The sequence below is a fragment of the Proteus faecis genome (assembly GCF_030286765.1).
Lineage (GTDB): Bacteria > Pseudomonadota > Gammaproteobacteria > Enterobacterales > Enterobacteriaceae > Proteus > Proteus faecis.
On the sequence record NZ_JASVWV010000010.1, the window covers coordinates 115,343 to 173,013 of the forward strand.

The following is a 57,671-nucleotide window of genomic DNA, read 5'->3' on the forward strand; positions in this document are numbered from 1 at the left end:
AGCGCGGATTGCACAAAAAACAATTAAAGCCCCCTTTGAAGGCATTGTTGGGATAAAACTTGTTCATGAAGGCCAGTATCTAAATGCAGGTGAACATGTCGCGTCACTTGTTGATGCAAACCATTTAAAACTCAATTTTTCACTTGATGAACAAGCCACACCAAAAATTTCAACAAAACAGCCAATCAATATTGAAGTCGATGCTTACCCAAATATCATTTTTACGGGTTCAATAAATGCAATTGATCCTCTTATTGGTTCTTCTCGTACAGTACAAATACAGGCTGTTTTACCAAATACTGACCATAAATTAAAAGCAGGCATGTTTGCTCGTGTTCAAGTTACTTCTCCTGATAGTCCTATGGTATTAACCGTACCAGAAACGGCGGTCACTTATACGGCCTATGGAGATACCGTGTTTGTAGCGCAATCTGACAATCAAAAAAACCTTATCGCTAAGCGTGTCTCTGTGAAAGTTGGATTGCGCTACAACGGCATGATTGAGATAAAAGAAGGCTTAACTATCGGTGATCAAGTTGTCTCTTCAGGCCAAATTAAATTAAGTGATGGGATCTCAATTGAACCCATTGAATTAGATACTTTAACGTTGGCTCAGTCTGCGACTGCAAAGCCATAACAGGAGCATAGTATGAAGTTTACCGATATTTTTGTTCGACGCCCTGTTTTGGCATTAGTTGTTAGCACACTCATTTTTTTACTGGGTGCATTTGCATTCAGTAAACTGCCAATTCGCCAATACCCTATGTTGCAAAATTCAACCATAACGATTGCAACAGTCTACCCAGGAGCATCATCTGAACTGATGCAAGGATTTGTGACACAGCCGATCACACAAGCCGTTTCCTCTGTAGAAGGTATCGATTATATTTCTTCCTCTTCAATACAAGGAAAAAGCTTAGTCACCGTCAGAATGGAGTTAAACCGCGATCCCACCCAAGCATTAACGCAAGTAATGGCAAAGGTAAATCAAGTACGTTATAAGTTGCCAAACCAAGCTTATGATCCGGTCATTGAGCTTTCATCTGGGGAATCTACAGCTGTGGCTTATGTGGGTTTCTCAAGTGAACAGCTTTCTATTCCTGAACTCACAGACTACCTTTCCCGTGTTGTTGAGCCAATGTTCTCATCTATTAACGGTGTGGCTAAAGTACAGGTTTTTGGTGGACAACAATTAGCCATGCGCCTGTGGTTAGATGCAGATAAACTGGCTGGTCGCAACTTAACAGCAAGCGATGTAGCAGAAGCAGTTCGCCGTAATAACTATCAAGCGGCACCAGGTAAAGTCGAAGGTGAGTTTGTGATTGCCAACGTTTATGTCAATACCGATCTCACTAATGTCGAAGAATTTAAAGACATGGTTATCATGAATGATGGTAATAATCTTGTTCGCTTACGTGATATAGGTACTGTCGAGCTAGGTGCTGCTGCCACTGAAACTAGCGGTATTATGAATGGTAAAAAAGCGGTATTTTTGGGTTTATTCCCGACACCAACAGGTAATCCACTTGTGATTGTTGATGGCATTCGCGAACAGCTTGCTGATATTCAAAAAACCTTACCACCAAGCGTTGATGTAGAACTGGCATTTGAAACTTCACGCTTTATCAAAGCTTCTATTGAACAAGTAGTACAAACATTAATCGAAGCTATTTTAATTGTTATCGCGGTTATTTATCTCTGCTTGGGATCGTTCCGCTCTGTTCTTATTCCTGTACTAGCCATTCCATTATCGATGCTAGGTGCTGCCGGATTAATGCTTGCCTTTGGTTTTAGTATTAATTTGCTCACTTTATTGGCAATGGTTTTAGCTATTGGATTAGTTGTGGATGATGCAATAGTGGTTGTTGAAAACGTACATCGCCATATCGAAGAGGGATTATCACCTGTTCAAGCCGCTTTAGTGGGGGCAAGAGAAGTGGCTGGCCCTGTTATTGCAATGACCATAACGCTAGCGGCTGTTTATGCTCCCATTGGTTTAATGGCAGGATTAACAGGCGCATTATTTAAAGAATTTGCCATAACACTGGCAGGTAGTGTGATTGTATCCGGTATTGTGGCATTAACTTTATCCCCCGTGATGAGCTCATTAATGCTAAAACCAAAAGAAAATGAAGGCAAAATGGCCAAAATGGCAGAGTTTGTCTTCGATAAACTGGCTCATTATTATGGTTACATGCTTAATTTTTCTTTAGCTAATCGCTGGTTAACCATTTTTTTTGCCTTAGCTGTTTTCGTCAGCTTACCGTTTTTATACAGTCAGACAAAACAAGAGTTAGCACCTTCTGAAGATCAGGCTAGCGTTTTAACTGCTATAAAAGCGCCACAACATGCAAATCTTGCCTATGCAGAACGTTTTAATCAGAAATTAGATGAAATTTATATGAGTCTACCTGAAACAGATAGCACATGGATAATTAATGGAACTGATGGTCCATCAGCGAGTTTTGGTGGTATTAACTTTGATGGCTGGGCTCTACGTGATCGCAATGCAGATCAAATCCAAGTTGATTTGCAAAACCGCGTCAATAATGTGGAAGGTACTCGTATTTTTGCTTTCCAATTAGCTTCTCTACCCGGCTCAGTAGGTGGATTGCCAATACAAATGGTATTACGTAGCCCATTAGGTTACCCAATATTGTTTGAAACCATGGAAAACATTAAACAGCAAGCAAGAGAGAGTGGCCTGTTTGTCGTGGTGGATAGTGATTTAGATTACAACAATCCTGTCGTTCAAATCACCATAGACAGAGCGAAGGCCAATACTCTAGGTATTCGTATGCAAGATATTGGTGAATCACTGTCTCTGTTAGTGGGCGAACATTATATCAACCGTTTTGGGATGGATGGTCGCTCTTATGACATTATTCCACAAAGTGTAAAACACCAACGTTTAACGCCAGCAGCACTTGCAAGGCACTATGTTCGTACTCAAGATAACGTATTAATTCCATTATCAACGGTTGTTAATATCACGACTCAAGTAGAACCTAACAAACTGACACAGTTTAATCAGCAAAATGCAGCCATTTTCCAAGCTATTCCCGCACCGGGTATCACGATGGGGCAAGCTGTCGAATTTCTTGAAAATGTGGCAGATTCATTACCAGCCGGCTTTAGTCATGATTGGCAATCGGATTCTCGCCAATTTAAACAAGAAGGAAATACGTTAATATTTGCGTTTATTGCTGCACTTATCATTATTTATTTAGTGTTAGCTGCGCAATATGAAAGCTTGGTTGATCCTTTGATTATCTTAATTACCGTACCATTATCTATTTGTGGCGCATTAATCCCTCTCGCTTTAGGTATGGTAACACTCAATATTTACACTCAAATTGGTTTAGTCACACTAATAGGGCTTATCAGCAAGCACGGGATTTTAATGGTGGAATTCGCTAATGAATTACAAGTTCATAAAAACCTAAACCGTCGTGACGCCATTATTGAAGCAGCAAAAATCCGATTACGCCCTGTATTAATGACCACGGCGGCAATGGTGATTGGGCTTATTCCACTTTTATTTGCCAGCGGTGCAGGCGCGAATAGTCGCTATGGATTAGGACTGATTATTGTGTCGGGCATGTTAGTCGGCACCCTGTTTACGCTATTTATATTACCAACGATGTATAGTTTCTTAGCGCGAAACCATCAAATCAGCGCTCAAACTGAGCGACAAAAACAGTTACAGCAAGTCCGAGAGTTGTAGACCTACAAAATAAAAGGCCATTACAAGCAATAATATCGTAAAAATATCCCCATTGTGAATGCAATGGGGATTTTATTTATTAATGGGAATTATTTTTTAATAATGGAATACGTTTTGCTAAAGCAAATACTGTTAATTCTGCAAGTTGTCTAATTTCATACAATGCAAATGGTGTTCTTTTTTCTCTCACCTCATGCACCATTTCTTCTAAACTTGTTTTGTGTTTTTCATCAGGTGACATATTCATCATTCTTTCAACGAGAAGCATTTCCATCGTTCTTCCAATACCACCAAGACAGTGAACTAAACTATTTGAATTAGCAGATAAATCTATTGTTTTTTGTATAGTACAAAGTGTCATTTCTAATTTATTTGCATCTACTTCGGTATGATCTTTCCAATTAGGAATATGAACAAAATTTATTTCTTGAGTTCCCTGCGGGGAGGTTACTACCTTGGGATAAATATTATAGTTCAATATATCGTCTTTATCTTTAACAAATTTATTCTCCTTAGAGGAGTGCTCTTTTACATTTACATCATTATAACTTCTGTTATTTTCGAAATATTTTATTACATTATATTTAATATCATCATCTGATGCGAGAATATAAACAGTGTCAATTTTATTTTGTATCAGAGAGTTTAAATAATTCTCCATATTTTTTTCATCACTTTTAGGATATTGCGAGGCAACCCTTAAAGCGTTATCTTGAGTACCGCTAATTATATTAGCCGGTAGTTTTTCATTATTATATTTTAATAGGTTTTCATTACATAACATCATTCCAAAATTAGAATTATCTATTATTTCATATCGAGAAGATAAATACTTATTTGAAATTAAATTATTAAATAATGTCTTACTCGTATTTAAAATATCCACTATATCTGAGGTGTTACTTTTTAGTTTACTGTTTACAGCCGTTAAAAAATCCGAAGAATTAGCTACACTCTTATTACCTTTCTCATTAAAAAGATAAGCTGTAGGTTTTAAAATGCTGTATGATTTTGTCTGAATAGGTACTTGTGTATCCAAATTTAGTGAAGTATTTTTTAATTTTCTAGGTGGTAATTCTGGCGGACTATTCACTTTAACGTTCTTAGGCGGTAAGGCTGGCGGACTATTCACTTTAACGTTCTTAGGCGGTAAGGCTGGCGGACTATCAACACGACTTAATTGATTATATATTTGTTGAGTTTTAGTAGTATTATGTACTTGAGAAACTCCCTCGGTCATCGTTCTTTTTTCTGGATCAGGTGTATGCAATTTTTGACTGGTATTCTTAATATGACTAATACTATTATGAGAAGTATTCTCTTTTTTAACATATTTCGTTTCTAAACCTCTATTTATTTTATCAATATTTGGACGGCTAAAAAAATTTAATTTTGAAAACATATTTGACCTTTTTATAAATTACATTTAAATAAAAAACCGCCAAATGTTATACTTATTATAAATTTTAAATATAGAAAAAACATCTTTTCTAACTAATGTTCATTTTAAGAAAGAAAAAACATTCAATGATAAAATGCCGATACTGTTGAAAAACATATCGGCATTTCAATTTAAAAGGGAAAATAAATATCTAACTCATATGATTATCTTACATAGTAGAGAATGTATTCATAATTATCCCGCCAGAGATAATCAATGCCATAGAGAATATGGCTGGTAAATCTGGTTTTTGCTTATATAAAATCATCGCCACTAAGGTCACACCGACAATACCAAATCCACACCATAGTGAATAAGCAACACCTACAGGGATATATCCCATTGCACGCGTCAAGGCAAAATAACAAATACAGTAAGCTGCAATAACTAAAACAGAAGGCGCTAATTTACTAAAGCCATTTGTTTTTTTGATCATAGACGTGCCTGTGATTTCAGAACCGATAGACAGCGCCAGCCATAAGAATCCGGTAAACATAATTGTTATCCTTATTTATTTTAATAAATGCTTATTTATCAAAAAATAGTTTTATTAAAAAATAGATTTATTAAGAAATAGATTTATTTATTAACTGGCGATGCTGCCTGTTTAATAGTAGGAGTTTCTGTTGCCTCTTCTTCCTCTTCTGAGCCCATTTTAGAGAAGAGATTCATAATCACAATACCACTAGCAATAACAGCCATACCGATTATGGCCGCAGTATCAGGATGTTGACCATAAAACGCCATACCTAATGTTGATACAACTAATATACCTGTACCAGACCATGTTGCGTAAGCTAAACCAACCGGAATATTTTTTACTGCACGCGATAATGAGTAATAACAAATAACATAAAGAACAACAATTAAGCCTAATAATAATGTTTTAGTGGTACCCTCACTATTATCAAACATTTTTAAGGTAGAGGTTGCTGAGGTTTCTGAAATAATAACCGCCAACATCCAAAGCCATGATTTCGCTTTTGGGGACATAATAAGACTCCTAAAGTATCAGATGTAATTTAATATTAATTTTTCAAACTTTTTAAATATTCAATAGCAGAATCCGTCAATTTATCTTGCGATAAATGATATTCTCCAGGCTTATTCATTACTTCATTTAAAGTAATATAGCGATTATTATTCCCTTGTTTAATTTTAGGCTTATATTCAGATTTAGCTTGATGATGAATATCATGGTTTATTAAATTAGCTTCAACATTATTTATAGAGTGAAACATAATCCCCATTGATTTTAATCGGCTAATATTTTCCTGAATAAGCAGGTTGTACTCTTTATTTTTATTTAAACCTAAAATCTCATTTAATTCACTTTCTGGTTGGCAAAAATAAGGTAATGCAATAATAGGAATATTTTGAGCAAGCGCAGAATGAATTAACTTCCCTTCTTCACTGATAAATAATCCATTAATAATTTCACCCACCAGCTTCTTATCAAAATAAGGTACAAACAGTGCGTGGTAAGTTGATAACTGTTGGCAATCGAACTCACTCGCATTATGTATTTCTCCTAGATGACGCCATTTTGACAAATCATGACTGGCTCGTGCCTGTGTTGTGACAAAAAGAGAAAATCGAATATGAGAAAATGTGTTGATACGTTGACAGATTTCATCTTGATATCCCGGTGCAGGTGTAAGTGCTAACAACACCGACTTTTTCATTCTTTTTTCTATTTCAACCACTATCCTTTCAATTAACTGATCGTCCATTACGCCACCTCATTGTCTTAGCTGACAATAAATACGCTGTCGTTATTGCGAAGTCCTGCTGCATTGGCTTCATCAGTATCAATATGAAATTCCAAAGCAAATTTATCACTAACACGAACAACAACCTCATCAAAAATCAGGCTACGCTCACCTTCTGTTTTTACATGTACCTTTTGCCCATTGATGACGTTTAACATTCTGGCATCAATTTCACTCATATGAATATGGCGTTGTGCGCAAATCACTTGCTCTTTTAATTCAACATGACCCGCAGGCCCCATTAAAACAGCATTGCCAGAACCAACTAAATCACCCGATTCACGTACAGGTGCTTTTATACCTAATGCAAAACAGTCAGCTTTTGAAATTTCTAATTGGCTTTGTGAACGAACTGGCCCTAAAACACGCACTTTACTGATCGAACCTTTAGATCCCACAACAATCACACACTCTTTTGCAGCAAACTGCCCCGGTTGTTTAAGATCTTTAAATGGGGTGAGTTGATAACCTTTGCCAAATAATGCTTCAACATCTTGTTGTGATAGATGCACATGACGATTAGAAATACCAACAGGGATTGCCATTCCTTGCGTCTCTCCCGACATCACGCCATGTACAGGTAAACGAGAGAGAATTTTTCCCATGAGCTGTTGATTAATCATTATTTTTTACCTTTACGACTTTCTGGTTTACTCTCTTTTTTACTGCTTTGTGCTTTATCTGTAGTTGTCTTAGTTTCAGGAGTAACATTTTGAGCCTGTAAATCTGCAACTGCTTTTATCGAATCAAGATCCTCAATTTCATTTTTAATAGGGGTCTCAACGACTGCTTCAACAACTTTTTCAAAAGCAGCCTCTTGCATTTTTTCAACAGCCACAGGCGCTTTTTTCTTACTTTTTATTGTCAATAATTTAGTAATAACGCTTGGCTCTGGTCTTGCGATCACTAATGATCCGATAACCAACTCTTTTTGGCTCACGACATCAACACCATGATCAACCGCTGTTCTTACTGCACTGATCTCTCCCTGAAAACAGATTGATACCAAACCAGATCCGACTTTCCGGTATCCGATAATTTCTACATTTGCGGCTTTACAAGCTGCATCTGCCGCTTGAATGGCTGCAGTTAACCCTCGTGTTTCAATCACACCTAAACTGTTCATCTTTCTCTCCTACTTAGTGACGGACAAGACGGATATCGAAATCAAATTTCTTAAAAAAGGCTTCTAAGCTGTCCAACTCTTCTGGCGTATAACTTGGATCGACTTTTATCGGATAGATCATGTCCAATTTGTCGTATTTATTACGTCCAAATTGGTGATAAGGAAGAATATCGATGCGCTGAAGATTACCGCGTTTTGAGAGTTCCATTGCGTAGTTAATTGCGCCAGTGATCGCATCATAAGAGTCGTTATAACCCCGCACTAAAGGCATACGGACAACCACATTTGCACCGAGATCCATTAGGCGCTCTAAATTACGGCGGACATTCTCATTACCAATGCCAAACAACGCTTTATGCTGAGTGGTATCAATGTGTTTAATATCAATCAGAAATTGATCAACAACTTCCGCTAATTTTTCATAATTCGCCACATTAGTGGTTGCTTGTGTTTCCACGGCGGTATTGATCATCATCTTTTTACATTCTCGTAAAAGCGCTACTGCAAAATCAGTTTGTAAACTCATTTCACCGCCACCGATTGTGACACCACCGCCTGAAGAGATGTAAAAGTCATAATCTTGCATAATGATTTTCATCAACTCAGAAACAGAAACATCTTTTCCTATAATATCAAGCGCATCAGAGATACAGGCTTCTTCACATTTGCGACAACCGATACAATCAACAGCGCGATCAACACGATGAACTTGTTTACCACTTTCATTGGTTGTCATGTAATGCACACCTGCCGGACAAACATCAACGCATTTACCGCAATCGACACATTTGTCGTGAGAGTACATCACCTGAAATTCACTGCTAAGACCTTCTGGATTTGAACACCAAGGGCAGCGGATATTACAGCCTTTTAAAAAAACGAGAGTACGAATACCATCACCATCATAAATAGAGTATTTCTGGATATTAAATATCCGACCTCTTGTTTCTGCTGCCGTCTCCATCTTTACGCCTCCAAATCTGCATCAAACATCCCTGTTCGATAAATTTAAATCTTGTCTTGTCGATTAAAAGGGATAGCCTTTGCCATCCCTATGGCTATGATTAGAATTTCTCAATCACAGTACGACTGATAATTTCATCCTGAACTTCTTTACATAATTCAACGAAGTAAGCACTGTAACCTGCAACGCGAACAATCAAATCACGATACTTTTCAGGCTCAAGTTGTGCTTTTTTCAGTACTTCATTATCAACATAGCTAAATTGCATTTGGCCATTACCCAGAATTGAAGCCGTTCTTAATAAGGTAATTAAACCTTGGCGCCCTTCATTGGTATCTAATAAGCCTTTCAGGAATTTGAAGTTATGAACCATACCAATATTCATGGTTTCAACATTCATCTTACTGATTGATTTGATAATCGCCGTTGGACCATGCTTATCAGCGCCTTGTGTTGGGCTGATCCCATCTGATAATGGTTTCCATGCGAAGCGACCATTTGGCGTCGCTGCAGTTAATTCACCAATTGGTGTGTTGTTAGAGATAGACAGCGTTCCGTGGCTCAATGTGGAGTAGAGCATTTTATATTTACGACATTCACGCTCAGTCCATTCCGTAATATCTAACGCATATTGGTCAACTACATCGTCATCGTTACCAAATTTCGGTGCATTTAAGCAGTCACGTAAAAGCTCGTCATGGCCTTCAAAGTTAGCTAATAACGCATCACGGATTTGCTCTAAGGTGTATTTTTTATCTTCATAAACAAGTTTGCGAATAGCCGCCATTGAATCAACGTAAGTTGCTAAGCCAGAGAAGATAAGACCTGGGCCATGATTAACCATCGCCCCACCCGCCGTGACGTCTTTACCTTGTTCCATACAACCTTCAACCAGCAGAGACATTAATGGTTTCGGTGCAACATCACGGTGAACACGTTGACTGATCACCGTACCAATAGCAGATAAACGAACGATATGTGCCACTTGCTCTTTTACAGCGCGATCAAAATCTTCATAAGTACGCAAGTCGCGTAAATCGCCTGTATCTAAACCTTGATAGCTATCAAACAGCACCATACGACCACGATTTAATACAAACTCAATGGCGATAGGCCATTGGGTATAACCTGTTGATGTCCACTGATAAATACGACCTGATTTTTGTGGCTCAACACATCCCATCAAGCAGTAGTCACGCGCATCTTCAAAATCAAAGCCTTTACGTAACATCATTTTGATATGTGAATCATCGAAATGACACGCAGGGAACCCCATACCGGCTTTCACCACATCAACAATTTTTTCCATATATTGTTGTGGTGATTGGTTATGAATACGACATGCGAGTGATGGTTGATACACTTTCACAAAGCGCACAGCATCCATAATTAAGTAAGTTAAATCGTTACATGCATCGCCACCAGAACGTTTTTGTCCGCCAATGGTTAAGTTGATAAATGGTTGATAACCTGCGAAATATTTCGCACCTAGCTCACTCGACATCCACATTAACTCAGCACATTTGATGATAAAGGCTTGCATCATTTCTAGTGCTTGTTCACGCGTTAAACGACCGGATTTGATATCGTTTTCATACATTGGGAAGCAGTATTGGTCTAAACGACCTAAAGAAAGACCCGTTTGGTTCTCTTCAACTTCAAACAGTGACTCTACTGTCCAAATGCTTTGCAGTGCTTCTTGCAGTGTTTTTGGTGGATTAGCAGGTACATTTTCGTTGACTTGAGCAATCGTCAGTAACTCTTCACGACGCTGTGGATCACTCTCTTTTGATGCTAATTCACGCGCATGTTCTGCAATGCGATGTGCATAGGCAATCACCCCTTCACAGCTTTCAATAGATGCTTTGTAGAAGTAAATACGATCGATATCAGCAGGATTGTCCATGCTTAATTCAGCGAGTTTTGCTTGTGCATCTGCTTTAATACCGTTCATGCCTTTAGTGAAAAGCAGTACGTCATAACCTGGGCAAGTATCGCCACCACCATTGATTTGGTGATAAGAAAGGTCACTGACAAAAGTTTCACCACTAAATTCCCATACACCCGCTTCGCGATATTGCGCTTCACAGATCTCATCTAAAGAACGACCTTCCCAGAATGGAACAATCTCTTCACGAATGACTTTTTTATCTTCTTCTGAAATTTGGAATGGATCTTGTGGACGCGTGCTCATAGTATCGAGTTCATCACGAACCCAGCGCCATGCAATATCAGGAGAGAAAGCACCAGCACGCGGTTTTCCACAAGGATGTCCAACAATCAGTTCTTCATCTTGAATTAAGATAGGTGCGGTTTCACATGCGCGACGGAATGCTTTAGCGCGCAGTAAAATAGGGGGTAACCCTGGGTTATTACGGACAATTTCAGTAAATGCTAATGCTCTATAAATAGAGACGCTTGGACGCGCTTCTAAATAGCGATTACGTAAACGTTGTAAGCGAGGTGTTAAACCTTCCATTACTTTGAATTCACCTGCATTCGCGCTTGGTGCAACAAAGTTTGCAGAAGGTGCAGCGTATTGAGGCTGTGAATTCGCACGACCATTATATAAACGTACTTGTAGTGAACTGTGTAAGCTTGACAAATTGGCGCGCGCTGATAATAACATTTCTGATAATTCGTTAATGCTGATACGAGGATCGTTGATATCAACACCCTGCGTCATTGCATCAAACATTGGATAACCATCAACTTCTTTGGTTGCACGCACTTCTGAAAGCTCAGCTAATTTCAGCCATACACTTTCAACAATTTCATACGCTTGTGCTTGCGTTAAACGCCCCTGGTCGATATCACGTTGATAGAAAGGATAAAGTGCTTTATCAAATCCCATTGGATTAACGGCATAACTACCATTTTCCAGATGTAAGACTAATTGCAATAAATAGAATACTTGAACCGCTTCTTTAAAGGTTTCTGCGGGTTTTGCCGGTACTTTACGTAATATTGCTGCGCTATCTAATAATTCGGCTTTACGGTATGGATTACCTTCCATTGCAGCCAAATTCTCTGCTTTTGCAGACAGAAGTTGCGCAAAATACAGTGCTGCATCACATGCATAAATCGCTGATTTACAATAATTAGCTTCATCCATACTGCTACGATTTACCGCACTACCAATGCTTCTAATTCTCTCTTCAAGCTGTGCTTTGATAGCTAAGAAACCTTGGTTTACCACCAGCATATAATCAGGTGATGCAACGCTATTGTTAATACTTAAGAAACGGTAGATAGAGTCACTACGCACTTCTTCTTCAGTGTGAAAAATCGCACCGCGTGGTGTTGATGACTGACTGCCGATAATCAGTTCATCTTGTGCTATATAGCTTGGAAAATGACGGATAAAATCATAAAAACGTTGCGCAGGTTTAATTGCTTGTGGAACACCCGCAATGCTGTTGTCTAATGAATCAAAAATTGTCGCGCGCTCTGTACTGATTGAGCTATTGCGTGAAACTAAACGTTCTGCCAGCATTTTTACGCGTGGCGTCAAAGAATATTTGGCCATGTGAGGCTCTCCTGATGTTCTTTACTTGACCTAATCGGTATTAATTTGGTTGAGTACTAACTGTGTGATACACCGGCAAATGCCTGACGATACAATGTTTCTAATTGGTGTGTGTTCACGTCACGCGGATTTGTCGGCGTACAGCTATCTCGTAAAGCCTGTCCAACCATTTCCGTTAAACGGGCATAAAAGTCCGCTTCACTGACACCGGTATCGCGAATACTCTTCGGCATACCCATTTCATCTTTCAATACATTAATGGCGACGATTAAACTGGTTACCCCTTCCTTTACGGTGTTAGCCGGAAGTCCTAAGCTTTGAGCAAGGTAGGCGTAACGTTTTGCAGCTTCACTATTACAATCACCATGAAGATTGGCGTTAAAGGCAACGACATGTGTCATCAATAACGCATTTGCACGACCGTGAGGAACGTGAAATACACCACCTAATGCGTGAGCAAGACTGTGAGTAATACCCAGCGAAGCGTTAGTAAATGCCATCCCCGCAATACAAGATGCGTTATGCATTTTTTCGCGAGCCATCAAGTTGTCACCTTGATGATGGCAATCAATAAGATGACCAAAGACTAACTTGACGGCTTTCTCTGCCATCGCATCAGAAAAATCAGATGCTGCTTTAGAAACATACGCTTCTAGTGCATGACAAAGAACATCCATACCTGTATCAGCGGTAATAGCTGGTGGCACAGATTTCACCAACTCAGGATCGAGAATGGCGACATCAGGCAACATAAACTCATCAACCAAGACCAGCTTTTCACTGCGTGATTTGATCACAGAAAAAGAAGTCACTTCAGAGCCCGTACCACTCGTGGTTGGGATAGCAATAAATTGTGGTTTTGTTCTGTTGCTCTCTTTACGGGTATGCCAGAGGGAGTACATAACGGCTTTTGCGGCATCAATCACTGATCCACCACCGAGTGCGATAACCAAGTCTGGATAATGAGCATCCATGATCTTCATACCACTCACGATGGCTGAAATATCCGGATCTGAAGCAACATCATCGTAAATTTGGAACTCGATACCTCGTTGCATTAACTTATCAGTGACTTTATTTGCAAAGCCAAACTTCACCATTGCTTTATCTGTCACCACAAATGCGCGGCGGGCAGTTAACCCAGAGAGAAAATCCAGTGCATTGGCGCCAAACTGAATTTTGGGTTTTATCAGAAACTCACTCATGTCGTTATTACTCCTTACTGTCCCGATAAACCTTCTCAACAATGGCAACCACTGACATCGCCTTGTAACGATCTTTGTTCAGTGCAAAGTATTCTTCAGCCAACACAACATCGTTGATACCTGCACCGACACTGTCCACAGCAACATAGGTTTTGTTTTTCAGTGGGTTAAGCTCATCATCTAAGGTGGCTATCATTAATAAATTGCTACCTTTCAATTCTGGGCTTTTTTGTGTCGCTACTACGTGTCCGATTACCTTTGCGAGGATCATGGTTTATATCGCCTTATATCAATGAGTTATTTACTCAGACGTCCGAGAACTTCCTTGATAATGCGTTCCACGTTTTCTTCGGTAATATCACCTTGTTCAATCACTTGTTGCGCACACGCACTGACCGTCGTTGCATAAGGAGATGTACCAAAGCGATCATCACCTTGAGTTTGGCGTTGTGCCGTAGCACATTCAGCATGAACAGGGGTTAAAGAAGGTGAACGAAAACGGTCATCATCAAGAATGCTGGTCTGGTGATTTGCGCTAGAAACAGCACAAGCAGAAACAGCAGGTTGAGTAGCTTCTTGTGCTAAGGGACAAGGTTGTTTCAACTCTTCAACAGTACGCACGCCATAACCTACTTTACGAATATTCAGTAGATTCATTGGGCCAACGTTGTCAGAGCTAGAACCACCTCCAACAGCACCGCAACCTAAAGTCAATGCAGGAGTAATATTCGTCGTTGCACCGATACCGCCTAATGCTGCAGGGGTATTAATCAAAATACGGTTAACGGGTTTTTCTAAAGAGAACTGACGAATAACATCTTCATTTTTGGTATGAATAACTAAGGTATGACCTAAACCTTCGTTAGTCAGTAACTGCACCACGCGATCACATGCTGATTTCCAATCTTCTTCGATATACATCCCTAAGATTGGGCATAATTTTTCGCGTGAATACGGATTTTTTGGTGAAACAGTATCTTGTAATGCGATTAATACTCGCGTATTTGCCGGTACGCTAAAACCTGCGCGCTGACTTAAATAAATCGCATCTTTGCCCACAACGGCTGGATTAATCGTACCGTTAGCACGCAATAACATTGAAGCCACTTTTGTTGCTTCTTCGTCATTCATAAAGTAAGCACCTTGCGCTAATAGCTCGCGGTGAACTTCGTTATAAATGCAGCGCTCAACGATAATGGATTGCTCTGATGCACAGATAACTCCGTTATCGAATGTTTTACTGGTGATGATATCGCTCACTGCTTTTTTGATATCAGCACTACGTTCGATAAAAGCAGGACCATTACCTGGGCCACCACTGATGGTTGGTGTACCTGATGCATAAGCTGCACGCACCATCCCTTCACCACCAGTTGCTAAAATCAATGACACATCTTTGCTGTGCATTAATTCTTTTGTCGCTTCCAGCGTCAGTAATGTCACGCCATCAACAATACCTGCTGGTGCACCGGCTTCTAACGCCGCTTTTTTAACAATTTCTAACGCACGGAAACTACACTGTTTTGCATTTGGATGCGGAGAGAAAATAATCGCATTACCTGCTTTCAGTGCAATTAGGGTTTTATAGATAATGGTTGATGTTGGGTTAGTTGAAGGGACTAACGCCGTGATAACACCTAAAGGCACGCCAACATCCATGACTTTTTTCACTTTATCGTCATTAATAATGCCAACGGTCTTCATGTCTTTCATATGTTCATACACACGCAATGACGCGAAGGTATTCTTCAGAACTTTGTCTTCCCACTTACCAAAGCCTGTTTCTTCATTCGCCATTTTCGCCAGCTCTTCTGCATGACGAGCGGCTTCAAATGCAATGTGTTTTACAATACTGTCGATTTTTTCCTGCGAAAATTTAGCATAAACAAGTTGTGCATTTTTCGCGTTACGAACTAGCTCACGAGCCAGTTGTCTGGATTGCAAATCTTTATCTAATGCAACCATGTCTTCCCCCATACAGGAGTTAAAAAATTTAGCTGAATAACTTATTTCTTTGCTTTACAGCACGCCTGAATAATCAGGCTTTGTGCTGTTGTGCGATTTTCTCGATATCGTTATGCGGTCTTGCGATAACACGAGAAGTCACTACTGTGCCGATACGTTTTGCCGCTTCAACACCTGACTCAACCGCTGCATTGACTGCACCGACATCGCCTTTCACCATTGCTGTCACTAAACCTGAACCGACGTTTTCATAACCAATCAGTTCAACATTGGCTGCTTTGCACATTGCATCTGCAGCTTCAATGCAAGCGACAAGACCTTTGGTTTCAACTAGACCTAGTGCTTCTTTCATATTTATTTCCTTCGTTATTCAGTCACTTTGTACTGGGCAACGATTTTTTGAATATCGTTATGTGGACGAGCGATGACTAATGAAGTCACAACAGTACCAACACGTTGAGCAGCTTCTAAGCCAGATTCCACAGCGGCTTTAACGGCACCTACATCACCTTTCACCATTGCAGTTACTAAACCTGAACCCACATTTTCGTAGCCGATTAACTCAACATTTGCCGCCTTACACATCGCATCAGCGGCTTCAATACAAGCCACCAGCCCTTGAGTTTCAATAAGTCCTAATGCATCACCCATACGTTCTCCTAAGGCAGAAACTATGCCTTGTGTTTGATAACAATCTTGTTGATGTCATTGTGAGGACGAGCAATCACGAGCGATGTAACAACTTCACCCACGCGTTGTGCTGACTCCACACCTGAATCTACTGCAGCTTTCACTGCGCCTACGTCGCCTTTCACCATCGCAGTCACGAGACCTGAACCCACATTTTCATAGCCAATAAGTTCAACGTTCGCGGCTTTACACATAGCGTCAGCGGCTTCAATACATGCCACCAGACCTTTGGTTTCGATCAGACCTAATGCATCACCCATTTTCATTTCCTCCGAGAAGCCGTTTAACGGTTTACGTTTGCCCATTGTGTCTGCGTGGTGATTTTTTAAAACGCAGACGTTGGTTTCAAAATCACTATAACGTGTAAAAACGAAAACAAAATATAAATCCATAATATTGATGCATATAGAATTTAACTCTGTAATTTAGTGTTTTTTATCTCTATATTTATGCTTTCATGCTGTTAGTTTATTTTTTTCATCGTTATAAATTTATTTGTTTTCACAAAAAATAGATAAAAAAATAGGCAAATTAACTTTGTTAGAAGGATGTTGAAAAGGTGAAAAAAGGCAGTACATATCGACGAAAAAGATGTGCGGAATATCACTGATATTTCAAGGTGAGATCAATAATTGAAAAAGGCTAAATCAAGTCTATATACAAATCGTGCTCTTTTTTGTCATGACTTCTTTATCAAAGCAAATATTGATGCGCTTTGTATCAGTGGCAAGACATAGGATCACTATTACTACGCTCCATTCAAATAATCAGCAGACAACCTGCAAAGAATAAGCGGATTAAACCGTTACTTGTTGATGAGCAAAGTGAGTGAACCTCACTGTTATCAATTTTAATTACTGTCATTCAACTAAGCCGATAAGCACGAATAAAAACAGAAAGAGGAGAGTTATAACCGAAGGGAATTGAATCAAAAGGTGACTATCATGCACCACCTTTTGATAAAAAAACATGAGGTAATACATCAAAATTAATCGAATTTACTACCCGGTTTTAAGGTACAAATATAGAGTGGTGAATTGAGCGAACTTAATAGTAATGTTTTCTCGTTTAGCTTCTGTGCATTAATAAATAACCCATCATGGCTGTCTGACATTTCACGCATAAAATAGTCAAAAATCACATCAGGTGACTCATCAATTGAGGATGCGCTCGACTCCCATTGGCTAACAAAATAGTGACGCTCTGTAGGGGAAACACGTTTGGTTGTATAATCAAATTTCACATAACGCTGTAAATACAACCATCCTGCTTTTGACGTGGTATAACCTTCAACAACAATTGACCCTTTACCATTGGCACCAAATGAAAAATGAATATTACCATTCACATTTTCATCTTCCATATTTTCAAAACGCATAATGCCTTTGGTTGAACAAACCATGACACCTTCATTTTTAATGGTTAATAATCTTGTTGCTGCGTAAGTAGCGACCAAGATAAAAATCAGGGCCGATAAAAAACATAAAAGTTTCCCTGAGATTTTCATTAGTATTTCCAAGAATAGTAAAAGTAGTTGTCACAATAACTAAATGGATTATCTTCGTTCTTAGCACAGTGCGCTAAAAATACGCGCCCCAATCCATTTGTTTGTAATTTATCACCATAAAAGAAAACAAATCGCTCCCCCTTCACACACTGTAAATTAAGCTTCTTTCTTACCGCATCAAAATTACGAACATAATTATCACTTACCGAGGAATTAATCATGGCTTCATTAGAAAGTAACTCACAATCATTATGCGTTAATGGTGTCAGTGAAATGGGTTTTGATTGATGTTGATTAAAAAAGACGATCACCGCAATAAATATCGCACCTAACAGAAAACCGATGCTGGCTAAATACCAACAAATTTCTGGTTTCTTTGTTTTTTGTGACACATCTTCTTGCGTGGACTCTAAAGGTATTTCAGTTTGCGTTAAAGGTGTCACTGTCTCAACCGCTATTTGGTTTTCATCTTTAACTAAAATAGGCGCTTCTTCATTTGTTTTAGTTGAAGGTAATAGCGTTGAATCATCAATTAACTCAACTGAAATATCCGGATTAAACTCTAATCGTCCTTTCGCAATGGTAACAATGATATTTTCAATACCATAATGGCGAAATGTTTTTCGTAATAAACTCAAATATTGGTTTAAATTACTGTTTGATGATACTAATCCATTATCATCCCAAACACGTTTTAATACTTCATCACGATTAACAACTCCAGGATGCTGAATAAAATAAAAGAGTAACGCATTTGCTGTAATAGAAAGATGTGTATCAACACTCTCTTTTTCTAAAGATATCGCGCCATCCGTTGCGTCGTAATAAATTAAGGCATTTATTTTGTATTTCATTGTGCCCTCATTCATCCTGATTAAAATTACTGATTTTCTGTGTTTGCTATATAGTCAAATGTCATCTCAGATAATCTTTCTACTAATGCGCTACGCTCGTCTTGTGAAATCGTAGGGCCTTCTGTTAATTCAGATAACCAAAGACCATCTGCGGCATAACGAATTAATGTACCTAAATAACTATTATCTAATTTATCGCCTTTAGCTAAATGACCTAACATCCAATCTCGCCAGCACTTACGCATAATAGGTTCGTTTGGCATGGCTAAAGACAGTATGGCTAATTGGCGACTCTCGTCGGACTGTTTTAAATCAGAAATATAAGTTAAATACGCGCGAGAAAAACGCCCTACTTCAATAGGATCATTTTCCATAATAACTGCAATACGACTATCCATAATACCTAATAGCCGTTTAAATACTGCCTGCACTAATTCTAATTTTCCGGGGAAGTGATGAAGTAGACCACCTTTACTTACCCCAGCTTCTTTTGCTACTGCATTTAAAGAAAGAGAGGCTATTCCTTCATTAGCCACAATAATGCTTGCCGCTTCCAATAATTGCTCTTGAACTCGGATGGGGTCTTTTTTTCGGTGATGCGCAGTCGTATTCATGCATAGGATAATACCGACCAGTCGGTATGTTCCTTATTGATCAAAATCAATCCCTTTTAGACTCGTACTTATTATATGCAAATAATGCAGTTGACTTCACATTCCTTTATTTTTAATCAAATTTAATTTAAAAATTTAAATTAATTTACAGTTTTGACCTAGATAGATAAATTAATAAATTGAAGATAAGTTAAATTTGACTTTTATCAAAAATAAAGAATTAATTTATTATTTTATTTAAAGTAAAAAACCAGAAAAATAAAGAAAGCAAACCTCCAAGATTTCTTTATTTGGAATTAAAGTTAATATTATTTTCTACTTTAAATTTATATTAAATAGATTTAATAACATCATCAACACATTATAAAGGATCCTAGCATCAAACAATTTCAGCGTGTTAAATATAAAAAACCTCCTTTAAATAAAGAAGGTTTTTAATTAGTAAGGTTATATAATTAAATACTGGCGTTTAATGCCTGCTCTAAATCGGCAAGAATATCGTCAATATGCTCAATACCAATCGATAAACGAATTAAATCTCGTGAAACGCCTGCGCATTCTAATTCTTCATCATTTAATTGGCGATGAGTGGTCGATGCTGGATGACATGCTAATGATTTGGCATCTCCAATATTCACAAGGCGAACAATGAGTTGTAATGCATCGATAAATTTTGCACCCGCTTCAGCGCCCCCTTTAATACCGAAAGAGAGAATGCCCGCTGGCTTACCTGACATATAACGTACCGCTAAATCATGCTCTGGGTGATGACTTAAACCCGCATATTTAACCCATGCCACTTGAGGATGATTTTGCAAATACTCTGCCACTTTCTGTGCATTTTCAGTGTGGCGATCCATACGTAATGCTAGCGTTTCTAATCCTTGTAGAATTAAAAAAGCATTAAATGGCGACAGTGCTGCGCCAGTTCCACGCAAAGGTGCAACACGACATCTTGCTATATAAGCAGCAGCACCAAAGTGCTCAACATAATTTACTCCATGATAAGAAACATCAGGTGTATTTAATATTTCAAAACGATCTTTATGTGCAGCCCAAGGGAACTTACCAGAATCAACAACAATGCCACCAATCGAATTGCCGTGGCCACCAATATATTTGGTTAAAGAATGAATAATAATATCCGCACCATGTTCAAAAGGGCGGCATAAATAAGGTGTAGCAACGGTATTATCGACAATCAAAGGCACACCATGGCGATGAGCGACATCTGCCAATGCTTGAATATCGACAATATTTCCACTTGGATTTGTGATGGTTTCACAAAATACCGCTTTTGTTTTGTGGTTAATTAATGCTTCAAGGGCAGCAATATCATCATGAGGAGCAAAGCGTGCTTCAATACCAATACGAGGAAAAGTGTGCGCCATTAAGTTATAAGTACCACCATAAAGCTTAGCGACAGAAACTATATTGTCACCCACTTGTGCAATTGTTTGGATTGCATAAGTAATAGCGGCCATACCCGATGCTACGGCAACTGCCGCAATACCACCTTCTAATGCTGCAACACGTTTTTCTAATACGTCATTGGTTGGATTCATTATACGGGTATAAATATTACCGGGCACTTTTAAGTCAAAAAGATCCGCACCATGTTGCGTATCATCAAATGCATAAGATGTTGTTTGGTAAATAGGCACAGCAACTGCTTTTGTGGTTGGATCAGGTGAATAACCGGCGTGAACAGAGAGTGTCTCAAGTTTCATAGCAATTCCTTTTTTGTTGCATTTGTTCTTATCGTATTACTTAACATATCTTCTTTATTGGAGATGTTCCAAGTGTAACTATTCAGTTTATAAGTAATATAGATAAGCTGATATTTTCTTCATCGCATAGTGAAAAAATTTCAACTTACACAAATGTTATTTTTAAAATAGAATTTCTTGATCCAATAACCTCTATTGACGTCAATATTTAACTTAAAACTCCTCTATTTTATGTCATTTAGCCATTTTAAATCGTTTTATCGTTTTTTGGCGAGTTGCTAACCAACAAATTAAAGATCCCCCTGTCACCATCATTACACCTTGCCAAAATGAGAAAGAGAGTGCGGTAGACAAGAGTATTGATGAAAATGCAGTAGAAATAACAGGAGTAAAATAAGAAAGTGTCGCTAATAAGGTCACATTGCCTCTGATCATGCCAATTGTCCAAGCCGCATTTGCTAGCCCAATAGCAGCACCCGTTATTAATAATAGTGTGATACTTTTTGTAGTCACGATCCATTCTACTGGTGCTGAAAATAGATATTGCCCCCACAATGCAAGTGACGTTAATAAAAAGAAAGGTACAATGCCATTATTCCCGCCAGACATAAGACGAGTTAAATTACTATAAAACGCCCATAAAATAGCCCCTGAAAACGCTAATATGTAGCTTAATGGATTACTTTGAATATTTTCCCATAAACCATCAACTGTCAGCGGATTATCGCCACTAACAACCCAGACTAATCCACTAAATGCACATAATAATCCGATAATCAGTAAAATAGAGAATCGCTGCTTATTAAGTATGACTGCAAGGGCTAACGTAAAACTAGGCCATAAATAGTTAACCATTCCTAACTCTATGGCTTGTATTCTGTCTGTTGCAAATCCTAAAGCCAGAGATAAACACACTTCATAAGTGACAAATAATAGCCCACCCCAGAAAAGATAGCGTTTAGGAAAGTGTGATAACTTAGGCATACCTAAAATAAAAATAAGAAAGAGTGTGCCTGTAGTATAAATCAGTGCAGCCCCCCCTACGGCACCAAAATACTCACTAATATTACGAATTAATCCAACAATGGTGCTCCAAAGAAGAATAGCAACAATGCCATATAACGTCCCTTTTGATGAGCTAGATATCATTTTGTGCCTTCAGATTTAAGATTGTGCCATTAGCGCCGATATTAAAATAAAATCAGCATAATTGCTTTAGCCATTTTTATACAAAAAAATAAAAAAAACTTGAACACTGAAACATTTTGTTACAATTAATATCAAGTAGAAAACAGATTGACCTACTCCCATAGGTAGTAAAAAAAGTATCATCAATTTTATATTTTTAAAATATGCCTTTTAATTTCAATTTAAAATGAATAAATAATATTTCTATTTTTTTATTCAAATATTAATTTCAATTTTATATTTGAATAAAAAAGAAACCAGATCATCTCTATTGAACATAAAAAGTGTTATTTTTTGTATCCTTTTATGAATAGTTTCGCTATGAAATATATCATATGAAACATCATCTTATAAGTATATTTACAGAGTCCTTTTAAGACGTTCTTTATTAGAGACGCATGGCGAAATAAAAACAAAAAATAAAAATTCATTAAATATCAATATGATATGTGACATCAAAAAAATCATTAGATAAAATAATATATTACTCCACTTTTTAACGCTAGCTATTACCGATAGTTATCAAGATATCAATAGATATCACCTATAAAACAAGCTAAAAACGATCGTTTAAAACGATTTCTCTATTTTTTTTAGCACATCTATAATTTTTGAAAATTTGACTTAGGTGTGAATATAACTGTTTTATCGTTTTTACGATAATTGCGGTAATCAGCTCTCTGTTAAATATATAAACAACCTTACGTTACACGTCTAAAAAAATAATTTACCCCCTTTTATTCTCTATTTAAAAATAGGGAATAAATAGAGTTAACAATTAACTTAATATATTAAGTTAATTGTTAGATATATATTTAAAACATAGGAATAATTAATGAAAAAGTTATTATTGTCTGCAATTATCACTTCTGCAATGGCAATTATTGTAGCACCTGCATTTGCAGAAGACACCGGCACGCCTGCGCCAACAGAAGTCACCGTCAATGGCGGTACTGTTAATTTTGAAGGTTCTGTTGTTAATGCAGCTTGTGGTGTTGATAGTAGCTCAGCAAACCAAACTGTTCGTTTGGGTCAATTCCGCGTTGCCGAATTTACTAAAAAAGGTGATGAAACAGGTCGCATTCCTTTTAGTATTAAATTAAATAACTGCGATATTACCGTTTCAACATTAGCCGCTATTACTTTTAATGGTACAGCCTCTGATGGAGATGCAAACGCATTTGCATTGCAAGGTAGTGGTGCCGCGACAAATGTAGCATTAAAAATTACTGACTCAAGCAGTAAAAATGTTATTCCGGGCCAACCATCAACAACTCAAAAGTTAATTGAAGGCGAAAACCAATTAAATTATAACGCATCGCTTGTTTCAACTGATGATACTGTTAAGGCAGGTAGCGCAAACGTTACCACAAACTTTATGGTCACCTACTCTTAATTGCTCATCATTTTTGATTGATATCTGATTGCCAAGGACGGCATATTTTTATCAAAAATATAATTGCCCTATATTCACTACCTAATATATTTTTATTATGAAAAAAATACTTATATTCCTTACTATTTTTCTCTTTCCATTATTATCTTATTCTAATGGTGTTTCATTAGGTGCCACACGTATTATTTATAATTCAAATATTAAACAAACTAACCTTGTTATTACTAACTCAGATAAAGAAAACAATTTTTTAATTCAGTCATGGGTTTCTGATAATAAAGGCGTTAAAAATAATGATTTTATCGTCACTCCCCCTTTATATATTCTTGATGCTAATAAAGAAAATGCATTAAGAATTATGTATACCGGTGCACCATTATCTGAAGATAGAGAAAGTTTATTTTGGATGAATGTAAAAGTAATCCCTTCATTACAAGATGAGCTAGCTAAGGAAAATACACTACAAATCGCAATACAGAGTCGAATAAAACTTTTCTATCGCCCCGCAAATTTGCCTGCTTATAATGAAAAATTTGCAAATGAGATTTCTTTTTCTTACCAGAATGGTGAGCTTATTGCGAATAACCCAACGCCTTATCATATAACCATGGTGAATTTAGCGGTAAAAGATAATCAACTTCCTGCCAGTATCATGATAAATCCGTTATCTCAATTAATGTTAGGAAAAATAAAAAGTAATGCAAACCTCATTTCATTCCAAACAATTAATGATTATGGCGCACAGACGGCTGTATTAAAAAAAGAAATTTCTCATTAAAGATTACATCAGCTCAAAGCTTCTTGGTCAAAAAACATGATTAATAAAAATACAGTTTATTTCTTCTTTTCTGGTGCTATTACTATATCAATGGCTTTGCCATTTTTAGCACACAGTGCAAACCGATTTAATCCTGCATTTTTGGCTGACTCTCCCGATTCTGTCGCTGATTTAAGCTATTTTGAAGCCGGAAATAGTATCAAACCCGGCGATTACCCTCTTGATATTATTTTTAATAATGAATATCTGAGAACAGAGAACATTCATTTTATTAACCAAGATAAAAGTGTAATTCCTTGTTTAAATAAATCTTTTTATCAATCATTAAATATTAATACTAAACTATTTTCTGATATTGAAAGCGCCTTAGATAAACAATGTATTAATATTGAAAACATTATTCCCGATTCAGTTGTTAATTATGATATTGAGAAACAAGCATTAAAAGTTCAAATTCCTCAAGCAGCTTTAGATCTTAAAGCACGTGGTTATATTCCACCAGAGAAATGGGATAACGGTATTACTGCGGGAATATTAAATTATACCTTTAGCGGTGCCAACAGTTGGGGAAATTCTCATAATAATAGTTACTATCTAAATCTACGTAGTGGGATCAATATTGGCGCTTGGCGATTAAGAGATTATTCCACTTGGCATTCATCGAATGGGAAAAACCAGTGGAACCACATCAACACCTATCTTCAACGCAATATTGTGTCGTTAAAAAGCCAATTACAAATTGGCGATAGTTATACGTCATCAACACTTTTTGACAGCATTAATTTCCGAGGTATTTCCTTAGAAAGCGATGACACCATGTTGCCTGATAGCCAAAGAGGTTTTGCCCCTATTGTTAGGGGAATAGCGAATAGTAATGCCAAAGTCGTTATAAAACAAAATGGCTATGTTATTTACCAAACCTTTGTTGCACCCGGAGCATTTGAAATTAAAGATCTCTATCCAACATCAAATAGCGGAGATCTCTATGTTTCTATTGAAGAGAATGACGGCAGTAAACATGATTATGTTGTACCGTATTCTGCCGTGCCCGTTTTACAGCGAGAAGGTCAAAAACAATTTGTTATTCAAGCAGGTGAGATCCGCCAAAATAACCAAAATAAAAAACCACGCTTTTTACAAGGCCATCTGATTTATGGATTGCCTTATGACACAACTGCATATGGTGGGGCTTTAGTTAGCGCTGATTATCAATCTTATGCACTTGGTGCCGGTAAAAATATGGGCTCCTTAGGCGCATTATCAACAGATATCACTTTTGCTCATAGTAAACTACCTGATAATTCGACATCAGAAGGTTACTCTTTACGCTTTCTATACGCGAAATCACTTAACCAATTTGGTACTAATTTTCAATTATTAGGCTATCGCTATTCTACTTCTGGATTTTACACACTAGAAGAGACACTCAACACGCGGATGTCTGGCTATCTCTATGAAGATAATCAACAAACACCTTCACGTTACTTTGATTTGCGTAATCATAAAAAAGGCAGTCTCCAGATCAATTTATCACAACAACTTGCCGATTATGGCTCTGTTTTTATGACAACACACTGGCAAAACTATTGGGGAACAAATGAGAAAAATGTTTTAGTTCAAACGGGTTATAACGGCAATATCAAAGGGCTTTCTTACAACATTATTTACAGTTATAACCGTATGATGAATAGTGGAGAACGGGATCAAACACTCTCTCTTGGCGTTTCTATTCCGTTACAACTTCTTATGCCTTCAGGTTATCAGCCCATCAATAGTGCTTATCTCACTTATAACTACAGCCATAATAATAACGGTTATTCTGCTCATAATGCAGGTGTTGCAGGCACATTGCTTGACGACAATACGTTAAATTACAGTGTTCAACAGGGATATAGCAATCAAGGTGGCAATTATACGGGAAGTGCTTCTCTTGGATATCAAAGTCGCTATGGCAATTTCAATGCCGGTTATAACTACCATCAAGATGCTCAGCAACTCAATTACAGCCTTGCAGGTGGCATGCTGTTACATAGTGAAGGGATCACATTAAGTCAGCCATTAAGCTCAAATACCATTTTAGTTGATGCTGGCAAAACAGCAGATGTCCCCATTGATAATGCCACGGGAATTTATACTGATTGGCGTGGATTCGCGGTTATTCCCTATGCCACAGCTTATCGCCAAAACAAAGTTGCCCTGGATACCACGGCTCTCCCTGATAACATCGAAATTGAACAAAATATTCAGCAAGTCATTCCTACTCAAGGTGCGGTTATTAAAGTTAACTTTGACGCCAAAACAGGATATCGATTATTACTGACATTAAAACAACAGGGGCGACCGCTACCTTTCGGTGCTATCGCTACCGATAAACAGAATCATCTCTCCGGTATTGTAGGGGATGAGGGTTTACTCTACCTCTCTGGCGTACCTCACTCAGGCCTATTAGATGTTCGCTGGGGCAATGGATCATCTAAACATTGCCAAGTGAACTATCAATTACCTATTGAACAACACAATGAGCCCTTTGTAAAAATGACACAGGAGTGCCAATAATGCGCAGATTAATGCTTGTTTTGGCTTTATTGATACTTTCCATAAGCAAAGGCAATACTTATGACACTTTGATTCAAATTAATGCCCGAGTGACCGGCAACACTTGTACAGTAGAAACTAACTCAAAAACAATTACGGTGAAACTAGGTAATATTGCGACGAAAGATTTCACTTCAACGACAATTACTCAACAACGTACACCTATTATCCCTTTTAGTATTAAGTTAATAGATTGCCAACCCGAAGCCAGTGGCGTGAAAGTCAGCTTCAAAGGAACACCTTCTGCATCGGATAATACATTACTTGCCGTTAATCAGGATGGTGCTCAAGGTATTGCTATTGCGCTTATGGATAAGTCAGGCACCCCTATTGCCATCAATGAAAAAAGCCAACCTTACCTGTTATTACCTAATCAAGATAATACCTTGCAATTCTATGCCCGCTATGTCGCGACACATCTACCTGTTAGTTCAGGGCAAGCAAATGCGACTACGACTTTTTTACTGGAGTACCAATAATGAAATATTTCCTTTCTTTCTTATCATTACTGGTTTTTTTAGTGTTTATTCCTGAAAAAATGGTATGGGCAGTGGCTGATCCTCTTATTGTATCACCTGTACCAATGAGTTTTGATGGTGCAGCGGACGGAACACCAGCCGGTACACCAATCACTTCAACATGGATTGGGGAAACATCTGTTCATAATGGTTTTAAATGTGAGAATAAATTTCTACAAAAATGTTGGGTTGATACACTCTATGCTAATGCGTTAGGTTCAAAAATAAGTGGGATCTACTATTATGAAGGCAGTAATCGATATCCTGTGTATGCTCTTGCTGGCGTAAAAGGTATTGGTTATGCCTTTGGGTTAAAAGATAATAATGACAATGTTTCTTATGTACCTATTGATGTCGGCACAGGCTCAAGTGCGACGATTATTTATCCCGCAGCAGGCTCAACAGTAAACAAAGGCGTAGACCGCGTCTCATTAAAAGCAAAAGTCGTCTTTGTCGTCACTGATGAACACTTAGAAACTGGCGTTTATAATATTCCTTACACCGTAATTGCCAATACTTGGTCTGAATACGGAGGCGCTCATAAAGGAAATAACACATCACTTGTCGCAATAAATCCTGTAACAATCACCATTAAAGCTCGTGGCTGCACAGTCAATACCAAAAACCTAACCTATAAATTAGGTGATATCTCAATGAGAGAGATGAGTGCTGTTGGTTCAACCTCCAAAATACAAACAAAACCCATTTCAGTGACTTGTGATACCAATGTTCACTTGTACGCCAGTATGACCGATCAATCTACCTATTCTAATAATACAGATATTCTCACCTTAACATCAGATTCAGATGCATCAGGTATCGGTATTCAATTTTTCTTTAATGATACTCCTACCCCCGTAACTTATGGACCTGACATTAGTGCAACGGGACAACCTAACCAACGTTTACTTCATATAACAACATCTAATAACGAAAACTACACATTAAACCTGTCAACTCGGTATATCACGACTGGAACACTAAAACCTGGTAAAGCAAACGGGTTAGCCAGTCTGACTTTTTCTTATCAATGATGATTTGAATTTTTAAGGCTGATAAATGATAGATAACAGCAAAACCATTAATTTTCGTATAGGCCAGCGAATACGCCATTTACGAAAAAAATTAAAATATTCAGGTACTTTATTCGCTAAAGAATTAGAGATAAGCCAACAACAGCTTTCTCGTTATGAACGAGGAACAAATAGGATCAGTATCGAATTAATTTATCGTATCTCTGAGAAATTTGATGTTCATATTAGTTATTTCTTACAAAGTAATCATATTTCAAGTATTGAACAACGAAGAAAAACTCAAGAAAAAAATAATCGGTTAATTGCCGAAAGCTGTATTAAGAATGATTTTAATTGAACGTAGTCTATTTACTCTTTTTCTTATTACTGACTATCTTTTACTTCTCTTTATTTTTAATTAAATAAAAATGTATTCTTTTCTGTTATAAAAAAGCCACCTTAACGGTGGCTTTAGGGTAAGAGTTAAAGGTAATTAACGTCCGGCTTTTAATTTTTGGTAATAGCTTTCGTATAATACAGTTGCATCACCCACATCATTTTGCCATTCACCTTTATTAATAATTTCTTCTGTTGGATAAAGAGAATTATCTTTAGTGATCACATTTGGTAGTAATTTTTGAGCTGCAAGATTTGGTGTTGGATAACCAATGTTTTCAGCTACTTTTGCTGCGATTTCTGGACGCAATAAGAAATCGATAAGTTTATGAGCGCCTTCGACATTCTTGGCATTAGCAGGGATCGCTAAGCTATCCATCCAGAAAATGCCGCCTTCTTTTGGCCACACCATTTCAATAGGTGCGCCTGCATCACGAGCAATAAATGCCGAGCCATTCCAAATCATCCCTAAATTAACTTCCCCTTGCATATAAGGGTTAGCTGGATTATCTGAATTGAATGCTAATACATTTGGCATCAACTTTTGCAGCTCTTTATAGGCTTCTTCAATCTGTTTAGGATCAGTTGTATTGCCCGAATAACCTAATTTCAATAATGCCATTTGGAAAACTTCACGGGCATCATCCGTTAATAATAAACTATCTTTATATTCAGGTTTCCATAAATCAGCCCATGAAGTAATGCTACTCACATCCACTTCATCGCTATTTATACCAATCGCAGTCGCACCCCAAATATAAGGAATGGAGTAGTCATTTTCGGGGTCGAATGATTTATGTAATAAACTAGGATCGAGATTATCAAAATGAGTTAATTTTGATTTATCGATTTTTTGTAGCATTCCTTCATGACTCATCTTAGAAATAAAATAAGTAGAAGGAACCACCAAGTCATAAGCACCCTCTTTATAGGTCTTTAACTTGGTATACATGCTTTCATTAGATTCATAGGTGGAATAAATCACCTTAATCCCAGTTTCTTTCGTAAACTGTTCAAGCAAACCAGGCGGCACATACTCCGTCCAGTTATAGAAATATAATGTCTTACCATCATCAGCCGATGCTGTGCCGATACTTAATGCCATTACGCTGGCAGCAAGTACTGAGGACCACTTTTTCATTTATGTTTCCTTCAGTGGTTGATGCGTTAATATCAAATAGGCAGCGAGCCTACCTCCAACAGATTGGTCTTCAAGACCCCAAAAAGTGCGAGAAACTCGCACTAATACATGTTTACGCTTTGTCAGTTCTGTCTCTTAAGATCAGTTGACTAATTAATACTAATACTAAGGATAGACCTAAAAGGATAGTTGCAAGCGCATTCACTTCTGGCGAAACCCCCACTTTTACCATTGAGTAAATTTTCAGTGGTAAAATTTCATAACTTGGCCCCGTCACAAAAGAGGAAACTACGACGTCATCCATGGATAACGTAAAGCTTAATAACCAACCTGAAGCTACTGCTGGCATTGCTAGTGGCATAATGATTTTACGTAAAATAGTAAATTCACTCGCCCCTAAATCTTTAGCCGCTTCCAACATTTTCACATCAAACCCACTTAATCGTGAGTACACCGTAACCACAACAAAAGGCAGACAAAATGTAATATGTGAAAATAAAAGCGACCAAAATCCTAACGAAACACCTAGGATCATAAACAGTACAAGCAAAGAGATCGCCATAACAATATCCGGCGACATCATCACAACAAACAGCATTCCACCCACAAATTTTTTGCCACGAAAACGGTAGCGATAAAGCGCAACTGCTGCTAATGAGCCAATTAATGTCGCAAATGTCGCAGAAGTGACAGCCATTGTTAATGAATGCCCAGCAGCTTGAAGCAGACTGTCATTATTAAATAAAATGGTGTACCAATCTGTGGTAAATCCTTTCCAATTAATCCCGAAACGCGATGAGTTAAAAGAGTTAACTATCAGAATGATGATCGGGATATAAAGATACGCGTAAATAATGGACATAAATCCACCACGCAATAACCGTCCTATCATTCTATCTCTACCTTCTTATGCAGTAACTTCACGGCTCGGTAATACACAAACAGCATTAATCCCATCACCAATGTTAAACAAATACTTGTGGCTGCACCGAAAGGCCAGTCACGAATATTTAAGAATTGGCTCTTAATTACGTTACCAATTAATAAATTTTTCGCGCCCCCCATTAAATCAGCAACAAAGAATAACCCCATTGCAGGTAACATCACGAGTAAACAACCCGCAATAATGCCTGGCATTGTTAATGGAATAATAATACGAATAAAGGTTTGAAATTTATTAGCCCCTAAATCGCGCGCTGCTTCTAAACAAGGTTTATCTAACTTTTCAATGCTGGAATATAGCGGTAATACCATAAAAGGTAGCAAAATATAAACCAGCCCCAGTACCACGGCTTCTGGGGTATAAATAATTCTGAGTGGTTTATCAATAAGTCCAATCCACAGCAGAAATTCGTTAAAATAACCTTTTGTACTTAAGAATATCTTTAATCCATAAATACGAATAAGCGAGTTTGTCCAAAAAGGCACAATCAATAAAAACAACATTAATGGCTGTATTTTCTTAGGCATTTTTGCAAGGAAATAAGCAAAAGGATAACCTAATAATAAACAAGCTAATGTTGCGACCACCGCCATATTAATAGAATGCAGTAACACTTCTGCATACATAGGATCAAATAAGCGATAGTAGTTATCGAGTGTAAAGACCATCTCGACAAGGTTGGCATCATCACGTGTTAAAAAACTGGTCGCAATGATCATGATATTCGGCAAGAAGACGAACACCATCAACCAACCCACAACACCAGTAATTACGATGTTTTGAAATAGTTTACGTGTTTTCTTCATCTGCCAGCACGACCTCCCAGCTTTCAACCCAAGTTACTGCAATTTTTTGGTCTAACGAGTGATCAACATCTGGATCATCTTCATTAAAGAATTCACTCACCATCACCACCTTGCCATTTTCCATCTCAACAACAGAATCTAGCGTCATGCCTTTATAGTTACGTTCACGAACATAACCAATTAGCCCAGGAAGATTTTCAAGATCGTGAATTTCTTCAACCCGGAGATCTTCAGGTCGAAGTAATACTTTGAGTTTCTGGTTTTGTGTCACAGGTAATGTGGTATAAATATCACATTCATGACCTTCAACATCAGCACGAATACGCGTTTCATCAATACGATGGAGTACACGCGCATCAAAGATATTAATTTCACCTATAAATTGCGCAACAAACAGATTTGTTGGCTCTTCATAAATTTCACGCGGAGTACCATCTTGCTCAATACGCCCTTCACGCATTACCACGATCCGGTCTGACATGGTCAGCGCCTCTTCTTGGTCATGAGTTACGAAAATAAAGGTGATCCCTAATTTACGTTGTAAGGCTTTTAATTCATTTTGCATCTGTTTACGTAATTTGTAATCCAGTGCAGATAATGATTCATCAAGCAGTAAGACCTTTGGTTTATTCACAACAGCACGCGCAATCGCAACGCGCTGTTGTTGTCCACCCGAAAGGTGTGCAGGACGGCGTTGTGCGAAAGCTTCAAGTTGCACCATACGCAAGGCTTCTTCAACGCGAATATTAATCTCGTCAGCAGGTGTTTTTTGCATACGAAGACCAAATGCGACGTTTTCAAAAACAGTCATATGTGGGAAAAGCGCGTAACTTTGAAAAACCGTATTTACAAAACGTTGTTCTGCTAGGATATCCGTAATATCTTGTCCATCAAGGATAATTTGCCCATCATCAACGTCTTCTAAACCCGCAATTAAACGCAAAACCGTCGTCTTACCACAGCCTGAAGGACCGAGGATAGTTAAAAACTCGCCATGGTTGATAGTGAGATCGAGGCGGGAAATAATTTGTTTTCCGTCGAAACCTTTACTTAAGGATTTTAATTCGACAACTGGTATCAGAGATGTTTTCTCAGTCATTTAAGGTAATACTCTATCCCGAAGAATAATGCAGATAGAACCGCCACTGGAAAAGACTGTGTGAGCTGCCGGAGCATTATGCTCCACAGAAGCCCAAAACCAGCGACGCCGTATGTATAGTACAAGCGGAAAATGATAAACGCAGTGGCGTGAAATTGAAAGCAAAAAGGTGCTTAAACAATGAAAAACTATTCATATTTAAGTTTTTCATCATAAACTATGCCCTTTAGGATTTATGCTAAAAACACAATAAAATCAAAATGCTATTAATTTATATAAATAGTAAAAACCAATTAAGTTTATGATTAAATAAATTTTCTCTTAGAAGTTGTCTAATCGCCTTATTTTCCTATAAATACTTATTAGCTCGTTTATTTGTAACACTATTTTTTGTGTCGTTATTCATACAAAAAGTTAATTAAATTACGCTTATTTTTATATTTTCATCTTATTATGATGATAAAAACTTTATATTTCATAGAGATAAAATTTAAATAACACCTCCTCATATTTAGGAGGTGTTAAAGGAATTAATGTTATTGTACTTGATGACGTTTTATTAATTTTTTTAAATACAAAATTGCGTTATTCACATTGGGTAAAGGGCCAATTTTGTCATTTAACAGTGGAAAAGTACCTGTTCTAATTAATAAATCACGCATTTGTATCGGCGTTAACACTCTGTTTGTATGCTTTTTATACCAAGATTGGATCACCGCTGCGGCGCCCGCAACTAAAGCACTCGCTGACGATGTGCCACTAAAATTAGCCGTATAAGTATGATTATCATCACTTCTAAACAGATCACCATAACCTGCTGTTGCAACGTCTTCTCCCCATGCTTGTACATGAATAGGTGAACCGTGCGTTGAGAAAGGTAATCGATTTAATGTATAGGGTGAACCCGCTCCAACACGTATTGAATTATTATCATGACGTTGTCGATAACTTTTATAAACAGGCAAATCTAGATCTACCCCTCCATTACCTGCGGCCATAATCACAATGATCCCAGCATCTGTTAATGCACGAGTTGCTTCCCAAATATGCATTTCATAATCTGCGGGTACGTAAGCTTGATGTTCACAAATTGTCTGCATTTCATATAAAACAATATCACCGGCATGTAATATACGTTTACTCGCAATAATCGCATCAATACGCCCACAAGTTAATTCAGAGATGGCATAAAACATATCTAATTTATAAGCGAGTCCGGTGATCCCTTTACCATCATTTTTTCCCATAATTAAACCCGCGACCGCAGTACCATGATCTGCCTGACTGGTTTTTTCATTAAATGGTAATAATGACGTAATATTATCCGTTGATAAATCATGATGAGAAAGGTTGAAATCCCACTCAATATCAGCGACTTGTACCCCTTGCCCATAAGCGTCTTGCTCCCACGCATCAAAAACACCCAACCCTTTAATTTTATTGATATTTATTGTTTTTTCTGGTGTGTTTAAGTATTGCTGATATTGAGAAAAGTCAGGTGTTATATTAGGAGGTTCAATAGGCTGTATTGGCACCATTTGTACATATTCAATATCAGGGTGTTGTTGTAATACTTTAATCAATTCATTTAAAGAATAATGATTATTCTCTGGTAAATTAAGGTAATAATATTTATTTAGATCATTAAAATTTATTGAAATAGAATCAATATAACTTTTAGGTGGTAATTGATGAACAGATGATACTATTGGAACTAAAGATATATTAGTTAAAAGAGGATGATATATTTTATGAAACCCAGAAAATAATAGAGTTTTATTATCATAATCAAGATTTTTTACTTTTATAAGTATCTTTCTTTTAATGTTCATATTCAATGCTCCTTTTTTTATTTTTTTGCTTTATAGCGTAAAATATTGAGCAGTGACTATTTTCATTTTTAATAGAGATAATACAAATAAGTTACTCTATAAAAATAAATATCAAACCTATATTCTAAAAAAGAGGCTTGATATTTTTGGATAATATTTATTAACTAAAATCGATATGTAGACGTAAACTTCCGCAACAACAACATTTAAATAAATAACCTTGGCATTCACCATCATCCCATAAGCGCTCTGATAAATCAGAAAGTTCAAAACCAATGTCTTGAATATCTTGTTCTAAAGAAGCAAATTGTTCTAATTTATCTTTGATATCGTCCCATTCTACATAATCAATAAAGGCACAAGGTTCATCGCAATGTATTAGCCAATGTTCTTGTTGCCAGCCATGATAACCAGGCGTCCGTTTTGTTAATTCATCGAGTTTGTTTCTATCTATAGGAGGCAAAGTAGAACCACAATACTCCCCTTCTTCGTCATAGAGAACTTCTCCACCTTCAATGCTTGTAATATCTTGAAACTCACCATCAAACTTTTCACTTGCAGAACCATCAGCAATACACCACGGACATAGTGCATCAATATCTTCTACTGAGTAAAAAGGGCTACCATAATAGATATCAGTTTCCTTTCCACAACAATCACATACAACAATATCACCTGTAATAAAAGCCCCTGTCTTTATCGGATCTGGATGATATTTAAAATAAGGTAATGCTCTTTTTTCTGCTGGCATATATTTTCTCATTTTGTTTTTCTAACGACGCATATTAGATTCAGTAAAGCAATTCTAACATCAGATCCACCATGCGTTAGTTATTCTCTATGTTATAATGCGCCCTCATTTTATCTCCTTTATAAATTAGAGATAATCAACGCCTAAATAGACGAAAGAACTACAGTATGTCAGAAAATATAGAACTCAATAAACCAACAGAAAATCATGATATTAGTCGCCATTCAAATACATATAATTTGAACAGATTCTCTGTTGCGCCGATGCTCGATGGAACCGACCGATTTATATAATCAATTAGTTATAAATTTCTGGAGTCTTATTGGTGTCCTGATTTTTTCTCTTACACTTATTGATAAAACATCATACTGACAATTAGTTGCATTACCCACCATACTCCCTCAACCTACATGGTGTAGCATTATACATCCTAGCCATATTGAACAATGGCTAACACGAAGAATATTCAATTTTTCAAACATTGTTGTTATAATATCCAACATACAATCGAGCATTAATCGCTTACGAGAAGCAAAATAAACCGAATTTATGGTAATTTTTGTCAAAAAGGGAACTTTAATTGAATTTTAACGTGACTAAAACCCCGTAGAGACCTACAATAAAGTCATATGATAAAAAAGGAATCAAAAATGCTTATTGAATTTAGTGTTGAAAACTACCTTTCGATTAAGAAAAAACAAACATTTTCACTTGTCGCTAATAAATCCAAAGAACTAGAAGAAAATATTTTTAATGTAGCTGGCAATATTAATCTAGGAATCCTAAAGTCTGCTGTAATTTATGGGGCAAATGCTGCTGGAAAATCCAATCTTCTATTGGCTTTCAGATCCATGGTTGATATCGTACTGCACTCGGCTTCACACAACCAAGCTGGGGATTCTTTACCCGTAAAAGCATTCAAACTATCGTCCGATACAATTAATTCACCTTCTGAATTTGAAATTATTTTTATTCATAATAATATTCGATACCAATATGGGTTTTCTGCAACAGAACAACAGATTATTGATGAATGGTTATTTGCATACCCTAAAGGTAGACCTCAAAAGTGGTTTGAAAGATCATGGAATGAAGATAACTCTGAATTTGACTGGGACTTCGGTTCTTCTTTATTTGGAGAAAAACAACTTTGGCAAAAATCAACTCGGAATAATGCTTTATTTTTATCTACTGCAGTACAATTGAACAGTGAACAACTAAAACCAGTATTCACATGGTTTCAGAAAAACATTAAATTAACTGGAGTTTCTGGTTGGTCAAAACATTATTCTGCTTCTTGTTGTACAAATCAATTTAAATCAGAAATCTTAAAATTTCTAAAATCTGCTGATATCGGAATTGATGATATCATTGTTACAAAAGAAAAATTTAATCCTTCAGAACTTCCTGAAGATATGCCTGAAGAACTTAAAAAAGTTATTATTTCAAGCATGGAAAATGAAGATGTATATGATATCTCCACAATCCATTTTAATGATAAAAAAGAACCTGTTAAATTTAAACTTGAAGAAGAATCGCATGGAACTCAGAAACTTTTTTCTTTGGCTGGCCCATGGTTAGATGCTCTAGAAAATGGTTATACCTTGCTAATTGACGAGTTAAATGATGCTTTACACCCTAAAATTGTTAGCTATTTAGTCACATTATTTAATGACCCAACTTTAAATAAACATGGTGCTCAATTAATTTTCTCAACACATGAAACATCAATTATGAATCAAAATGTATTTAGAAGAGATCAAATTTGGTTCTGTGAAAAAAATGATAAAAATGAAACGAATATTTACCCATTGATTGACTATAGTCCAAGAAAAGGAAGAGAAAATCTAGAGGCTTCATATCTTGATGGCCGATATGGTGCATTACCTTCAATTAAAAAATTAGGAAATTAAATTAATGGGTAGCGAAGATTTATTTAAAAAAAAACGTGCTGCAAAAAGTGCCAAAACACTAAAAAGGACAAAAGGAAATAAAGAACCTTTATCAAAAATTTTAATTGTTTGTGAGGGGTTAAAAACTGAACCAATTTATTTTAATGAAATAATTGAATATTTTAACTTATTAACTGCTAGTGTTATAGATATTACCGGAGATTGTGGCTCAAGTCCTATGAGTGTGGTCAGGTATGCAAAAAAACTACAGAAAGAAAAAATAGAAATAGGTGCTCCATATGATGAAATTTATATTGTAATAGATAAAGATGCACATAGTGATTATTTAACAGCATTAGATAATATAAGTAGAAGTAATAAGCCATCTAGTACTTGGATAGCTATTAATTCAGTACCATGTTTCGAATTTTGGCTTTTACTTCACTATACCTATACTACTAGAGCTTATAAAAACTTACCGAACAATAGTTCTGGTAACCAAATTATTAAAGAATTAAGAAAATATATTAAAGATTATCAAAAAGGAGCCAAAGGCATATTTCACAAAACACTTTCTGACTTAAAATCCAAGGATTTACAAGAAGTTATAGGAAAAGCTGAACGCTGTTGCAAAGAAGTAGAAGATACTGGCTCAGATAACCCGAGTACAAAAGTTCATATACTTATCAGTAGACTGTTAAAGCTAAATCAACAAATCAAAGATAATAAAAAATAATCTTATGGCTCATTAAGAATTATGAGCCATAATTTTTTCTCTAGCATAATAATCTATAATTAAGTTTAAAATATACTTATATTACACAATAAACACATACTATAATTTCTTTAATTTAAATTATAGGTATTTAATAATCAAAACGAAATTAACTATCTAAACTCTTTCTATTCACCATACTCCCTTACATCAATATAAAAATACTGCTTTCCTAGTGAGGTTGTTGACATTTGTCCAGCCACTATCATGGAATGTGGAATAATACGATTGCCTCGTCCACAAAGAGTTACTCTAATCGTTTTTCCTCCCATCGAATCCATCATACCAATATGCCCAATTGTTGTGATTAATACTGCACAGGGAAAACCGACATTCACGCCACTCCAATTATTTCCTGTGAGAACAAAGTTATTTCCCTCTAATAAATTAAGCGGTCTTTGACTTGAAGCGTGTGTAATAACACCTTTATGATAGATTTGGATTCCCCATTTTTGAGGATGAAGTGAAATATGATAAGAAGACTTCACAAATACATAAAGCTCATATTCTGCTGAATTACCTTGAATAGTATCGATTAAATTCACACACCACGCATTGTTCTCATAAATTACTTCAGATAATCCACCTAATGATGGATTAGAAGAATTAAGAACTCGAATAAAAATAAGTGGCACTGCATTATTATTACCTTCGATAACTTTAATTATTCCCGGCTTGGTTTTTATCTTTTTTAAAAATACGGCTGATTCATAGGGTGTTAATTCTTCGGTAATGCCCTGATTAAAAAATAATGCACCATATTTACTCATTTAATTAGTACCATAATAATTCCATTAATCGATTGGCTACCGCGTAGAGAATTCCACGAGATTTTATTATTCTCGACTCTAACAGTGAAATAAGATCCTCGATTTCTAGCTACAATATAGGCGGCCAATGACCGCCCTTTAGGAATATTATTATAAGTTTTACTGCCATTTTGAGTGGCCGCTATTTGGTCAAAAATAAACGAACGCCCTGTGATTTTTATTGGCTTTCCTTTTTCATATATCTCTATTCCCCACGACATGAAAAGTCCTCTACGGCATCAGGAGATACCCATCCTCCCAAGAATTTAAATCCTAATTGAGGTACAGCATGATAAAGAGACCCTTTAATGGTTTCTCTCTTTTTATCAAACTTTACCAATACAGGTTGTTGATAGTGAAATGTTTTTATTTGATAAACACCTTGGCAATCGACTTTCTTATATCCAGAGGTACACCCTGACAATAATAATGCTGTAATTAAAATAATAAACTTCATACGCTACCCTAAATAACCTATTTTTGCCGCTAACTGATTATTTTCATCGTAAACATAAATAGTATTATTTGTGATCACTAACCGCCCTTTTGTTCCTCCTGAGTTAATATCTAACCGTCCACGGAATACCGCATCATTTAATTCTACATTCCCTGTTGTGGCATCAATATTAAATCCTTTCTTGCCAGCTGAATAATTAGTGGATGTGATTTTTTTACCTATCGATAATTTATCAATGGTTGCCTTGCTAAATAACGCATCATTGAAAAAAGCTTGTCCATTTTGAATAACAAAAGGCGTCACCACTTTGCCGTTTAATGACGATATCACCGCAAAGTTTTGAGCATTGACCAGAAATTGGCTATTTCCTTGCGCATTAAACCCTAAGCCAATGCCAGTAATGACTTTATTCCCTTTGCTATCCTGCTGGACTTTCATTGTCCATGATGCCGAAATTTTGCCATTTATGTCTGTGACCACTTTCGAAGTTTGCTCGATTTTGGCTGAACTTGTACCCACTTGGCTTTCTAAGCGAGTGACTTGCTGAGCGGTCGAGGTCACCTTACCTGAAACCTCGGTCACTTTGGTTTCAAGTTGGCTTACCGCATTCGCCGTTGCATTGGCTTTCTGTTCGCTGGACTTAGGCACTTCATTCGCCACAAACCCTTTCGGCGCTACCGATTGTTTGTTATTGGTGTAAGTGCTGGTGATAATTTGATGGTTAACACTTTTGTGTTTAGTTAACTGATATTTTGCCCCTCCCCGCAAATAAATATATTCCACAGAACCATTTATTAATTGAGCGGGTCCCATCACAGGAGATTGATTTGTCCATCGCCAATCAAAATTATCAATGATGCGGTTTTCAGACTGTGTTCCCCATCCAGAAGCACTCACTTGCCATTCCACAATCACGGCAAAACCTTTGGTGCTGTGAGTCGCATAACTGGGTTTATTGTCTGAATATTGCCCTAATGTTCTAAAAACCTTAAAAGCATAACGATGAGAGGTCACTAAAGGCAAAATCACCGGATAATAGGTGTTTTCATTGAGTTTCGATAAATCTAAATCCACCACCACAGATCCCGTTAAATCGGCTTTCACTGTATCTAATTTGCTGGATAACGCTTGTACTTGAGAGGTTGCGGAGGTGACTTTGCCATCGAGATTAGACACATGCGTATTTAACGCATTTACCGCACTGCTATCAGCTTTTCCCTTCAGTGTTGAACTGAGGGCTGAAATATCTTTCGATTGTGCTTGCTGTTTCGAGGTGAGGGTTTCTAGTGATTGATTAATCGCAGAAACATTCCCATTCATCCGTGTTTCCAATGACTGTCTGGCTTTGGCTTCCGCTTGGTCGCCTGTAACACGCGCTTGTTTCTCGGCGGAAATGAGTCCTGCGGTGACTTTCGATAAATCATTGCCAGTATAATCACCACGAAGTTGTGTAGCTAAGAATTGGCGTTGTTGAGCCTCCGCTTTATCAGCTTCAGCGCGAGCTTGTTGCTCTTGGTTAATTACCGCACCTCTTGCAACTTGCTCTGCTAAAATCGCATCATGGTTCGCTTTCACTTGCGTGTTTAACTCAACAATAGCTGATTGGTCAGCTTTGCTATTAATTTCGCCCAATAGGTCTTGCGCGAGTTGATCTCGACTAATTTGACCCGCTAATTCCTCAAGAATTAAATCGGTTTGAGAAGAGCAAGTACCTGAAGCTTCCACAAAAGGTGATTTGCCATAGCTGTTGATTGTTCGAACATAAAAATAATACGTATGTCCTGCTTTTAAATTCTCTTGCGTCCAGAAATTCCCTTGGCCAACTTTATTTGTTTTGGTGATCACTTCATTTTCAGAAAGATCAGCGAGCTTTTCCTCACTAAACCAAAACTCAAAGGTATAACCAAAGACAGCACTATCGCCTTGTTTCGGTGCAATGGTCAGATTAAATAAGCCAGAAGTAACATCAATATGCTCAGGAGATGGTGGTGCTTGAATGGCAAAGTCACTGATAGCAGGTGCCGACATTGCGCCGGCAACGTTTGTTGCTCTGACTTCAACACGATAAATCCCTCGCGCTAATCCGTTAATATCAACACGTTCAGCTGGTACCTGAATAGATTGAATAACGTTGCCTTCTTGAAGAATAGTGACGGTGTTATAGCGCACATCAGTAGCAACATTCTGCCAAGAAAGTGTACCTTGTACGATGTCACTAACTGCAAGTGGAACAAAGGTAAGATTAATAGGTGAAGCAACACCGCCAGTGGGTAAACTCACAAACGGCGGACGCTCAAACGGTTTGCCAATCACATCCTCATATAAATAGGCACCATCCTCTTCCAACGTTAAAGCCACACCGTCTAATGCATGAAAAGACCATTCGGCAATACGAAATTCCAGCCCACTAATCCCCAAAGAAGGTAATTCTAAAAGCACAACTTCCCCCGGACGATAAGCATAGCCGTCTAAGTTCATGGTCAATTGAACCCGTCTTCCGGCTTTCTTTTTGCGAAGATATTGGCGAGCTAATCGTTGGGCTTGATAAGGGCTGGTGACAAAACGATAGTCGATATTCTCTCGAATTTCTAAGCCATCCTCTTTCACCCATTCGTCCACAATCACAGGCGTGAAATCGGTTTTTGTGTATAACTGTTCGGCATCAATAAACGTGCCATACACCGCATTGGTGGCGTCTTTTAAGCCTGTTTCAGGGGTACAGGTGACGGTGCCAATCAATTGTGATTCAGTGATGGTTTTTATTGCCGGCCCATAATATGCGCCGATTTGAATACCGTGTTTTCCTGCGGTGAATGTCAGTTCCGCGTTGATGCATTTGTGCATCGCTTCCAAGACACTCGATGGACTCTCATTTAAGTCATAGGCACCATTAAGGGTATATCGCGACTCAAATCCGCCTTCTGGTAGACTCACTTTTTCATCACATAAATCGGCCGCCTGTTTAAAGCTGTCAAAATCAATATCCGTATCAGGCACTTTTAAATAATGACGGTAATAATCCAAAATCACTAAGGCACCATTGTTACTCCATGCTGTTTGCCCAGTGCGAGGATCAAAAAGATGTTTTCCCCAGACTTCACATTTCACATTGGGTAATCCATAAGGGAATTTTTCTTGGTCAAACGTGAGTGTCACACGTAACCACGCCAGACCTCGACCAATCATATCCTCTTTCCATGATGGGCAATTTTTAAGCATAAAGGGATCTACATCTTCCCTATCGTTATGTAATTCCCATGACGCTTTATCACCAAACGTCTCAATGAGATCATCACCCAACCAAATCTTCCCGATTTTCTCTATGGGGTGCCCTGCCAGAGCCAATGTCAGTGTGATTTTTTCGTTTTCATCTTGTTCACCCGCCTCTTCTTCGGCAAAGAAAAGCAAACCCGATATCACTGTTTTTCCGACGATCACAGTTTCAGGCGCAGACGATGAACGTAACATCTGTTTGCGTTCACCCGTATCTCGATAATTCATGGAAGGCAGTTTAGGCTTAAAGATAAGCGAACCCGCGACTTGAACCGCAACGCCTGCTGCCATCAGTGCCATGCCCATCGCCGAGGTGACGCCTCCGGTAAATAGCCCTGCAATCATTAAGCCAGCACCCACGACTTTTGAAATTAATCCACCACTCCCACCCATTATTCCACTCTCCACGCTTTGATTGGGTTAATCTGCACCGGCTTCACGCCTTCTGGGGTTACGCCCCAATAATGCCCCGCCCAGACCACGGCTAAGCTGTCACCGTCCTCACCTTTAAACAGTACGAGGTCGCCACGCTGAACCCGCTCAATCTCAATGGATTTGAAATAGCGTGATACGGCTTTCTCTAAGGAGCCAAATTTAGATTTGATCAAGTTGAAGGCTTCGGCTTTGGTTTTATAGTGATTGAGATAAGGCTTTATTGGAGAGAAACCGCATTGTGCGTAAATACATTCAGAGGCGAAAATACAACAATCAAATTCACCCCATGAAAAAGGGCGACTCATCGCCGCCCTTATGGTTTCAGATAATTTAAGTGTCCAATTGGGTTGTTTCATGTACTGACCTTAAATAGCAAAAAACCTCAGTTAAGAGGCATGGTGAAATTCAGGCAATAAAAAACCCACCGAAGTGGGTTAGTTTCAATTGCGTAATATCAGATATTTTTTAATTTGATTACACCACAACATAGTTTCCCGAAATCAGGATTACATAATTCTACTGTGTCATAAGTCCTAGACCAATGATACAGCCAATTCTCAAGATCCTCACAACTATAATCTTTAGTGGCTAAACCAGATGCAATATCAACCATATCATCACTTGGTGCAGTAAGCTCATAACCATTTATCAATAAAAAAACATAACCACACATCATGGCTGTTCTTTTATTAGCATTCGCGAATGGATGGTTTTGGATAAGGCTTTCAATAAGAACAGAGGATAGTCTAAACATATCCTCTGTTTGTTCGTAATATCTTATTACGCCAGGTCTGGCTTGTGACGATTCTAGATTGCTTTGATTTAAAACTTGGATTGGCTCATCTGGCGTTTGTGCTTTAATAAGAACTTCATTGATATAAATTATGTCATCAACAGATAAGTAATTCACGCCGTCAAGATGATAACCAAACTCCCTAGACATCTATCACACCTTAGATAATTTATCCATAGCAGTCTCATAACGCTCAAAGCCAAGACTGAAAGCATTTTTCACTTGATCTTTGTGTGAGCAATTATATCCAACTACTGCTCTAGGAGACGCAACTTTACTTTTGTCACGAGGCGGTATATCTAAACGACTAGCCTTTCTCAGTGCGTGACTCATATAAATATCCTCTTACCAGGATCTCTGGCATATATACAAAATAGACGATTTTGAGGTTATTGCAATTACTCTGCATGTAAAAAATCACCCACACTGTTAGTGGGTACTGGATTATTTTTTGTGAACCTTTTCGACCAGTGGCCTATTCATAATAGAGTCATCTTGTCGCCATTACAACCCAGATTTATCAACTAAAGCTTGTTTTTTTGCGGTTATAAAGGTATATGAATGTAGTTTTTGGCATCAATTACCTATCTATACTCCCAACGCTGATATCTTCTAACAAGGATAAATTTAGCTCTTTCATGAAACAACAAAGGGCACAGTTCCTCTTGTTTATGCAATAAAAACCCACAAAAGTGGGTTTAACAAAGCAATAAGATTATTTATAAATAAATGCAGGTGCATCTTTCTTACTGCCCCAATAAATCGCCCGTTCAGCCATTTGAGCGACATAACGAAAGATGCGATCCCCTTGCCTTCTTGACGACCAAGATTCATCAGTGAATCTATCGGGTAACCCGATTGACCATCGCTCGAATCGATTAGAAACATTAACACATACGGCATTTTCTTCGCCAGACACCACATTGATAGATGTGATTTGTCCGACAAATAAGACCTCAGCAAGAAGCGGTTTTCCCTCTTCACCGATGGCAACCATCATCAACCGCACTTCTCGTCCTCGACTTTGCTCATTCATCACCATTCCCACCAGCGATTTATCAAAACCGGCTAATTTAAGCTGTAATTGTGGTGGGCTGGTTGTCTTGTTTTCTTTCAGCTGACTGATTTCGCCTAAACTTCCTACACCTAAATAAGTTTCCCCCGCAATAAGCAGTTGCCCAACACCGGTATGCGCACAGGTGACGCCTGATTTCAAATCGAGTCTGGCGGCTAAAACGATATAAGCCCCCTCATTAATTGCTTTTACCATACCGTCAGAAAATGGGTGATATTGCATTAGTACAACACCTCCTCAAAAGATAACGTGATATTGGTATACCCCAAGCGACGATGCTGAAACTTCCCCTGTTCATTATCAACGAGCCGAAATACTCCAAAAGGACGCTCAACCTCGAGCATTTCATTGACGGTAGGTGACGTTCTTAACATCGGCGAAATAAGAATAATCGCACGGCCTTGATTATCACTGACCACATCCGCCACCACCATTTTGAGTTCATTGCCCACAGTTAAGCGATCCCCTTGCTGTAATACACGCATATTGCGCTTCCAGTCCTTTGTTTCTAGTCGATTCCCCAATTGGCTGGGTATTGCAACACGAGGCGAACCATACCCATAACGCCCTTTTCTTATCCAACTGGTTATTTTGACTCGCCCCGACATGCCATCCAATGAAGCCACCAGCGCTTCTAACTGGCGCGATTTCTCTTCATTTAAATTATTGAATGTCAGCTCACAACGCCAACGACTTCCCGGAAAGCGCACCGTTTGACTACTTCCATTAAACGGCGAGGTAAAGGTTTTGCTGTTACTCAATAATTGCCAGTTTTCCTGTGTGGGGATCACCTCTTTTGGCCATTCAAGAATAGACATTTAAACTCCTAATGTTCTACGTGCTGCGCCATTACTTTGAAAGTCTTGTAACATCATCGCGTGAGCTTTCTGTGCACCAGCTTCTGTACCTTGTTGTGCTGCTTCTTTCATTGCCTGCGCAAGTACAGCGTCACCATTTCCTGTCACCGTAATATGATTAACGACCGTCATTTGCACACCGCCTGCACGGGCTAACGTCGGTTGGGGTGTTGTAACCAGCATTCGCCCTGCGACCGCCCCCACAAAGCCACCTGAAGCATAACCTTGCGCCGCATGCATTAAGCGATAGAGATTGCCGACACCCAATTTAGCCGTCGCTTCTTTGGTAAAAACAAACTCACCACCATGTACAATCCCTTTAGGTTCGAATTTCCCGCCATGCCCCGTATAGCCACCGTAAGCATGCCCTTTGCTCATCCATCCCATATCAAAGCCCATTGCCTGCCCGCCTGCTTCAATGGCTTTGAAAATCAGCATTTTCATCACCATTCGAGTGATATCGGAGATCACCGCATTGGCAAAATCTTTAAAGCTTCCTTTCCCCGTTAAAGCAAAATCGGCTAACGCATCAGACATATTATTAAGGGCATTGGTGGTGACATTTCTGACGTTTTCCATTACATCCATAGCCGACTCACTGAAATCCGATAAACCTTGTTTTAATCCCGCCATCGGATCGCCTTTCATGGCCTCTCGCTTCCTTAGCTCTTCCTCAATCTGCTGTTTAGTGAGTTCGACATTACGTTGTAAGTTCACCAGCTCTTTTTCGCCTAAATCCACACTGGCTTGCTGATACAGCACATCAATCTGACGAAGGGCATTAAGCTTTTCTTGCTCTGCGCGTGTCTTTCCTATCAAGGTGGTTTCAAATTGCATCTGCTCAATTTCTTTACCGCGATCATAAGCAAATTGCGCAACCGAGTTGGCACGCGCCAGATCATCAATGGCTTTCGCTTTTTCTTTTATCGTCTCAATCGCTTTGGGATCGATTTTTAAGATGGCATCAAACTTATCTTTATTCTGTTTGATATCAGCTAAGGCGGATGTGTATTCATTAAAGGAAGAGGTAGTGCCATACAGCTGAATACTTTGTCCATCCGCAATCAGTGAGGCTTGTTTTTCCTCTAATTCCGTTAAGATTTTGGTGTATTGCTTGGCATAATCAATGGTGGATTTGTGGCTGGGCTTATACGTCCGTTTGGCTTGCAGTGCCAGTTGTGCCTCAATTTCAGCTTGTAAGGCCTTATCGTAGCCTTGCATATCTGGCGTAATTTTGCGTGAAGCCAATACATCTTCTGCATTTAATTTCGCTAATGCCTTCCCTGTGGCTTGCGCTTTTGCCACTGAACGTTGCGATTTTTCAATCGATTCATCAATCTGTTTAGCAATCGCCGTGGCGGCATTCACTTGGCTATTTGTCGCCTGAAGCGTGATATCAATGAGTGATTCATATTCAATGCCTAAACTCTTTAAACTCGCCTTAAGTGAATTGATAACGGCATCAACATTTTGTAACTCAGTGGCATAGCGTTTATATTCAGGGGCTTGATCGCCCACTTTTTCTTTGAGTGTCGCCAACATATTTTGCATATTGGCTCGCTGACGCTCTAAGTTATTAACTTGCTCTGCATATATCCCCATCGCAGCATCAAGCTCTTTTTGCTTTTCAGCCACTCGTTTAAGGTATAAATCCCCCACTCCTTGTTCAGTAAACGCCTTTTCACTCTCAACGCTGTATTTCGATAAACCTTGTAAGGAAATAACCTGTTGTTTAATTTCCTCAATTTTCTCCAATTGCGCGTTAATGCCCGATGAAACTTTGCTTAAATTCGCCACTAACGTGGCATTGCTCATTTTGTTTAACGCTTCTGTTGATGTATCAAGGGAATGAGCAAATTCAATCGATTCGAGTTTGGCTTGTTTGACATTTTCGCTGTATTCATACAATCCCATGCCCAATGCCACAACACCCGTCAACACTAATCCAATAGGGCCACCCGCTAATCCCATAACACTGTTAAGTGCTCGCCCCGCCACCGTTGATTGACGCCGAGCGGTTGTTAATGCGCGTTGAGCAACGTTTTCGGCGGTTAATGCCTGTGTATAATTTAGAGAGGCTGTTCTTGCGAGTGATTTTGTGGCGATAAGGTTATCAAGTGCTATTTTTTCCGCGTTAGTGCCTCTAGCAACTTGATATTCCATTTTGGCTCTATTGAGCGCCGATGTAGCGGCTTCTTTATCCGCCCATGCCTTCCTCACGGCACTGGTTGCTGCCACACTGTTTGCCTCTGCACTCTGTAATGTGGCTTTGGCTTCATTCAACGTTGTCTGATTTTTCAGATAAGTGGCTTTCGTCCATTGAGAGAGCTTTGCTACCAATGCCGTAACTGCAATTCCTTCAACCACTTTAGCCACTAACGATAGATTATTGGCAAGAGTGATCATCCCTGTGGTAAAAAGCTGAGTCGCACCTGTACCTTGATTCGCTTCACCAATAAATTTGGTCATCGCCGATTGAAGATTAGTGAAACCTTGGCTAACCGTTGTCACACTGGTGGCGAATTTTTTATCCACACTATCGGCTGCACGCTCTAAGGCTTGAATGACTTTCTCAATCGTCATTTCACCGTCTTGGGCTTTCTTCCTTAGTTCGCCCACACTGACACCCATTCCGTCAGCGATAGCTTTCGCTAACGCAGGGGTTTGCTCCATCACTGAATTTAGCTCTTCGCCACGTAACTGACCCGAGGCTAATGCTTGACCAAATTGAGTTAATGCCGCTTGGGCTGCGGTTGCACTCGCTCCTGAAATCGCCACGGCTTTTGAGACGGTTTCCGTGAGTTCAGCGACTTTTTGCTGACTTAAGCCTAAGCGATCGGCATTATCCGCAAAACGTTGATAAACCTGTGCTGTGGCATCCAATGATTGATAGGTTTTTTGGGCAATATCATAGACCGCTTGTGTGGCTTTATTTAACTCGACAGAACTTTCTGTCACCAGTTTTAAGCGGTTCTGTAATTCCGTCCAACTATCAGCATAATTAATTACTTGATGAATGGATAATGCACTTGCGGTGACACTCGCAAAACGGGCAAAAAGCGCCGAAGATTTTGCGGTTTGCGATACCATTCGCTCTTGTTGTACGGTGATAGCTTGAAGGCTGACGCGAATACTTTGCCCAAATTGTTCTGTTTGGCGCTGACTACGGTTGATCGCATTTGTGAAATTTGCCGTATTCAGCGTCAAATCAATATTTAATCTACCTAATGCTCCCGCCATAAATTCAATCCTTGGTATGAACACTACAAAAGCAAACTTTCACCCTGAATAAATGCAATATTCCTTGTTATTTGCTATTGATTTAATTATTGATAAACTGAAATTTCGAATAATAGAGGGGGTTTTATGAGACTTATTCTGGCGTTATTACTACCTTGGTTACAATTTTTCACGATTGGTCGCCCATTTGCTGGCATCTTCTGCCTTATCCTACAAATCACCTTAATTGGGTGGATCCCTGCGGCTATCTGGTCGGTTTATGCGCTTTCTCAATACAATACGGATAAAAAAATTGAGAAAATGTCTCGCGGTGGTTAACGATTAAGCCCCACTGATGTGGGGCTATCGATTAGCTAATACACTCTCAGTGACGTTGTCCCACAGCTCTTCTTCCGTGATTTTCTTCTTCCACATCGGCATAAAATCCATCAATTCAGGCGGAGACGTTTTCGGATCACGATTTATCATCGCAAGAAGATGCGCCACTTGTGCCATCCGATAATCCTCTCGCCATAAACCAAAGGGTTGTTTGCGATAAAAAGCTTCATATTCACACAAGTGGCTTTCGGGCATTTGCTCGATTTCCGCGAGGGTTTTTCCCAATGCCAGCGACAATATCAATTGAAATTGTCGCCGTTCTCCAAGTTTTTTTCGCTATTCCCCGCTTCTGCTGTAAACACCGCATTAGAGAACCCTTGCCCTAGACGATTAAGACCTTTTAAGTCTTCTTCATTTTCGGCATCAAAAAGCAGTTCCCCTTTTTCATCACACAACTTAAAAGCCAACATTCTGGCGACATCATATTCATCGTAGACACGATTTATCGCCTCATTAAATTGTTCGGGATCGTCTTCGTCTAAATAAATGTCCTGCGCCTCAGCGAGCTTGATTTTAATTTGGCGAAGTTTGCGCTGAATGTAATTCATGGTGCCAACATCCAACTCTTTGACATAAAAGGTGTTGTCTAAATAGGTAAAAGGCGTCACTTTCAGTGCTTGGTTTAACACTAATTCACGCAATAACGCGTTAGACATAATCACTCCTAAGATTTTTATCGAGAAGGGAGAAGAGAAATAATGAAAGAGGTGAATTAGGGGTTATTTCTTCGCATTCAAATAATCACGGCCAGACAATTTAATCGAAATCCCCGAATCCATCATTTGCCCTACACTGCCATCAATGTTCATACCTGTCTCGACAGAGCCGTAATAAAACATGGAGCCTTCATCTCGCGTTAAGACCATTTTCACCGCAAATTTTTCTTTGCTGTTTTCATATTTACGCAAGAGTCGCTGCACCTCACTGGAGCTATACCGTAAGAAAAAGGTCAATTTAATTGAGCCGTATTCCGTATCGCCAGATTCATATTCCTTGCCATCACTGCAAATGGTGGTGACATCGATTTGTTCAGTCGTTGAACCGTCTTTGCTAAAGCTTTTTACTGCACAAAAATTATTAGACCATTGAATACGTTGTGCTTTGGCGTTTACAAAATCCGTAGGTAGCGTTTTATCACTCCAATCCACTTCGTCGCACAGGGTCACTTTATTGCCATCAACCTGTGCAATGGGGAAACGCCCATCTAACTCCCCTAAACCCGATAACATAATCATGTCATCCGCTTTCAGCTTATTATTGGCGATGGTAATGGTTGCGGGTGATAACGTCGCTTCCGTCACGGTCATCGCCTCCCCTAAGCCTGTTTGCACAAAGATCTTCGTGCCGAGGAAAGGCGTCGCTTTATGGTTTTTTGACTTTGCCATATCCATTCCTTATTTATCTGATGAAATCATTAATTCAAGAACAAGCCGATGCAATTTGACATCCGCTTCATACCCAAAAACCGCATTCACCCGTTGTGCAAATGGGATTGTCGCAACAATCTGAGTTTCAATCTTTTTACGCAAGACCATAAGGGGTTGTGGCTGTGGCGCATACACATCAAGTTGCACACGATAGTTGTCTAAATCCGTATCCTCCAGCGCACTGTTAGGCGTGATGCTGACAAACTGGATCACAATGGCGGGATAATGCCCTTTGCCTTCGGGTAATACCTGAAAAAAAACCCTTCCATCGACAAGCGGTGAAAGGGTCTCTTTTAATTGCTGTATCATGGTCTCTACCTTGCTTTTTCAATATCCCCTTTGAGTGTTTGAACAATCACTTTAGCCGTCGCTTCCTTTTTCGCTTCAAAACTGGGCCGCATAAACGGTTGTGCGGGCATCTTGGCGGTGCCAAACTCGACAAACCACCAATAAAACGGATCATTCGGGTTCAATGCCGCACTTTTTCCCGTTGCCTGTTTAAAGGCAGACACCTTTTTACCCGATAATGATTTCACCCAAATGCGCGTTTTAACTTGCCCATTGCGCTGCACTTTCGTTTTAGAACGAATATTGCGCTTGATGGTGCCTTTGCGTCGATGAGGCACCGTTTCCTTAAGAATAGGTACTCGATGTTTGATTTCTTCTTTTAACGCCGAAGCCCCTACATTCATCGCCTTACGTGCGCTTTGATTTCTGGTTTTGCGGGCGATGTCTTGCATTCGTTGAGCGAGTTCAGACAATCCACTGATTTTAATCTCCCCCATCATTCACGCCCTCTTTACACATTAATTGAAGCTCACGATGACGCTCATAAGGGTCAATAATCGAAATAATATTAAATATTCGCTTACCCCATACAATACGCATCGAGGTATCAATATCAGCAATATAGCGAATAAGAATTCGCGTTGTGGCCTCACTTTGTACTTGCTGAGCTTGAAAATATTCTCGCCCTTGATAAGGCATGATCGCTGCACGTACTTTTGTCGCATGATCCGTCCAAATCACATCATTGCCACTGATGGCATCAGGCGCTAATACTGGTTTTTGAATATGAATAGTGTGGCGTAATCGTCCCGGATCCATTAACTACCTCGCCAATTTCGACAAAGCAGTAACAATCGTTCTACTGCTTTATTTTCATATAACAGAATTTCACTTTGGCTGGTTCGATGTTCAAACATATCCCCCAGCACCAAAAGCATGGCCGATTTCACTTCATAAGGGATATCATCAGGTGATTTCCATGTGGGTTCATCACACCATCTCAAACAATAATTTAATGCGCTTTGAGCATAAAATAGAATCTGCTCATCACGATCATCACCGCTGTATTCGAGATGCTGTTTTAATAAAGAAAGAGGAATGACATCTAAGATATTCATGATGTAATACGGGATAGTTACCTACCCCGACCTATTACTTAAGCACTTCTTCCAGACGTTGGGAAAGTTCCTTTAATTAAGGCTTGAGGGCGATAATGGGCTAAGGCTAAACGTTCTTCACACAAAATGGTCAGCATATTCTTCACGAAATTATCACGATCTTCTCGACTCACTTCGATAACTGCATTCATTCGATCCCATACTTGAGACGCCAAATCAAATGCACCAACAGTAAACTCGCCTTGTTTTTGTGCTTTTGTGGGAACAACAGGTAATCCCCACATTACATTTGAAGTAAACGCTTGTGGGCCACCAAAAATATAACGCCCTTCTTTATCTTTCATTAACGCAATGGCATGCCAATCACGAGGATTTAAAATAATACCGGAGGCACTAAATTCAGATTCTGTCACCTGATAAATGGCATGAGCAATCAGATCAGCATGCGTGTCACCCGTAGCACTCAACGTGGTATCATAGGCAGTGGCAACATGATTAATCCCCGTCAAATTATCCGCAGTACCGTCACCATTAAGTAATTGCTCCTCTTCCACTAATGCTAAGCCATACAATAAGCGATTATTAACGTAAGACTGTAACTGCACAGCATCATCCATCACTTGGCGAGACGCTTGGATCCAATGAGCAATAGTGATCACATTTGCCGTTTGTTTTTCAAAAGTCAGATTAGATTCTGGTTTCTGTACCTTTTCTTTCACGGGTGCCGCGCTATTGGTAAACAATTTTTCGCGTACATATTCCAGTGAGTTACTGGAAATACGACCTTGTGCTAATAAATCGCGGATAACTAAACGACGCATACCCGGCATAATAATACCCGGTACTTGCATCGGCTGAATGAGAACACCGGCTGAACTCGCATCACTGCCTAATGATTTATTAAAAGTTTTCACTTCATAAGAAGCCTGACTCCCATTCCATGATTTTGTCAGCGCTTCTGCTGCTCGCTCAGAAAAATCTTTTTTCACATTAGGATCATCAGCGCTCGTTGCCCCTTTCTGCTCTAAATCAAACAGACGTTCACCGGCTTTTTTTAATTCCTCTTGAACTAAGACTAAATCTGTTTGTAATTGCTTTGAAACTGCGCCAGTAGCTTCAATTTCTTTCTTCTGTGCATCGAAGAGCTCTTGCACCTTTTTTTGTGATCCTTCGATGGCTTCTTGGATAATAGCTAAGTCAGACATATTCTATCCTTTCAGATTAAATGCATTAATTTGGTTAACAATGGATGCGACTAGGGATTGTTGAGTGTCATCGGACTCACTCCGAATAGCGGATTTGAAGCGGGAAATAAAACCGACTGCTTCTGATTTTGATAAACCGGCTGACTCTCTCAGCCAATCCTCAATATCTCGGATCGTTAATAACCCATCAATGCTCTTGAGTGATGAAACCTGTGCTTGGTCATTAGCGGGAAATGTACAAATACTAATTTCACGTAACAGGGAGATATTTTTAAAAATACGACCTGAAGGTGTTCGCTCAAAGTCATTACGCAGACAACCGAATCCGATAGAAAGCCCGTCAACCGTGCCATGCTTCATTGCCGCTTTTAGATCTTGAGCCGCACTATGACCGGGTGTCAGTTGTCCTCTCACTCGTAATCCTTTTTGATCTTCCTCCATGTACTCCCATTTCCCCACAGGAAGCTCCCAGACTCGATGGTTATAAAACATAGCGACTTTTTGTTTTTGCTTATCTAAAACATGCTTAAACGCACCGGGTAAAATAATGTCACCATCGGAATCTTGATGACTAAATACAGAGGCATAACCTTCGAAAACGCCTTGTGTGCCATCACCCGTAAATTTGATTTCCGCTTCATCAAAATTCAGTGTTTTTCTAATATCAGGCATTGAACCCCCATAAATAATTAAGCCCCACTTTCGTGAGGCTCTTTATTGAGTTGGTTAATCGGTAAATATTGTGCTTGCCGGTAAGCGACATCTCCACCTTCAAGAGGAGGATAATTATCGAGCCGTCGCATTTCATTAATAGTTCTTAGCCCCGATTCTCCCATCGCTTTCATAAACGCGGCGCGTGAAGTAGAATCGCCTCGCAATAATCCATCAAGGTTATGTTCAGCATGGTATTTTCCCACTTCGGGGGGTTTTAGAAGCCAACGCGCAATGCAGTTTTCCCATCGGGAGATATAGGGTTGTAAGGTATATTGAAGAAAACCTAAGTTTTGTTGCTCAATACCTGTTCCCCAACTTGTTGATTTTTCAACATCGCCGACTAAATGCGGGGGAACACCAAAGAAACGGGCTAATTCACTGACTTGAAATTTGCGGGAAGACATTGTTTCTGCATCTTGAGGACTAACACCAATATCTTGTGCTTGAAATCCCCCTTCTAAGATCCACAATCGTTTTTTAACGGGACCACCCGCAATTTCTTTGAAATTCTCTTCAAGTTGGCTACGTTGCTCTTTATTCAATACCTTATCGCCCGTTGTCAGAATTTTAGGAGACTTAGCCCCATTGGCATAAAACTCTCGTTGTTGATCTTCCATCGCAACGGCCGTACTTGCTGTCTTACACGCATAAGCAATAGGCGACAATCCAACTAATCCATTAAAACCAAACCCTTTTAAATGAAAAATTTCGTGTTGTTGAAATTTCGCAAATTCATGATCACGCTGATATTTATAGATAATATTCTTCCCCTCCATGCGTACATCCATATTGGCAGACAACAGAGGAAGCAAGCTAATCACATCACCGACTTTATTTCGCTCAATCAAGGCGAAAGCATTACCATAAAAGCAAAGCTGCATAGTCATTGCCTCTCGGAATTCTTGAGCGGTCATATATTGATTGGGTGAATACCGCAGTAATCGAGCCAATGGGTGACTTAAATCGACTTTGGTTCTATTTCCCTGTTTATCCGTTTCGAACACATCCAGTGGCAAACAAGCCGTTAACGTCGAAATTAAGCTAACACAACGCCAAACCGTGGATATTTGGAGTATTCGTTCATCATTTACAGAAGAATCACCAAGCGAGCCTTGCGCTGAGATAGTTCCTGATTGTGAACCTTGTTCAGGTGTCACAAGTCTTCCCCCAACAAAGAAGGAAGCCAGACGCGCAAACCAACCATGATTAGTGCGCAAATCGATTGAATATTGTTTATCTGTCATCACATACTCAATGGGTTAGAGAAAAAATCATCAAGGTTGCCATCATCAACCTCACCTTCCGCAGCCCCAATCGCCATTGCTGATGCCACCACACCATCAATTCGACCAGTGCTTTTTTTCTTGGCAAAGACGCGGTTATCTTTTTGGTCAGCCTCAAGCACAGCGGATGCGGCATTCCATCTCAAACAAGGATTGGTGTGGATCTCAATCTTCTTGTCATCAATGAGCTGTTCAAATAGTTCGATAGAGTGTGGCATCCATAGCCCTGAATCTTTAGCTTTGTAATATCCTTGTCCATGCGGAGTTAAAGGAACCGTCACACCCGCTTCATCGAGTTTGGGTTCAAGGTATTTAATGCGATAAGGGTCAAAGGCAATGGCTCTCATGCTGACGTGCATCGCCATTTCAGCAATGCGTTCTGCCACAAATTCATACCTCACCGCATTCCCTGGCGTGGTATGCATAAAACCTTGCCTTACCCATAAGTCGTAGGGCACTCGGTCGGTTTTTGCTCTATCCAATAAGGTGTCTTTGGGTGTCCAAAATTCGACATAAAGACGTTTAAGACGAGGGAAATACAAGGCTAATGCGGTTAAATCTTTGGTTCCTGATAAATCCAATCCGCCATAACACTCTTCACCTTGAAGATCATCGAATGTGAACGTGTTTTCACATCGCATCCATGTTTCACTGTTAATCCACGGATTATCGGCATCCACCCACTGACAAAAATTGAGCCGACGCACAATGCTTTCTTTCGCGGGCATACCTCGGGCTTGAGTCACTTGTTCGCGTAAGTAGCGATCAGAAAAGGTGTAGCCCAATGACGGATTGGCTTTCCCCCAGCAAGACTCATCCTTAAAGGGATCATCGCCCTCATCCAGTGAGCAAATATAGGAAAAGAAGCTGTCGTCTTCGATAGTGCCTTCGGCGACTTTTCGTCCGTATTCATGATAGTCATAACACACGCTGGTTTTATCATGGCCACTATTGGTGATCATAAATATCAAGGCTTGCCGCCGACCTTTTGTGCCCGCTCGCATCATCTCAACGGCGGTATTATTTTTATGCTCATGAATTTCATCAATCAACGCACAATGGGGACGAGGCCCTGATTGCCCATCATCCGAACTAATCGGGCGAAAGAATGAACTCGTTTTCAAATAAGCCAAGTTCCACTCTTTGCCTGTTCCGCCTGATTTGGTGATCCGCTGACTTAATGCGGGAGATTGATCAACCATCGCCACCGCATCACGAAACAAAATCATGGCTTGGTCTTTTTTCGTGGCTGCCGCATACACTTCGGCACGCGGTTCACTGTCGGCGACTAAACAATACAACCCAACGCCACCTGCCATCGGGGATTTTCCTGAACCTTTACCTGATTCAACGTACACCATGCGAAATCGGCGTGTGCCGTCTGTCATTTTCCAGCCAAAAATGGAGCCAATCACAAAGCATTGCCAAGGCAATAAAATAAACGGTTTCCCTTCATGCTCCCCGCCATTGAGCTTTAAGACTTTCGCGAAAAAGTCGATCACCCTTTTGACAGCCTCAACATCCCAGACTAATCCTCGTTGCTCAGCTTCATTTAAGTCTTTGAGATGACGTGCACATGCATGACGAATATCAGGCCCCGCTAAGATTTTGCCTTGATGCACGTCTTGCGCGTATTGCGTTGCGGGATCAACCGAAATATTGGTTGAGCGGATCTTCCTCTTCTTCTCCACCATCCATCTTCACCTTCGAACGAGCGGCGGGAGTTAAACCAAACTCGACTAAATAACTTTTAAAACGGCGATCTGCATCAGCTAACATGGCAACGGCAGGATTCGCTTTAATTAAAAAATCCCCTAGTTGGGTTTTTGTGGTATATGTCCGACCTTCAATGGCAATGGTGTCTCGCAATTGAAGAATATCGGCGTAGATATCACACAGCCGTTCTAATGCCAGCGTGTCAGCCACGGTTAAAACGCCCATTCCATCGAGTAATAAGGTTAATTTTGCCCACGCCATTTTCCCCCAATCCGTTAAATGTTCGGGGGGGCTTGGAATTTCACGTTTGGGTTGGGGTTCTTTATCGTTGAGTTTTCGTTTTCCCGGATTACCGG

Annotated in this window: 58 protein-coding genes (2 of these 58 running past the window's edge); 11 read left to right on the forward strand and 47 right to left on the reverse strand. The window is 38.9% G+C overall.

What is annotated here, in order from left to right; translation table 11 throughout:
- Positions 1-637, forward strand: the 3' portion of a protein-coding gene (locus tag QSH13_RS13405; protein ID WP_286039276.1) for an efflux RND transporter periplasmic adaptor subunit. 470 nt of this gene lie to the left of the window's left edge; 637 of the gene's 1,107 nt are visible here — the last part of the coding sequence; its start codon lies off the left edge, out of view; it ends in the stop codon at positions 635-637.
- A 12-nt stretch (positions 638-649) separates the two neighbouring features.
- Positions 650-3,727 (forward strand): MexW/MexI family multidrug efflux RND transporter permease subunit, encoded by a 3,078-nt coding sequence (locus QSH13_RS13410; protein ID WP_286047524.1) that lies wholly within the window; start codon positions 650-652, stop codon positions 3,725-3,727.
- A 79-nt stretch (positions 3,728-3,806) separates the two neighbouring features.
- Here QSH13_RS13410 and QSH13_RS13415 read toward each other — a convergent pair whose 3' ends face one another.
- The 19 genes from QSH13_RS13415 to yddG form a co-directional block, all read right to left on the reverse strand.
- Complete coding sequence (locus QSH13_RS13415) at positions 3,807-5,129, reverse strand: protein-tyrosine phosphatase family protein (RefSeq protein WP_286039277.1); 1,323 nt, start codon at positions 5,127-5,129, stop codon at positions 3,807-3,809.
- Positions 5,130-5,337: 208 nt separating this feature from the next.
- On the reverse strand, positions 5,338-5,664 hold the full coding sequence (locus QSH13_RS13420; protein WP_004245856.1) for a DMT family transporter: 327 nt from the start codon (positions 5,662-5,664) through the stop codon (positions 5,338-5,340).
- A gap of 83 nt (positions 5,665-5,747) precedes the next feature.
- A complete protein-coding gene (locus QSH13_RS13425; RefSeq protein WP_109398319.1) occupies positions 5,748-6,161 on the reverse strand; it encodes a DMT family transporter in 414 nt (137 codons plus the stop codon).
- A 35-nt stretch (positions 6,162-6,196) separates the two neighbouring features.
- A complete protein-coding gene (locus tag QSH13_RS13430) occupies positions 6,197-6,901 on the reverse strand; it encodes a hypothetical protein (protein ID WP_109407049.1) in 705 nt (234 codons plus the stop codon).
- A gap of 17 nt (positions 6,902-6,918) precedes the next feature.
- A complete protein-coding gene (locus QSH13_RS13435; protein ID WP_369961738.1) occupies positions 6,919-7,506 on the reverse strand; it encodes a phosphate propanoyltransferase in 588 nt (195 codons plus the stop codon).
- A gap of 56 nt (positions 7,507-7,562) precedes the next feature.
- Positions 7,563-8,066 (reverse strand): BMC domain-containing protein, encoded by a 504-nt coding sequence (locus tag QSH13_RS13440; protein ID WP_109398322.1) that lies wholly within the window; start codon positions 8,064-8,066, stop codon positions 7,563-7,565.
- A 13-nt stretch (positions 8,067-8,079) separates the two neighbouring features.
- Complete coding sequence (gene cutD / locus QSH13_RS13445; RefSeq protein WP_109398323.1) at positions 8,080-9,030, reverse strand: choline TMA-lyase-activating enzyme; 951 nt, start codon at positions 9,028-9,030, stop codon at positions 8,080-8,082.
- A 100-nt stretch (positions 9,031-9,130) separates the two neighbouring features.
- Positions 9,131-12,559: a choline trimethylamine-lyase gene (gene cutC, locus QSH13_RS13450; RefSeq protein WP_196544329.1), complete on the reverse strand. Its 3,429-nt coding sequence runs from the start codon at positions 12,557-12,559 to the stop codon at positions 9,131-9,133.
- A 56-nt stretch (positions 12,560-12,615) separates the two neighbouring features.
- Complete coding sequence (locus QSH13_RS13455) at positions 12,616-13,764, reverse strand: 1-propanol dehydrogenase PduQ (RefSeq protein WP_109398325.1); 1,149 nt, start codon at positions 13,762-13,764, stop codon at positions 12,616-12,618.
- A gap of 7 nt (positions 13,765-13,771) precedes the next feature.
- Positions 13,772-14,035, reverse strand: a complete 264-nt coding sequence (locus QSH13_RS13460; protein ID WP_004245867.1) for a EutN/CcmL family microcompartment protein — start codon at positions 14,033-14,035, stop codon at positions 13,772-13,774.
- 26 nt (positions 14,036-14,061) lie between these two features.
- Positions 14,062-15,729, reverse strand: coding sequence for an acetaldehyde dehydrogenase (acetylating) (locus QSH13_RS13465; protein WP_109398326.1), 1,668 nt, complete (start codon positions 15,727-15,729; stop codon positions 14,062-14,064).
- Between the two features lie 73 nt (positions 15,730-15,802).
- On the reverse strand, positions 15,803-16,081 hold the full coding sequence (locus QSH13_RS13470) for a BMC domain-containing protein (RefSeq protein WP_006536328.1): 279 nt from the start codon (positions 16,079-16,081) through the stop codon (positions 15,803-15,805).
- A 14-nt stretch (positions 16,082-16,095) separates the two neighbouring features.
- Positions 16,096-16,380 (reverse strand): BMC domain-containing protein, encoded by a 285-nt coding sequence (locus tag QSH13_RS13475; protein WP_006536329.1) that lies wholly within the window; start codon positions 16,378-16,380, stop codon positions 16,096-16,098.
- A 20-nt stretch (positions 16,381-16,400) separates the two neighbouring features.
- Positions 16,401-16,679: a BMC domain-containing protein gene (locus QSH13_RS13480; protein WP_004249182.1), complete on the reverse strand. Its 279-nt coding sequence runs from the start codon at positions 16,677-16,679 to the stop codon at positions 16,401-16,403.
- Between the two features lie 728 nt (positions 16,680-17,407).
- Positions 17,408-17,926 (reverse strand): FidL-like protein, encoded by a 519-nt coding sequence (locus QSH13_RS13485; RefSeq protein WP_109398327.1) that lies wholly within the window; start codon positions 17,924-17,926, stop codon positions 17,408-17,410.
- Positions 17,926-18,780 carry a transcriptional regulator gene (locus tag QSH13_RS13490; protein WP_109407053.1) on the reverse strand — a complete coding sequence of 285 codons (855 nt, stop codon included), beginning with the start codon at positions 18,778-18,780 and terminating at the stop codon, positions 17,926-17,928. Before QSH13_RS13490 ends, QSH13_RS13485 begins: the two co-directional genes overlap by 1 nt.
- A 26-nt stretch (positions 18,781-18,806) precedes the next feature.
- Positions 18,807-19,394 carry a TetR/AcrR family transcriptional regulator gene (locus QSH13_RS13495; protein ID WP_109398329.1) on the reverse strand — a complete coding sequence of 196 codons (588 nt, stop codon included), beginning with the start codon at positions 19,392-19,394 and terminating at the stop codon, positions 18,807-18,809.
- Between the two features lie 455 nt (positions 19,395-19,849).
- On the reverse strand, positions 19,850-21,124 hold the full coding sequence (locus QSH13_RS13500) for a bifunctional O-acetylhomoserine aminocarboxypropyltransferase/cysteine synthase (RefSeq protein ID WP_286039278.1): 1,275 nt from the start codon (positions 21,122-21,124) through the stop codon (positions 19,850-19,852).
- 234 nt (positions 21,125-21,358) lie between these two features.
- Entirely contained in the window at positions 21,359-22,273 is a 915-nt protein-coding gene (yddG, locus tag QSH13_RS13505) for an aromatic amino acid DMT transporter YddG (RefSeq protein ID WP_109398331.1), read from the reverse strand.
- Between the two features lie 874 nt (positions 22,274-23,147).
- Here yddG and QSH13_RS13510 point away from each other — a divergent pair.
- The 6 genes from QSH13_RS13510 to QSH13_RS13535 all read left to right on the forward strand — a co-directional run bounded on the left by QSH13_RS13510 (position 23,148) and on the right by QSH13_RS13535 (position 28,970).
- Positions 23,148-23,708: a fimbrial protein gene (locus QSH13_RS13510; protein ID WP_109398332.1), complete on the forward strand. Its 561-nt coding sequence runs from the start codon at positions 23,148-23,150 to the stop codon at positions 23,706-23,708.
- Positions 23,709-23,805: 97 nt separating this feature from the next.
- Positions 23,806-24,486: a fimbrial biogenesis chaperone gene (locus QSH13_RS13515; protein WP_286039279.1), complete on the forward strand. Its 681-nt coding sequence runs from the start codon at positions 23,806-23,808 to the stop codon at positions 24,484-24,486.
- 36 nt (positions 24,487-24,522) lie between these two features.
- Entirely contained in the window at positions 24,523-27,042 is a 2,520-nt protein-coding gene (locus QSH13_RS13520; protein WP_286039280.1) for a fimbria/pilus outer membrane usher protein, read from the forward strand.
- Positions 27,042-27,560, forward strand: coding sequence for a fimbrial protein (locus QSH13_RS13525; protein ID WP_196544527.1), 519 nt, complete (start codon positions 27,042-27,044; stop codon positions 27,558-27,560). Before QSH13_RS13520 ends, QSH13_RS13525 begins: the two co-directional genes overlap by 1 nt.
- Positions 27,560-28,633 (forward strand): fimbrial protein, encoded by a 1,074-nt coding sequence (locus QSH13_RS13530; protein ID WP_235376022.1) that lies wholly within the window; start codon positions 27,560-27,562, stop codon positions 28,631-28,633. The genes QSH13_RS13525 and QSH13_RS13530 overlap by 1 nt, the downstream gene beginning before the upstream one ends.
- Before the next feature lie 25 nt (positions 28,634-28,658).
- Positions 28,659-28,970 (forward strand): helix-turn-helix domain-containing protein, encoded by a 312-nt coding sequence (locus QSH13_RS13535; RefSeq protein WP_072064475.1) that lies wholly within the window; start codon positions 28,659-28,661, stop codon positions 28,968-28,970.
- A gap of 135 nt (positions 28,971-29,105) precedes the next feature.
- Here QSH13_RS13535 and potD read toward each other — a convergent pair whose 3' ends face one another.
- From potD to cbrC, 6 genes are all read right to left on the reverse strand, one after another.
- Entirely contained in the window at positions 29,106-30,149 is a 1,044-nt protein-coding gene (gene potD / locus QSH13_RS13540; RefSeq protein WP_006536345.1) for a spermidine/putrescine ABC transporter substrate-binding protein PotD, read from the reverse strand.
- Between the two features lie 112 nt (positions 30,150-30,261).
- Positions 30,262-31,041, reverse strand: coding sequence for a spermidine/putrescine ABC transporter permease PotC (potC, locus tag QSH13_RS13545; protein ID WP_109398337.1), 780 nt, complete (start codon positions 31,039-31,041; stop codon positions 30,262-30,264).
- Complete coding sequence (potB, locus tag QSH13_RS13550) at positions 31,038-31,898, reverse strand: spermidine/putrescine ABC transporter permease PotB (RefSeq protein WP_023583058.1); 861 nt, start codon at positions 31,896-31,898, stop codon at positions 31,038-31,040. The genes potC and potB overlap by 4 nt, the downstream gene beginning before the upstream one ends.
- Positions 31,882-32,997, reverse strand: a complete 1,116-nt coding sequence (gene potA / locus QSH13_RS13555) for a spermidine/putrescine ABC transporter ATP-binding protein PotA (RefSeq protein ID WP_286039281.1) — start codon at positions 32,995-32,997, stop codon at positions 31,882-31,884. The genes potB and potA overlap by 17 nt, the downstream gene beginning before the upstream one ends.
- 536 nt (positions 32,998-33,533) lie before the next feature.
- Entirely contained in the window at positions 33,534-34,829 is a 1,296-nt protein-coding gene (locus QSH13_RS13560; RefSeq protein ID WP_109398339.1) for a S8 family peptidase, read from the reverse strand.
- 160 nt (positions 34,830-34,989) lie between these two features.
- Positions 34,990-35,580: a PF03691 family colicin E2 tolerance protein CbrC gene (gene cbrC, locus QSH13_RS13565; RefSeq protein WP_109398340.1), complete on the reverse strand. Its 591-nt coding sequence runs from the start codon at positions 35,578-35,580 to the stop codon at positions 34,990-34,992.
- Positions 35,581-36,230: 650 nt separating this feature from the next.
- On the opposite strand from cbrC, the gene QSH13_RS13570 reads away from it, so the two are divergent.
- Positions 36,231-37,493 (forward strand): AAA family ATPase, encoded by a 1,263-nt coding sequence (locus QSH13_RS13570; protein WP_239739518.1) that lies wholly within the window; start codon positions 36,231-36,233, stop codon positions 37,491-37,493.
- Positions 37,494-37,497: 4 nt separating this feature from the next.
- Positions 37,498-38,208 (forward strand): RloB family protein, encoded by a 711-nt coding sequence (locus tag QSH13_RS13575; RefSeq protein WP_239739517.1) that lies wholly within the window; start codon positions 37,498-37,500, stop codon positions 38,206-38,208.
- A 167-nt stretch (positions 38,209-38,375) separates the two neighbouring features.
- On the opposite strand, the gene QSH13_RS13580 is transcribed toward QSH13_RS13575, so the two are convergent.
- The 10 genes from QSH13_RS13580 to QSH13_RS13625 all read right to left on the reverse strand — a co-directional run bounded on the left by QSH13_RS13580 (position 38,376) and on the right by QSH13_RS13625 (position 49,186).
- Entirely contained in the window at positions 38,376-39,017 is a 642-nt protein-coding gene (locus QSH13_RS13580; RefSeq protein ID WP_239739516.1) for a hypothetical protein, read from the reverse strand.
- A complete protein-coding gene (locus QSH13_RS13585) occupies positions 39,014-39,277 on the reverse strand; it encodes a hypothetical protein (RefSeq protein ID WP_286039282.1) in 264 nt (87 codons plus the stop codon). Before QSH13_RS13585 ends, QSH13_RS13580 begins: the two co-directional genes overlap by 4 nt.
- A complete protein-coding gene (locus QSH13_RS13590; protein WP_286039283.1) occupies positions 39,262-39,513 on the reverse strand; it encodes a hypothetical protein in 252 nt (83 codons plus the stop codon). The genes QSH13_RS13585 and QSH13_RS13590 overlap by 16 nt, the downstream gene beginning before the upstream one ends.
- A gap of 3 nt (positions 39,514-39,516) precedes the next feature.
- On the reverse strand, positions 39,517-43,179 hold the full coding sequence (locus QSH13_RS13595; protein WP_286039284.1) for a phage tail tip fiber protein: 3,663 nt from the start codon (positions 43,177-43,179) through the stop codon (positions 39,517-39,519).
- Positions 43,179-43,577, reverse strand: coding sequence for a DUF6950 family protein (locus QSH13_RS13600; protein ID WP_286039285.1), 399 nt, complete (start codon positions 43,575-43,577; stop codon positions 43,179-43,181). Before QSH13_RS13600 ends, QSH13_RS13595 begins: the two co-directional genes overlap by 1 nt.
- 98 nt (positions 43,578-43,675) lie before the next feature.
- Positions 43,676-44,164 (reverse strand): type II toxin-antitoxin system death-on-curing family toxin, encoded by a 489-nt coding sequence (locus QSH13_RS13605; RefSeq protein WP_273802529.1) that lies wholly within the window; start codon positions 44,162-44,164, stop codon positions 43,676-43,678.
- Positions 44,165-44,167: 3 nt separating this feature from the next.
- Entirely contained in the window at positions 44,168-44,347 is a 180-nt protein-coding gene (locus QSH13_RS13610; RefSeq protein WP_072062631.1) for a hypothetical protein, read from the reverse strand.
- Between the two features lie 382 nt (positions 44,348-44,729).
- Positions 44,730-45,311 carry a hypothetical protein gene (locus QSH13_RS13615; RefSeq protein WP_286039286.1) on the reverse strand — a complete coding sequence of 194 codons (582 nt, stop codon included), beginning with the start codon at positions 45,309-45,311 and terminating at the stop codon, positions 44,730-44,732.
- The gene (locus QSH13_RS13620) at positions 45,311-45,907 is read right to left on the reverse strand and encodes a hypothetical protein (RefSeq protein WP_286039287.1); all 597 of its coding nucleotides are present in this window, start codon (positions 45,905-45,907) and stop codon (positions 45,311-45,313) included. The genes QSH13_RS13615 and QSH13_RS13620 overlap by 1 nt, the downstream gene beginning before the upstream one ends.
- Positions 45,908-49,186, reverse strand: a complete 3,279-nt coding sequence (locus QSH13_RS13625) for a phage tail tape measure protein (protein WP_286039288.1) — start codon at positions 49,184-49,186, stop codon at positions 45,908-45,910.
- Positions 49,187-49,312: 126 nt separating this feature from the next.
- On the opposite strand from QSH13_RS13625, the gene QSH13_RS13630 reads away from it, so the two are divergent.
- Positions 49,313-49,504, forward strand: coding sequence for a YqaE/Pmp3 family membrane protein (locus QSH13_RS13630; RefSeq protein ID WP_004242485.1), 192 nt, complete (start codon positions 49,313-49,315; stop codon positions 49,502-49,504).
- Positions 49,505-49,528: 24 nt separating this feature from the next.
- On the opposite strand, the gene QSH13_RS13635 is transcribed toward QSH13_RS13630, so the two are convergent.
- The 12 genes from QSH13_RS13635 to QSH13_RS13690 form a co-directional block, all read right to left on the reverse strand.
- Positions 49,529-49,759, reverse strand: a complete 231-nt coding sequence (locus QSH13_RS13635; protein ID WP_223231949.1) for a phage tail assembly protein T — start codon at positions 49,757-49,759, stop codon at positions 49,529-49,531.
- Positions 49,760-49,803: 44 nt separating this feature from the next.
- Positions 49,804-50,220, reverse strand: coding sequence for a hypothetical protein (locus QSH13_RS13640; RefSeq protein ID WP_036900961.1), 417 nt, complete (start codon positions 50,218-50,220; stop codon positions 49,804-49,806).
- Between the two features lie 63 nt (positions 50,221-50,283).
- Entirely contained in the window at positions 50,284-50,949 is a 666-nt protein-coding gene (locus QSH13_RS13645; protein WP_036937600.1) for a hypothetical protein, read from the reverse strand.
- A 9-nt stretch (positions 50,950-50,958) separates the two neighbouring features.
- Positions 50,959-51,300: a tail completion protein gp17 gene (gp17, locus tag QSH13_RS13650; RefSeq protein WP_036937602.1), complete on the reverse strand. Its 342-nt coding sequence runs from the start codon at positions 51,298-51,300 to the stop codon at positions 50,959-50,961.
- A 5-nt stretch (positions 51,301-51,305) separates the two neighbouring features.
- Positions 51,306-51,779, reverse strand: coding sequence for an HK97-gp10 family putative phage morphogenesis protein (locus QSH13_RS13655; RefSeq protein ID WP_036937605.1), 474 nt, complete (start codon positions 51,777-51,779; stop codon positions 51,306-51,308).
- Complete coding sequence (locus QSH13_RS13660) at positions 51,763-52,098, reverse strand: phage head closure protein (protein WP_036937608.1); 336 nt, start codon at positions 52,096-52,098, stop codon at positions 51,763-51,765. Before QSH13_RS13660 ends, QSH13_RS13655 begins: the two co-directional genes overlap by 17 nt.
- Positions 52,098-52,397 carry a head-tail connector protein gene (locus tag QSH13_RS13665; protein WP_286039289.1) on the reverse strand — a complete coding sequence of 100 codons (300 nt, stop codon included), beginning with the start codon at positions 52,395-52,397 and terminating at the stop codon, positions 52,098-52,100. Before QSH13_RS13665 ends, QSH13_RS13660 begins: the two co-directional genes overlap by 1 nt.
- Positions 52,398-52,435: 38 nt before the next feature.
- Positions 52,436-53,602, reverse strand: a complete 1,167-nt coding sequence (locus tag QSH13_RS13670) for a phage major capsid protein (protein ID WP_036937613.1) — start codon at positions 53,600-53,602, stop codon at positions 52,436-52,438.
- 3 nt (positions 53,603-53,605) lie between these two features.
- A complete protein-coding gene (locus QSH13_RS13675; RefSeq protein WP_004242476.1) occupies positions 53,606-54,274 on the reverse strand; it encodes an HK97 family phage prohead protease in 669 nt (222 codons plus the stop codon).
- A gap of 17 nt (positions 54,275-54,291) precedes the next feature.
- Positions 54,292-55,560 (reverse strand): phage portal protein, encoded by a 1,269-nt coding sequence (locus tag QSH13_RS13680; RefSeq protein ID WP_161750265.1) that lies wholly within the window; start codon positions 55,558-55,560, stop codon positions 54,292-54,294.
- Positions 55,560-57,293: a terminase large subunit gene (locus tag QSH13_RS13685; protein ID WP_161707258.1), complete on the reverse strand. Its 1,734-nt coding sequence runs from the start codon at positions 57,291-57,293 to the stop codon at positions 55,560-55,562. Before QSH13_RS13685 ends, QSH13_RS13680 begins: the two co-directional genes overlap by 1 nt.
- Positions 57,247-57,671, reverse strand: partial view of a phage terminase small subunit P27 family gene (locus QSH13_RS13690; RefSeq protein ID WP_006537822.1) — the 3' portion only. The gene runs 43 nt beyond the window's last position; only the last 425 of its 468 coding nucleotides appear in the window; its start codon lies beyond the right edge, outside the window; it ends in the stop codon at positions 57,247-57,249. The genes QSH13_RS13685 and QSH13_RS13690 overlap by 47 nt, the downstream gene beginning before the upstream one ends.

Excerpts from the sequence above, each read along its gene's own strand:
- QSH13_RS13410 (WP_286047524.1), top strand. The coding sequence starts at position 650 with ATGAAGTTTACCGATATTTTTGTTCGACGCCCTGTTTTGGCATTAGTT.
- QSH13_RS13415 (WP_286039277.1), bottom strand. The coding sequence starts at position 5,129 with ATGTTTTCAAAATTAAATTTTTTTAGCCGTCCAAATATTGATAAAATA.
- QSH13_RS13420 (WP_004245856.1), bottom strand. The coding sequence starts at position 5,664 with ATGTTTACCGGATTCTTATGGCTGGCGCTGTCTATCGGTTCTGAAATC.
- QSH13_RS13425 (WP_109398319.1), bottom strand. The coding sequence starts at position 6,161 with ATGTCCCCAAAAGCGAAATCATGGCTTTGGATGTTGGCGGTTATTATT.
- QSH13_RS13430 (WP_109407049.1), bottom strand. The coding sequence starts at position 6,901 with ATGGACGATCAGTTAATTGAAAGGATAGTGGTTGAAATAGAAAAAAGA.
- QSH13_RS13435 (WP_369961738.1), bottom strand. The coding sequence starts at position 7,506 with ATGTCGGGAGAGACGCAAGGAATGGCAATCCCTGTTGGTATTTCTAAT.
- QSH13_RS13440 (WP_109398322.1), bottom strand. The coding sequence starts at position 8,066 with ATGAACAGTTTAGGTGTGATTGAAACACGAGGGTTAACTGCAGCCATT.
- cutD (WP_109398323.1), bottom strand. The coding sequence starts at position 9,030 with ATGGAGACGGCAGCAGAAACAAGAGGTCGGATATTTAATATCCAGAAA.
- cutC (WP_196544329.1), bottom strand. The coding sequence starts at position 12,559 with ATGGCCAAATATTCTTTGACGCCACGCGTAAAAATGCTGGCAGAACGT.
- QSH13_RS13455 (WP_109398325.1), bottom strand. The coding sequence starts at position 13,764 with ATGAGTGAGTTTCTGATAAAACCCAAAATTCAGTTTGGCGCCAATGCA.
- QSH13_RS13460 (WP_004245867.1), bottom strand. The coding sequence starts at position 14,035 with ATGATCCTCGCAAAGGTAATCGGACACGTAGTAGCGACACAAAAAAGC.
- QSH13_RS13465 (WP_109398326.1), bottom strand. The coding sequence starts at position 15,729 with ATGGTTGCATTAGATAAAGATTTGCAATCCAGACAACTGGCTCGTGAG.
- QSH13_RS13470 (WP_006536328.1), bottom strand. The coding sequence starts at position 16,081 with ATGAAAGAAGCACTAGGTCTAGTTGAAACCAAAGGTCTTGTCGCTTGC.
- QSH13_RS13475 (WP_006536329.1), bottom strand. The coding sequence starts at position 16,380 with ATGGGTGATGCATTAGGACTTATTGAAACTCAAGGGCTGGTGGCTTGT.
- QSH13_RS13480 (WP_004249182.1), bottom strand. The coding sequence starts at position 16,679 with ATGGGTGATGCATTAGGTCTGATCGAAACCAAAGGTCTGGTGGCATGT.
- QSH13_RS13485 (WP_109398327.1), bottom strand. The coding sequence starts at position 17,926 with ATGAAAATCTCAGGGAAACTTTTATGTTTTTTATCGGCCCTGATTTTT.
- QSH13_RS13490 (WP_109407053.1), bottom strand. The coding sequence starts at position 18,780 with ATGAAATACAAAATAAATGCCTTAATTTATTACGACGCAACGGATGGC.
- QSH13_RS13495 (WP_109398329.1), bottom strand. The coding sequence starts at position 19,394 with ATGAATACGACTGCGCATCACCGAAAAAAAGACCCCATCCGAGTTCAA.
- QSH13_RS13500 (WP_286039278.1), bottom strand. The coding sequence starts at position 21,124 with ATGAAACTTGAGACACTCTCTGTTCACGCCGGTTATTCACCTGATCCA.
- yddG (WP_109398331.1), bottom strand. The coding sequence starts at position 22,273 with ATGATATCTAGCTCATCAAAAGGGACGTTATATGGCATTGTTGCTATT.
- QSH13_RS13510 (WP_109398332.1), top strand. The coding sequence starts at position 23,148 with ATGAAAAAGTTATTATTGTCTGCAATTATCACTTCTGCAATGGCAATT.
- QSH13_RS13515 (WP_286039279.1), top strand. The coding sequence starts at position 23,806 with ATGAAAAAAATACTTATATTCCTTACTATTTTTCTCTTTCCATTATTA.
- QSH13_RS13520 (WP_286039280.1), top strand. The coding sequence starts at position 24,523 with ATGATTAATAAAAATACAGTTTATTTCTTCTTTTCTGGTGCTATTACT.
- QSH13_RS13525 (WP_196544527.1), top strand. The coding sequence starts at position 27,042 with ATGCGCAGATTAATGCTTGTTTTGGCTTTATTGATACTTTCCATAAGC.
- QSH13_RS13530 (WP_235376022.1), top strand. The coding sequence starts at position 27,560 with ATGAAATATTTCCTTTCTTTCTTATCATTACTGGTTTTTTTAGTGTTT.
- QSH13_RS13535 (WP_072064475.1), top strand. The coding sequence starts at position 28,659 with ATGATAGATAACAGCAAAACCATTAATTTTCGTATAGGCCAGCGAATA.
- potD (WP_006536345.1), bottom strand. The coding sequence starts at position 30,149 with ATGAAAAAGTGGTCCTCAGTACTTGCTGCCAGCGTAATGGCATTAAGT.
- potC (WP_109398337.1), bottom strand. The coding sequence starts at position 31,041 with ATGATAGGACGGTTATTGCGTGGTGGATTTATGTCCATTATTTACGCG.
- potB (WP_023583058.1), bottom strand. The coding sequence starts at position 31,898 with ATGAAGAAAACACGTAAACTATTTCAAAACATCGTAATTACTGGTGTT.
- potA (WP_286039281.1), bottom strand. The coding sequence starts at position 32,997 with ATGACTGAGAAAACATCTCTGATACCAGTTGTCGAATTAAAATCCTTA.
- QSH13_RS13560 (WP_109398339.1), bottom strand. The coding sequence starts at position 34,829 with ATGAACATTAAAAGAAAGATACTTATAAAAGTAAAAAATCTTGATTAT.
- cbrC (WP_109398340.1), bottom strand. The coding sequence starts at position 35,580 with ATGCCAGCAGAAAAAAGAGCATTACCTTATTTTAAATATCATCCAGAT.
- QSH13_RS13570 (WP_239739518.1), top strand. The coding sequence starts at position 36,231 with ATGCTTATTGAATTTAGTGTTGAAAACTACCTTTCGATTAAGAAAAAA.
- QSH13_RS13575 (WP_239739517.1), top strand. The coding sequence starts at position 37,498 with ATGGGTAGCGAAGATTTATTTAAAAAAAAACGTGCTGCAAAAAGTGCC.
- QSH13_RS13580 (WP_239739516.1), bottom strand. The coding sequence starts at position 39,017 with ATGAGTAAATATGGTGCATTATTTTTTAATCAGGGCATTACCGAAGAA.
- QSH13_RS13585 (WP_286039282.1), bottom strand. The coding sequence starts at position 39,277 with ATGTCGTGGGGAATAGAGATATATGAAAAAGGAAAGCCAATAAAAATC.
- QSH13_RS13590 (WP_286039283.1), bottom strand. The coding sequence starts at position 39,513 with ATGAAGTTTATTATTTTAATTACAGCATTATTATTGTCAGGGTGTACC.
- QSH13_RS13595 (WP_286039284.1), bottom strand. The coding sequence starts at position 43,179 with ATGGGTGGGAGTGGTGGATTAATTTCAAAAGTCGTGGGTGCTGGCTTA.
- QSH13_RS13600 (WP_286039285.1), bottom strand. The coding sequence starts at position 43,577 with ATGAAACAACCCAATTGGACACTTAAATTATCTGAAACCATAAGGGCG.
- QSH13_RS13605 (WP_273802529.1), bottom strand. The coding sequence starts at position 44,164 with ATGTCTAGGGAGTTTGGTTATCATCTTGACGGCGTGAATTACTTATCT.
- QSH13_RS13610 (WP_072062631.1), bottom strand. The coding sequence starts at position 44,347 with ATGAGTCACGCACTGAGAAAGGCTAGTCGTTTAGATATACCGCCTCGT.
- QSH13_RS13615 (WP_286039286.1), bottom strand. The coding sequence starts at position 45,311 with ATGCAATATCACCCATTTTCTGACGGTATGGTAAAAGCAATTAATGAG.
- QSH13_RS13620 (WP_286039287.1), bottom strand. The coding sequence starts at position 45,907 with ATGTCTATTCTTGAATGGCCAAAAGAGGTGATCCCCACACAGGAAAAC.
- QSH13_RS13625 (WP_286039288.1), bottom strand. The coding sequence starts at position 49,186 with ATGGCGGGAGCATTAGGTAGATTAAATATTGATTTGACGCTGAATACG.
- QSH13_RS13630 (WP_004242485.1), top strand. The coding sequence starts at position 49,313 with ATGAGACTTATTCTGGCGTTATTACTACCTTGGTTACAATTTTTCACG.
- QSH13_RS13635 (WP_223231949.1), bottom strand. The coding sequence starts at position 49,759 with ATGCCCGAAAGCCACTTGTGTGAATATGAAGCTTTTTATCGCAAACAA.
- QSH13_RS13640 (WP_036900961.1), bottom strand. The coding sequence starts at position 50,220 with ATGTCTAACGCGTTATTGCGTGAATTAGTGTTAAACCAAGCACTGAAA.
- QSH13_RS13645 (WP_036937600.1), bottom strand. The coding sequence starts at position 50,949 with ATGGCAAAGTCAAAAAACCATAAAGCGACGCCTTTCCTCGGCACGAAG.
- gp17 (WP_036937602.1), bottom strand. The coding sequence starts at position 51,300 with ATGATACAGCAATTAAAAGAGACCCTTTCACCGCTTGTCGATGGAAGG.
- QSH13_RS13655 (WP_036937605.1), bottom strand. The coding sequence starts at position 51,779 with ATGATGGGGGAGATTAAAATCAGTGGATTGTCTGAACTCGCTCAACGA.
- QSH13_RS13660 (WP_036937608.1), bottom strand. The coding sequence starts at position 52,098 with ATGGATCCGGGACGATTACGCCACACTATTCATATTCAAAAACCAGTA.
- QSH13_RS13665 (WP_286039289.1), bottom strand. The coding sequence starts at position 52,397 with ATGAATATCTTAGATGTCATTCCTCTTTCTTTATTAAAACAGCATCTC.
- QSH13_RS13670 (WP_036937613.1), bottom strand. The coding sequence starts at position 53,602 with ATGTCTGACTTAGCTATTATCCAAGAAGCCATCGAAGGATCACAAAAA.
- QSH13_RS13675 (WP_004242476.1), bottom strand. The coding sequence starts at position 54,274 with ATGCCTGATATTAGAAAAACACTGAATTTTGATGAAGCGGAAATCAAA.
- QSH13_RS13680 (WP_161750265.1), bottom strand. The coding sequence starts at position 55,560 with ATGACAGATAAACAATATTCAATCGATTTGCGCACTAATCATGGTTGG.
- QSH13_RS13685 (WP_161707258.1), bottom strand. The coding sequence starts at position 57,293 with ATGGTGGAGAAGAAGAGGAAGATCCGCTCAACCAATATTTCGGTTGAT.